Source organism: Mycobacterium sp. URHB0021, from assembly GCF_054057895.1.
The window spans coordinates 1817365-1875035 of sequence record NZ_JBSRZT010000002.1 but is presented as its reverse complement, the minus strand read 5'-3'; the positions used below and the strand labels follow the sequence as shown (position 1 = coordinate 1875035).

General features: G+C 64.5%; 47 protein-coding genes and 1 pseudogene (2 of these 48 only partly in view). 19 read left to right on the top strand and 29 right to left on the bottom strand.

All coding sequences use genetic code 11. The annotated features are described in order from the left end of the window. Positions 1–149 carry the 3' portion of an NAD(P)H-binding protein gene (locus ACVWWN_RS11490; RefSeq protein ID WP_457144008.1) on the top strand. It extends 517 nt beyond the left edge of the window, so the window shows 149 of its 666 coding nt (coding positions 518–666); its start codon lies off the left edge, out of view; its stop codon occupies positions 147–149. Positions 150–239: 90 nt separating this feature from the next. After that, entirely contained in the window at positions 240–368 is a 129-nt protein-coding gene (locus ACVWWN_RS11485) for a hypothetical protein (protein ID WP_457144007.1), read from the top strand. Positions 369–371: 3 nt separating this feature from the next. Here ACVWWN_RS11485 and ACVWWN_RS11480 read toward each other — a convergent pair whose 3' ends face one another. The 7 genes from ACVWWN_RS11480 to ACVWWN_RS11450 form a co-directional block, all read right to left on the bottom strand. Next, positions 372–809, bottom strand: coding sequence for a type II toxin-antitoxin system Rv0910 family toxin (locus ACVWWN_RS11480; RefSeq protein WP_457144006.1), 438 nt, complete (start codon positions 807–809; stop codon positions 372–374). Positions 810–814: 5 nt separating this feature from the next. Continuing rightward, a complete protein-coding gene (locus ACVWWN_RS11475) occupies positions 815–994 on the bottom strand; it encodes an antitoxin (protein ID WP_457144005.1) in 180 nt (59 codons plus the stop codon). Between the two features lie 23 nt (positions 995–1017). Next, complete coding sequence (locus tag ACVWWN_RS11470) at positions 1018–3408, bottom strand: cation-translocating P-type ATPase (RefSeq protein WP_457144004.1); 2391 nt, start codon at positions 3406–3408, stop codon at positions 1018–1020. A gap of 28 nt (positions 3409–3436) precedes the next feature. Further along, positions 3437–5014, bottom strand: a complete 1578-nt coding sequence (locus tag ACVWWN_RS11465; protein WP_457144003.1) for a serine hydrolase — start codon at positions 5012–5014, stop codon at positions 3437–3439. A 213-nt stretch (positions 5015–5227) separates the two neighbouring features. After that, entirely contained in the window at positions 5228–5521 is a 294-nt protein-coding gene (locus tag ACVWWN_RS11460) for a hypothetical protein (protein ID WP_457144002.1), read from the bottom strand. After that, positions 5506–6624, bottom strand: a complete 1119-nt coding sequence (locus tag ACVWWN_RS11455) for an MBL fold metallo-hydrolase (protein ID WP_457144001.1) — start codon at positions 6622–6624, stop codon at positions 5506–5508. Before ACVWWN_RS11455 ends, ACVWWN_RS11460 begins: the two co-directional genes overlap by 16 nt. A 2-nt stretch (positions 6625–6626) precedes the next feature. Then, entirely contained in the window at positions 6627–7361 is a 735-nt protein-coding gene (locus ACVWWN_RS11450; protein ID WP_457144000.1) for an enoyl-CoA hydratase, read from the bottom strand. A 26-nt stretch (positions 7362–7387) separates the two neighbouring features. On the opposite strand from ACVWWN_RS11450, the gene ACVWWN_RS11445 reads away from it, so the two are divergent. The 3 genes from ACVWWN_RS11445 to ACVWWN_RS11435 all read left to right on the top strand — a co-directional run bounded on the left by ACVWWN_RS11445 (position 7388) and on the right by ACVWWN_RS11435 (position 10348). Then, complete coding sequence (locus ACVWWN_RS11445; RefSeq protein ID WP_457143999.1) at positions 7388–8857, top strand: carboxyl transferase domain-containing protein; 1470 nt, start codon at positions 7388–7390, stop codon at positions 8855–8857. Next, positions 8854–9549 carry an alpha/beta fold hydrolase gene (locus tag ACVWWN_RS11440; RefSeq protein WP_457143998.1) on the top strand — a complete coding sequence of 232 codons (696 nt, stop codon included), beginning with the start codon at positions 8854–8856 and terminating at the stop codon, positions 9547–9549. Before ACVWWN_RS11445 ends, ACVWWN_RS11440 begins: the two co-directional genes overlap by 4 nt. Positions 9550–9655: 106 nt before the next feature. Continuing rightward, entirely contained in the window at positions 9656–10348 is a 693-nt protein-coding gene (locus tag ACVWWN_RS11435; RefSeq protein ID WP_457143997.1) for a hypothetical protein, read from the top strand. On the opposite strand, the gene ACVWWN_RS11430 is transcribed toward ACVWWN_RS11435, so the two are convergent. Beyond that, complete coding sequence (locus ACVWWN_RS11430) at positions 10345–10908, bottom strand: dihydrofolate reductase family protein (RefSeq protein WP_457143996.1); 564 nt, start codon at positions 10906–10908, stop codon at positions 10345–10347. The two genes, ACVWWN_RS11435 and ACVWWN_RS11430, sit on opposite strands and share 4 nt — an antisense overlap. A gap of 153 nt (positions 10909–11061) precedes the next feature. Next, positions 11062–11247: a hypothetical protein gene (locus ACVWWN_RS11425; protein WP_457149475.1), complete on the bottom strand. Its 186-nt coding sequence runs from the start codon at positions 11245–11247 to the stop codon at positions 11062–11064. A 51-nt stretch (positions 11248–11298) separates the two neighbouring features. Here ACVWWN_RS11425 and ACVWWN_RS11420 point away from each other — a divergent pair. Beyond that, a pseudogene (locus tag ACVWWN_RS11420) lies at positions 11299–11847 on the top strand (cytochrome P450); the annotation flags it as partial. On the opposite strand, the gene ACVWWN_RS11415 reads toward ACVWWN_RS11420, so the two are convergent. After that, positions 11825–12397, bottom strand: coding sequence for a TetR/AcrR family transcriptional regulator (locus tag ACVWWN_RS11415; protein ID WP_457143995.1), 573 nt, complete (start codon positions 12395–12397; stop codon positions 11825–11827). The pseudogene ACVWWN_RS11420 and the gene ACVWWN_RS11415 sit on opposite strands and share 23 nt — an antisense overlap. Before the next feature lie 93 nt (positions 12398–12490). On the opposite strand from ACVWWN_RS11415, the gene ACVWWN_RS11410 reads away from it, so the two are divergent. Together ACVWWN_RS11410 and ACVWWN_RS11405 are read left to right on the top strand one after the other, a co-directional pair. Further along, complete coding sequence (locus ACVWWN_RS11410; protein WP_457143994.1) at positions 12491–13630, top strand: FAD-dependent oxidoreductase; 1140 nt, start codon at positions 12491–12493, stop codon at positions 13628–13630. Positions 13631–13829: 199 nt separating this feature from the next. Beyond that, positions 13830–15572, top strand: coding sequence for a hypothetical protein (locus tag ACVWWN_RS11405; RefSeq protein WP_457143993.1), 1743 nt, complete (start codon positions 13830–13832; stop codon positions 15570–15572). Positions 15573–15837: 265 nt separating this feature from the next. Here the strand turns inward: ACVWWN_RS11405 and ACVWWN_RS11400 are convergent, their stop codons facing one another. Beyond that, positions 15838–16167 carry a hypothetical protein gene (locus tag ACVWWN_RS11400; protein WP_457143992.1) on the bottom strand — a complete coding sequence of 110 codons (330 nt, stop codon included), beginning with the start codon at positions 16165–16167 and terminating at the stop codon, positions 15838–15840. Between the two features lie 145 nt (positions 16168–16312). Here ACVWWN_RS11400 and ACVWWN_RS11395 point away from each other — a divergent pair, with 145 nt between their 5' ends. Next, entirely contained in the window at positions 16313–16720 is a 408-nt protein-coding gene (locus ACVWWN_RS11395; protein WP_457143991.1) for an AfsR/SARP family transcriptional regulator, read from the top strand. Positions 16721–16741: 21 nt separating this feature from the next. Here the strand turns inward: ACVWWN_RS11395 and ACVWWN_RS11390 are convergent, their stop codons facing one another. The 7 genes from ACVWWN_RS11390 to ACVWWN_RS11360 all read right to left on the bottom strand — a co-directional run bounded on the left by ACVWWN_RS11390 (position 16742) and on the right by ACVWWN_RS11360 (position 27712). Next, entirely contained in the window at positions 16742–17524 is a 783-nt protein-coding gene (locus ACVWWN_RS11390; RefSeq protein ID WP_457143990.1) for a hypothetical protein, read from the bottom strand. Next, positions 17521–18330: a M23 family metallopeptidase gene (locus ACVWWN_RS11385; RefSeq protein ID WP_457143989.1), complete on the bottom strand. Its 810-nt coding sequence runs from the start codon at positions 18328–18330 to the stop codon at positions 17521–17523. Before ACVWWN_RS11385 ends, ACVWWN_RS11390 begins: the two co-directional genes overlap by 4 nt. 117 nt (positions 18331–18447) lie before the next feature. Continuing rightward, positions 18448–22233, bottom strand: a complete 3786-nt coding sequence (locus tag ACVWWN_RS11380) for a D-alanyl-D-alanine carboxypeptidase family protein (RefSeq protein WP_457143988.1) — start codon at positions 22231–22233, stop codon at positions 18448–18450. A gap of 18 nt (positions 22234–22251) precedes the next feature. Then, on the bottom strand, positions 22252–23565 hold the full coding sequence (locus tag ACVWWN_RS11375) for a hypothetical protein (protein WP_457143987.1): 1314 nt from the start codon (positions 23563–23565) through the stop codon (positions 22252–22254). A gap of 11 nt (positions 23566–23576) precedes the next feature. Continuing rightward, complete coding sequence (locus ACVWWN_RS11370; protein WP_457143986.1) at positions 23577–24065, bottom strand: hypothetical protein; 489 nt, start codon at positions 24063–24065, stop codon at positions 23577–23579. Between the two features lie 178 nt (positions 24066–24243). Next, positions 24244–25506 carry a hypothetical protein gene (locus ACVWWN_RS11365; protein ID WP_457143985.1) on the bottom strand — a complete coding sequence of 421 codons (1263 nt, stop codon included), beginning with the start codon at positions 25504–25506 and terminating at the stop codon, positions 24244–24246. Further along, positions 25499–27712: a hypothetical protein gene (locus ACVWWN_RS11360; protein ID WP_457143984.1), complete on the bottom strand. Its 2214-nt coding sequence runs from the start codon at positions 27710–27712 to the stop codon at positions 25499–25501. Before ACVWWN_RS11360 ends, ACVWWN_RS11365 begins: the two co-directional genes overlap by 8 nt. 1291 nt (positions 27713–29003) lie before the next feature. Between ACVWWN_RS11360 and ACVWWN_RS11355 the strand changes: the two genes are divergently transcribed. The 4 genes from ACVWWN_RS11355 to ACVWWN_RS11340 all read left to right on the top strand — a co-directional run bounded on the left by ACVWWN_RS11355 (position 29004) and on the right by ACVWWN_RS11340 (position 32962). Next, positions 29004–30038, top strand: coding sequence for a trypsin-like serine peptidase (locus ACVWWN_RS11355; RefSeq protein WP_457143983.1), 1035 nt, complete (start codon positions 29004–29006; stop codon positions 30036–30038). A gap of 152 nt (positions 30039–30190) precedes the next feature. Then, the gene (locus ACVWWN_RS11350) at positions 30191–31426 is read left to right on the top strand and encodes a S8 family peptidase (RefSeq protein ID WP_457143982.1); all 1236 of its coding nucleotides are present in this window, start codon (positions 30191–30193) and stop codon (positions 31424–31426) included. A 656-nt stretch (positions 31427–32082) separates the two neighbouring features. Beyond that, positions 32083–32529 carry a hypothetical protein gene (locus ACVWWN_RS11345; protein ID WP_457143981.1) on the top strand — a complete coding sequence of 149 codons (447 nt, stop codon included), beginning with the start codon at positions 32083–32085 and terminating at the stop codon, positions 32527–32529. Between the two features lie 226 nt (positions 32530–32755). After that, the gene (locus ACVWWN_RS11340) at positions 32756–32962 is read left to right on the top strand and encodes a hypothetical protein (RefSeq protein ID WP_457143980.1); all 207 of its coding nucleotides are present in this window, start codon (positions 32756–32758) and stop codon (positions 32960–32962) included. A gap of 734 nt (positions 32963–33696) precedes the next feature. Here the strand turns inward: ACVWWN_RS11340 and ACVWWN_RS11335 are convergent. Further along, on the bottom strand, positions 33697–34167 hold the full coding sequence (locus ACVWWN_RS11335; RefSeq protein WP_457143979.1) for a peptidoglycan-binding domain-containing protein: 471 nt from the start codon (positions 34165–34167) through the stop codon (positions 33697–33699). A gap of 279 nt (positions 34168–34446) precedes the next feature. Here ACVWWN_RS11335 and ACVWWN_RS11330 point away from each other — a divergent pair, with 279 nt between their 5' ends. Both ACVWWN_RS11330 and ACVWWN_RS11325 read left to right on the top strand, forming a co-directional pair. Continuing rightward, positions 34447–35268 carry a DUF5995 family protein gene (locus tag ACVWWN_RS11330; protein WP_457143978.1) on the top strand — a complete coding sequence of 274 codons (822 nt, stop codon included), beginning with the start codon at positions 34447–34449 and terminating at the stop codon, positions 35266–35268. Between the two features lie 102 nt (positions 35269–35370). After that, on the top strand, positions 35371–35688 hold the full coding sequence (locus ACVWWN_RS11325; protein WP_457143977.1) for a phospholipase D-like domain-containing protein: 318 nt from the start codon (positions 35371–35373) through the stop codon (positions 35686–35688). On the opposite strand, the gene ACVWWN_RS11320 is transcribed toward ACVWWN_RS11325, so the two are convergent. The 3 genes from ACVWWN_RS11320 to ACVWWN_RS11310 are packed head-to-tail and all read right to left on the bottom strand — an operon-like array spanning position 35674 to position 38466. After that, positions 35674–36744, bottom strand: coding sequence for a M14 family metallopeptidase (locus tag ACVWWN_RS11320; RefSeq protein ID WP_457143976.1), 1071 nt, complete (start codon positions 36742–36744; stop codon positions 35674–35676). The genes ACVWWN_RS11325 and ACVWWN_RS11320 overlap by 15 nt on opposite strands. 5 nt (positions 36745–36749) lie before the next feature. Continuing rightward, on the bottom strand, positions 36750–37070 hold the full coding sequence (locus ACVWWN_RS11315) for a hypothetical protein (protein ID WP_457143975.1): 321 nt from the start codon (positions 37068–37070) through the stop codon (positions 36750–36752). Positions 37071–37119: 49 nt separating this feature from the next. Then, positions 37120–38466 carry a S8 family serine peptidase gene (locus ACVWWN_RS11310; RefSeq protein ID WP_457143974.1) on the bottom strand — a complete coding sequence of 449 codons (1347 nt, stop codon included), beginning with the start codon at positions 38464–38466 and terminating at the stop codon, positions 37120–37122. Between the two features lie 342 nt (positions 38467–38808). Between ACVWWN_RS11310 and ACVWWN_RS11305 the strand changes: the two genes are divergently transcribed. Continuing rightward, on the top strand, positions 38809–38991 hold the full coding sequence (locus ACVWWN_RS11305; protein ID WP_457143973.1) for a reprolysin-like metallopeptidase: 183 nt from the start codon (positions 38809–38811) through the stop codon (positions 38989–38991). 608 nt (positions 38992–39599) lie between these two features. Here ACVWWN_RS11305 and ACVWWN_RS11300 read toward each other — a convergent pair. From ACVWWN_RS11300 to ACVWWN_RS11285, 4 genes are all read right to left on the bottom strand, one after another. Next, complete coding sequence (locus ACVWWN_RS11300; protein WP_457143972.1) at positions 39600–40532, bottom strand: endonuclease I family protein; 933 nt, start codon at positions 40530–40532, stop codon at positions 39600–39602. Positions 40533–40609: 77 nt separating this feature from the next. Beyond that, positions 40610–44200, bottom strand: a complete 3591-nt coding sequence (locus tag ACVWWN_RS11295) for an nSTAND1 domain-containing NTPase (protein WP_457143971.1) — start codon at positions 44198–44200, stop codon at positions 40610–40612. Next, complete coding sequence (locus tag ACVWWN_RS11290; protein ID WP_457143970.1) at positions 44197–45570, bottom strand: toll/interleukin-1 receptor domain-containing protein; 1374 nt, start codon at positions 45568–45570, stop codon at positions 44197–44199. The genes ACVWWN_RS11295 and ACVWWN_RS11290 overlap by 4 nt, the downstream gene beginning before the upstream one ends. Positions 45571–45821: 251 nt before the next feature. Further along, the gene (locus tag ACVWWN_RS11285) at positions 45822–46430 is read right to left on the bottom strand and encodes a hypothetical protein (RefSeq protein WP_457149089.1); all 609 of its coding nucleotides are present in this window, start codon (positions 46428–46430) and stop codon (positions 45822–45824) included. A 445-nt stretch (positions 46431–46875) separates the two neighbouring features. On the opposite strand from ACVWWN_RS11285, the gene ACVWWN_RS11280 reads away from it, so the two are divergent. The 3 genes from ACVWWN_RS11280 to ACVWWN_RS11270 are packed head-to-tail and all read left to right on the top strand — an operon-like array spanning position 46876 to position 56304. Then, entirely contained in the window at positions 46876–47721 is an 846-nt protein-coding gene (locus ACVWWN_RS11280) for a caspase family protein (RefSeq protein ID WP_457143969.1), read from the top strand. Between the two features lie 28 nt (positions 47722–47749). Then, positions 47750–53434, top strand: coding sequence for a DUF7379 domain-containing protein (locus ACVWWN_RS11275; RefSeq protein ID WP_457143968.1), 5685 nt, complete (start codon positions 47750–47752; stop codon positions 53432–53434). 38 nt (positions 53435–53472) lie between these two features. Then, a complete protein-coding gene (locus ACVWWN_RS11270) occupies positions 53473–56304 on the top strand; it encodes a toll/interleukin-1 receptor domain-containing protein (RefSeq protein ID WP_457143967.1) in 2832 nt (943 codons plus the stop codon). Here ACVWWN_RS11270 and ACVWWN_RS11265 read toward each other — a convergent pair. From ACVWWN_RS11265 to ACVWWN_RS11255, 3 genes are all read right to left on the bottom strand, one after another. After that, complete coding sequence (locus ACVWWN_RS11265) at positions 56291–56626, bottom strand: hypothetical protein (protein WP_457143966.1); 336 nt, start codon at positions 56624–56626, stop codon at positions 56291–56293. The two genes, ACVWWN_RS11270 and ACVWWN_RS11265, sit on opposite strands and share 14 nt — an antisense overlap. Before the next feature lie 83 nt (positions 56627–56709). After that, positions 56710–57117, bottom strand: coding sequence for a hypothetical protein (locus ACVWWN_RS11260; protein ID WP_457143965.1), 408 nt, complete (start codon positions 57115–57117; stop codon positions 56710–56712). A gap of 175 nt (positions 57118–57292) precedes the next feature. Beyond that, a protein-coding gene (locus ACVWWN_RS11255; RefSeq protein ID WP_457143964.1) for a hypothetical protein crosses the window boundary here: on the bottom strand, positions 57293–57671 show its end. The gene runs 473 nt beyond the window's last position; only the last 379 of its 852 coding nucleotides appear in the window; the start codon falls outside the window, past its right edge; it ends in the stop codon at positions 57293–57295.

The following is a 57671-nucleotide window of genomic DNA, read 5'->3' as shown; positions in this document are numbered from 1 at the left end:
CGACCGGGCATGAACGCATTCCTCGCGCGGACGTCGCGGCTGTCCTGGTCGCGGTGCTGGACACTCCTGAGACTGCAGGCGTGACGTTCGAGCTCGTCTCGGGCGATACGGCCATCGCCGACGCGGTGGCGAAGCTAGCCAGGCACTGATCGATTCATCTTCTGGCCAGCCGCCGAGCATCGGCAATGTGCCAGCCGGCGTCGAGATTCACTACGGCTCATGGCACATCGAGTTCGGCCGTGGCCGCGGTCCTCACCACGCTGCAGTTCGCGATGGTGGACACGCTGTTGGTCTCGCTGGAAGTCAAATCCGTCCGCCGCTGGACGCTGGAGGTCGCCAAGCTGTTTCACAGGCGTCTTCGCCGGTGACGATCACGCCGGGGCGAAAACCGCCTTGAACTTCTGCAGTGACTGCGCGATATCGCCTTTCAACGCGGCCGCCACCACCATGCCGATCGGACCGAACAGCGCCGGACCGCCGAGGTGCACGTCCAACGTGACCGACGAGCCCTCAGCCGCCGGTCTGATCTTGGCGATCAGCTTGGTCTTGACGCCGCCGACACCGTCGCCGTTGAGCGTCATCGACTCGGGCGGCTTGTAGTTCACGATGGTCCACTTCACCCGGTTGGGCATGCCCTTGACCTCGACGATCGACTCGATGACCGTGCCTTTCTCCAGGGTCTCGGGCAACGGGCTACGCCACACCCGGTGAATCGACAGCCAATCCTTATAACGCGACAGGTCGGAAGCGCACTCCCACGCCTTCTCCGGCGGTAATGGCACGTCAACGGAGACGGAAAGTTTCGCCATCTGTGCTACGTCTGCGGGTCGCTCTTGTCGACGGCCTTCTTGGCGGCGTCCTGGACCTTGTCGACGGTCGAGGCGTATTTGCCCTGCGTCTTGTCGTCGACCACGTCACCGACCTTGTCGATCGCGGCTTCCACCTTGTCGGCGTTCTTCGACAAGAGATCTTTCGCTTTGTCCAGGAATCCCATGGGCTCACCCTACCGCTGGAGCGTCATGGTTCCTGGGCTTGTCTCCACAGCCGTCGGCGATCGTTGAGGATCGCCCCCTGGACCCACCAGATCACCTCGACGGCGGCCGCCCCGGCCAGGCCGATGACCAGCGCCATCGATGTGATCGCGAGGTTCGACGTGTCCAGCATGAACGCCTTCTGGGCCAGCGGTATGGAGAAGATCACCACGTAGGCCAGGCCGGACCCCGCCACCAGTGCCACCCGCCACCACTCGTAGGGCCGCGCCACCACGGCGAGCACCCATACCGCGGCGACCAGCAGCGTGATCAGCGCCGCGGTCGAAGCCTGGGTCTGTTGAACCTCGGTGGCGTTGCGGCCCTCGTAGGCCACCAGGTAAGAGGTGAAGGTCGCGACGCCGACCGCCAGTCCGGACGGCAGCGCCGATGTCATCACCCGGCGGACGAAACCTGGATGCGCCCTCTCGTTGTTCGGCGCCAGGGAGAGGACGAACGCCGGGATGCCGATGGTGAACCACGCCGCGATCGTCACGTGGATCGGCTGAAACGGGAACAGCAGCGGATCGGAACCGAACAGTTCGGACGCCAGGCCGGCCAACCCCACCAAAACCGCGAGCAGCACCGAGTACACCGTCTTGGTCAGAAACAGGTTGGACACCCGCTCGATGTTGCCGATCACGCGACGGCCCTCGCCCACGACGGAGGGAAGCGTCGCGAACTTGTTGTCCAACAGGACAATCTGCGCCACGGCGCGCGACGCCGAGCTGCCCGAGCCCATCGCCACCCCGATGTCGGCGTCCTTGAGCGCCAGCACGTCGTTGACGCCGTCCCCGGTCATCGCCACGGTGTGCCCGCGCGATTGCAGGGCGTGCACCATTGCGCGCTTCTGATCCGGACGCACGCGGCCGAAGGTGGTGTACTCCTCCAGCGTGTCGGCGAGCTGCTCGGGAGTGTCGGGCAGCTTGCGGGCGTCCATCGTCTCACCCTCGAGACCCAGCGTAGCCGCCACGGCGCCCACCGAGACCGCATTGTCGCCCGAGATCACCTTGACCGAAACCTTCTGGGAAGCAAAGTAATCCAGGGTTTCGCGGGCATCCGGACGGATGCGCTGCTCCAGCACCACCAGCGCGGCGGGCGTGACACTGCCCGGAGCGTCGGGGTGGTCGACGGGCAGGTCGCTGGAGCCGAGGAGCAGTACCCGCAGTCCCAGCGCACCGATCTGCTCGGCCTGCTCGGCAACCGGGAAATGTGGATCGAGCAGGACGTCGGGCGCTCCGATCACCCAGTTGCCGTGCTCACCGTAGGAGGCGCCACTCCACTTGGTGGCCGACTTGAACGGCGCGGTCGCGCCGGCGGTCCAGCCGGGCGGCATCTGGTAGGCCTCGGCGATGGCCAGCATGCTGGCGTTCGGCCGGGCGTCGTCGGAGGCGAGCTGGGCCAGGATGTCGGCGACGGCCTGCTTGTCGAGTTGCTTGAGATCCGATACGCGCATGCCGTTTTCGGTGAGCGTTCCGGTCTTGTCGGCGCACACCATGTCCACCCGCGCGAGGCCTTCGATGGCGGGCAATTCGTTGACGAGGCATTGCCGCCGCCCCAGCCGGATGACGCCGACCGCGAACGCGATGGATGTCATCAGCACCAGACCCTCCGGCACCATCGGCACCAGCGCGCCCACCATTCGCAATACCGACTCGCGCCAGCCTGCCTCGGTGGTGAACAGCTGGGTGTAGATGATCAGCAGACCTGCGGGAACCAGCAGATAGGTGATGAATTGCAGGATCCTGTTGATGCCGCTACGCAATTCCGATTTCACCAGCGTGAACTTGCTGGCCTCCTCGGCGAGCTTGGCGGCGTACGCCTCACGCCCGACCTTGGTGGCGCGGTAGGCACCGCTGCCAGCGACGACGAAACTGCCCGACATCACCTCGTCGCCGGCATCCTTGCCGATCGGGTCGGCCTCACCGGTCAGCAACGATTCGTCGACCTCGAGGTTGGTCTCGTCGACGATGTCGCCGTCGACGACGATCTGGTCGCCGGGACCGAGCTCGATGATGTCATCGAGCACCACTTCGCCGGGCATCAGTGGGGCGGTGCCAGACTGCCTGCGCACCAACGGTTTCGCTTGGCCGACGATTGCCAGTTTGTCCAAGGTCTGCTTGGCGCGCAGCTCCTGGATGATGCCGATGGCACTGTTGGCGATGATGAGCAAGCCGAAGGCGCCATTGATCACCGAGCCGGTGGACAGCACGATGATCAAGAGCACACCGAGAATGGCGTTGATCCGGGTGAACACGTTGCCCCGGACAATCTCCGAAACGCTGCGCGCCGCGCGGGACGGCACGTCGTTGGTCTTGCCTTCGGTGACCCGCTGGGCGACTTCGGCCTCGGTGAGCCCGGCAGCCACGCTGATCGTCATCGGTGCCATCTTCTCTTCGCGCAAGCGCTCATCGCAAGAAAGTTCCTTTTCCGTGTTCGTCGTAGTACTCGAGGTTCAGCGTGTTGCCGTCGAAGGTGGCCTTGGATATCGACCCTGGCGGCGAGTTTTCGGCGACCCAGGAATAGGTGAATGTATTACCATCCCAATGATCCAGCAACACTTGCAGTTTGGCACCCAGCGTCAGCGTCAGCTTGCCGTCCTTCTCGGTGATCCGGGCCGGCCCCCAGTAGTCGTTGTGGTATGTGCCGACGAATGACGCGAGCGGCGCGGATGGCGCGGGGTTGGCCGGCGGTTGCTGTCCGACCAGCGAGCCCGACGGATCGTCCATCTCCTTGAACGCGTCGGTGTAGAGGTTGTACCAGTCTTCCCGCACCTCGCCGAATTGAACCAGGTCGGCGAATTCGGCGGTCAGTGTCTCGGGGATGCCTGCCGGAGTGGCGTTGGTCAGCGCCACGATGGCCACGTCGGCGGACGGCAAGATGAGGAGGTTCGTTCCGGAGCCGAGTTCGAATGCGCCGGAATGGCTGAGCTGCATCCGTGCCGCCGACGTCGAGCCGACGTTGAATCCGTAACCGTAGAAGCCCGACCGCATCGCGGGTTCCGCCGCGGGACTCGACACGATCTGCGGGGTCACCGCGGGCAGCAGCGCGTTCGAATCGACGACCTGCTTTCCGTCGTGACTGCCGTCGGCCAACACCATCGCCAGCCACCGCGTCACGTCATTGACCGACGAACTGGCCCCGCCGGCAGGCGCCTCCGGGTCGGCGTCGCGGACGTACAACGGCTCGTACCTGGCGCCGATGTGAATGTGCCCGACTGCCCGGTTCGACCTGGCCTCGTAGTCGGCGAACCGGAAACTCGTCGACGCCATACCAAGCGGCCGCAGCAACACCTCGGCGGCGAGGTCCTCCCACGGTTTACCGGCGCTCGTCGCGACCGCCTCCGCTCCGGCGGTGAGGCCGAAGTTGGTGTAGGCATAAGAGATTCGGAACGGGTCGAGCGGCAGGGCACGGAGATGCTCGAGCACATAGCGACGGTCGAAGCCGAGGTCCTCGAGCATGTCGCCGGCGTGGTCGGGGAGCCCAGAGCGGTGCGAGAACATGTCGCCGACAGTGACCATCTGGGTGACGACCGGATCGGACAGCGCGAACCAGGGCAGCTTGGACACGATCGGCGTGTCCCAGCCGATCGCGTTGACCCCGACCTGGTGGGCCACCACCGTTGCGCTCAGCGGCTTGGACAAGGAGGCGAGCTGAAATACGGTGTCGGGATCGACCTTGTCGCCGGTCCTCACGTCTCGAACGCCGAAACCCTTGGCGTATGTCGTCTTTCCACCGTGCACCACCGCCACGGCCATCCCCGGGATACCGGACTTTTTCATCAGTTCATCGGCGATGCGGTCCAGTTTGGCCACCGCGTTGTCGACGGCGTTCTCGGGCAGGGCCATCGCCGGTACCAACGGCGGGGGTACGTCGGCTTGCGACTGGGCCGTCGGTGGTGGCGCCGGTTCGGCCGGTTTGGTGCTGCACCCCGCCACCAGCATCAGGACCACGACGACGAGGAAGGACCTGGCCAGCGGGTTCATGACGTGAACGGTAGCCCAGCTACCGCACGGTCGTGGTACGCGAAACGCGTCGAACCGGCCGATGCCGCCGCGAGCGTCGCCCGAGGGATCGCAGGCACAGTGCCGACGAAGTAGCGGGCAGGACCCACGAATCCACCAAGGCGGCCCCAGCAACCTGTGACTGACCGACCGGTTCATCACGAAGGAAACCGATATGACCAACAAGTGGCACAGTCAGCTGGGCATCATCGCGCTCACCGCGGCGATGCTCGCCGGGTGCTCGTCGTCGACCGACTCGACGACCCCGCACGGCCAGTCGGGTAGCCACACCACGTCGACGTCGCCGGCGGCGCACCTACGTCGCTCACCGCGGTGAACTCCGGACAGGAAGATGACCCGGGGTTCGGCACGTTCCTCGAGTCCGCGGGGGCCTGCGGCAGCATATTCCTGTCGCGCCTGGGTCCCGGCGGGCACACCACTCGCGCCGACGTACCCGGAATCTCGGACAGTGATCAGAGCCGCCACCACGGGTCGAACGTCCGGGCCGCGCCGGGATCGACACGCTCGCCGGGCCGGGGCACCGCGACGGGAACTCCCGCGGGTTCGGCGGCGGCGATCAGTCTCTCGACGGGTTCCGACCACGGATGGGGCGCCAGCCGGAACGTCGCCCAGTGAATCGGAACCAGCAGCCCCGATGTCACATCGGCGATGTCGAGGTGGGCACGAACGGCCTCCTCGGGGTTCATGTGGATGTCCGGCCAGGCCGGATGATAAGCGCCGACCGGAAGCAGTGTCAGGTCGAAAGGCCCATGGGTGGCTCCGATTTCGGCGAAGCTCTTGGTATATCCGGTGTCGCCGCCGAAGAATGCGCGATGGCGCGGCCCGGCGATGACCCACGATGCCCACAACGTCGAATTGCGGGTCAACAGCCGCCCGGAGAAGTGCCGGGCCGGGGTGCACACCAGCGTCAGCGAGTCGATCCGATGGCTCTCATGCCAGTCGAGTTCGACGATGCGGCTGTCCGGTATCCCCCACTTGCGCAGATGGGCACCGACGCCGAGCGGCACCAGGAAGGGGGCGCGCTGGGTGCGGGCCAGGATCAGGATCGTGTCGATGTCGAGGTGGTCGTAGTGGTCGTGGCTGATCAGCACGGCGTCCACCGCGGTCAGCGACTCCAGCGGCGCGGGCACCTCATGCATCCGCTCGGGGCCCACCGTCTGCGACGGCGAGCAGCGCCTGCTCCACACCGGATCGGCCAGCACCCGGTAGCCGTCGACCTCGATCAACACCGAGGAGTGTCCGAACCAGCGCACCGCGATCGGCGCGGAGGAGGGCTCGACAGACGCGGGCGCCACCACCGGGATCGGTCGGCCCGGTTTGGTCGCCTCGCGGCCGCCGACGAGTTCGGAGAGGAGCAGCCGCTGCTGATGGCGGTCCAGACTGACCGGTGACGCCGGATCGGTGTTGACGAAGACCCCGTCGGCGAAGTTCGGCGATCGGCGCGCGACCGCCGCTATCTCAGCGGGCGTGGCACCCAGCGCGGCCGGGGCGCCGTGCAGCGCGCGCAACACCCACCCGCCGGCCAGCACTGACGCCGTGCCGACGCCGAAACGCAGCGCCGCTCGCATCACCGTCAGGCGCCCTTGAACTTCGGCGGCCGCTTCTCGATACGGGCTACCTGCGCCTCGATGACGTCCTGGCTTGCCCACGCCTTGTCGAACAGTTCCTTGTGCTCCGGCCACGGGTCCTCGTAGGCGCCGTCGTCGTTTAGCACCCGCTTCGCGTGCTGCAAGGCGAGCGGCGCATAACCCGCGAGCTCTGCAGCCCACGCCTGCGCGTCTGCCAGCGTTCCGATGCGGTTGGCCAGTCCGGTCTGCAGCGCGACGTCGGCCGTGAGCCGTTCCGCGGCGAGCAGCATGCCTCTCGCCCGGCCGGCCCCGACCAGTGAAGTCAACCGGCGGATACTCCAGTTATCCAACGCCAAACCGTATTTCGCGACAGGAAACTGGAAGTAGGCATCCGGCGAGACGATGCGCAGATCGCAGATCATCGAAAGAATGACACCGGCTCCGATTGCGGGTCCGTTGATCGCACCGATGACCGGAATGGGCGCTTTGTCGATGGCGATGTTCAGCGCCTTGGCCTTGTCGGGCAACTCGTCGGCCACCCCCGAGGCGTCGGACAGGTCCGCTCCCGCGCTGAACACCGGGCCCTGGCCGGTCAGCACGATGGCGCGGACATCTTCGGTCACGGCCTTCTCAACCGCCTCGCGCAGCCCGTCGACGAGCGTGCCGTTCAGCGCGTTGCGCCGCTCGACGCGCTGCATCTCCAGGGTCATCACGTGGCCGTCGCGGGTCACAGCAATCATGGCGATCAGCCTATTAGGGTCAACCTGTGAGCCGTATCGGAGCCCTGCAGCTGCGCGACTCCGTGCTGGATGAAGGGTCGTTCCTTAGCTGGGACACCCCGGCGCTCGCGGTTGCCGCCGGCGATGCGTACCAGCGTGAGCTGGCCGAGGCGTCGGCCAAGACGGGCCTGGACGAATCCGTGCTGACCGGCGAAGGGAAGGTGTTCGGCCGCCGCGTCGCCCTGGTGGTGTGCGAGTTCGACTTCCTGGCCGGATCGATCGGCGTGGCTGCTGCGGAGCGGATCACCGCCGCCGTGGCGCGGGCGACGGCCGAACGGCTGCCGCTGCTGGCCTCGCCGAGCTCCGGCGGTACCCGGATGCAGGAGGGCACCGTCGCGTTCCTGCAGATGGTCAAGATCGCCGCCGCCGTCGAACTTCACAAACGAGCCCATCTGGCTTATCTGGTCTACCTGCGCCACCCGACCACCGGTGGGGTGTTCGCCTCCTGGGGGTCGCTGGGCCATGTCACCGCCGCCGAGCCCGGCGCACTCGTCGGATTCCTCGGCCCGCGGGTCTACGAACACCTCTACGGCGAGCCGTTTCCGGCCGGTGTCCAGACGGCCGAGAACCTGCAGCGGCACGGCGTCATCGACAGCGTGGTGCCGCTGGACCGGCTGCGCACCACGATCGACCGCACGCTGAAGGTCGTGGCCGACCCGCCGGGAGCGCCGCCTGCCGCACCCCCGACCGAGCCGTTGCCCGAGGTGCCGGCGTGGGAATCCGTGGAGGCGTCGCGACGCCCGGACCGGCCGGGCGTCGGCTACCTGCTTCGGCACGGGACGACCGAGCGGGTGCTGCTGTCGGGGACAGGGCTGGGCGAAGCGGCGACCACCCTGCTCGCGCTGGCCCGGTTCGGTGGACAACCTGCCGTGGTGCTCGGCCAGCAGCGCCGGGTCGGCGGATTGGTCGGGCCCGCGGCGCTACGGGAGGCCCGCCGCGGGATGGCACTGGCGGCGGGGCTGAAGCTGCCGCTGGTGCTGGTCATCGATACCGCGGGCCCGGCGTTGTCGGCCGAGGCGGAGCAGGGCGGCCTGGCCGGTGAGATCGCGCGCTGCCTGGCCGACCTGGTCACCTTGGACACCCCGACGGTCTCCGTTCTGCTCGGTCAGGGCAGCGGTGGGCCCGCACTCGCGATGGTGCCCGCCGACCGCGTGCTGGCAGCGCTGCACGGCTGGCTGGCCCCGCTGCCGCCGGAGGGCGCCAGCGCCATCGTCTTCCGCGACGTCGACCATGCGCCGGAACTTGCTGCGGCACAAGGCATTCGATCAGCTGACCTGATGCACGACGGAATCGTCGATGAGATCGTGGCCGAACATCCCGATGCCGCCGACGAACCATTGGAATTCACCGAGCGGCTGTCGGCGACGATCGCAAACGAACTGTACGGTCTGCGTTCGGTACCCGACGATCAACGGCTGGCGACGCGGCTCGAGCGTTACCGTCGAATCGGGCTGTGACGACGCTACTGTTCGTGCACAGCCCAGTGGCGGGGCCGACGACCTGGACGGGCACGACCCAGGTGTTGCGGGAGAAGGATTTTCGCTGCGTCCTGCCCGATCTGGCGGGCGCGCTTTCGGCCGGTCCGCCGTACTACCCGGCGGTGGCTGCCGCGGCAGCGGCGGCCGTCGCCGACGACCCCGGCCCGGTCGTGGTGATCGGACACAGCGCGGCGGGCGCACTGCTGCCCGCGATCGCCGAGGCGGTCGGCACCCGGATACGAGGCGCGGTGTTCGTCGACGCGATGCTGCCCCAACCCGGACGCAGCTGGTTCGACACCGCTCCACCGACGTTGGCCGCACACCTTCGCGGCCTGGCCGATCATGGTCTGCTTCCGCCGTACCACGAATGGTTTCCGGCAGGCGCGCTGGAGGCGCTGATACCCGACCCGGTACGCCGGCAGCGCCTGGTCTCAGAGATTCGGGCGTTGCCGCTGGCGTACTTCGACGAGCCGGCACCGCCCACCCGGTTCGCGGAATCGGTGGCCTGCGCGTTTCTGCGCCTCGGGCCGCCCTTCGACGCGGCGGCCGACAAGGCCCAACGGCTCGGCTGGTGGGTGGTCCGCCGAGACTGGGACCACCTGCGAATGCTCAGCGACCCGGCCGCGGTCGCCGAACTCATCGCGCGGGTGATACGACAGATCGGGCTGTGACCTGACCGCGCGAGATCTGCCTGCGGGTTGTGCTCAGCGCGAAACAACGACCCTGGTGCAGATCTCGTGGCGACGCGGCAGCCCGGACTGGTGGCATGCTGGCGTTGTGGCGCCTCTTTATGAGTTCGCGGGCCACTTCTGGTGGCTGATCTTCCCGTTCATGGGTGCGATCGGCGGCGCCGTGCGGGCGGTCGCCGTGGCCAATGAGCGGCGAGCCCAACGTCGGCTCGAGCGGTATCGGATCAAACAGCAGACGAAGGTCGCACTGGCCGAGGCATCGGGCAAGGCCCGCATGAACACCGACGCGTACCGGCGCGAGATGACGAAGGCGCAGGAGCGCCACGACCGCACAGACGCCCGCTGGCTGGACTACGAGATCGACATCGCCAAGCTGCTCGACTTTCCGCTCATGACCGATCTGCGCGACCCGCTGACCATCGCGTTCCACAGGGCCAGAAACCATGCCGATCTCCTGCGGCCCGAGTCCGTCGACGACATCCTCGGCGACCGCAACGCTCAACTCGAATACCGCGACGCCGTGCACGAGTACGTGGCCGCTTTCGACATCGCCGAATCGGAGGCGATTCGCAGACGACGCAGTGACTTCTCTCCCGAAGGACAGGAGCGTCTGGAGCGGGCACAGCACCTGCTGCGGCTGGCGTCGGACGGCGGCGCGACACCGCAGGAGCGGCAGAGCGCCTATGGGCGCGCCCGGAAGGAACTCGACGGCCTGATCGTGTTGCCCGCGACCATGCGAGCCGCGATCGAACGCCGAATCGCCGGAGAGATCGAGGCCTAGCGCGCCACCCGGTAGCGCATGTAGACGACTCGTGAGCCGAAGGTGCGGGTGTCGACGAGTTCGAGATCCACTCGCCGCTGATGCTGGGGAAAGAAGGGAATGCCACCGCCGACCAGCACCGGGAGGACCCTGGCACGGTACTCGTCGATCAGACCCAACGCGGCTGCCTCGGCGGCCAGAGCCGCGCCGCCGATCGCGATGTCACCGTCGGCCGGCTCGGCTCGCAACCGCTCGATCTCCGCTGCCAGGCCGCCCGAAGCCAGGCGGGCATGGCCCTGCACCGCCGACAGCGTGGTGGAGAACACGACCTTTGGGAGGGGCTTCCAGAGCGCAGCCCACTCGAGCTCTGCGTCGTCGAGCGTTTGATCCTGTTCGGCGGTCTCCCAGTACAGCATCGTCTCGTAGAGCCGTCGTCCCAGCAGGTGAACGCCGACTCCTCGGATTTCGTCGATGCAGAAGCGAAAAACCTCCTCGTCGGGCGCCCCCCAGTCGAAGCCGCCGTCTGGCCCGACGATGTAGCCGTCAAGTGACATGGCCATCGAATAGGTCACGCTGCGCACCAGAAGTCCTCCTCCGTGTGGGGTTCGACAGTAAGACCGCCAGACGCCGCAGGACTCATCGCGGCTCGCGACGTCCCCTCGGAATTCCCACTAGACCCGGTGTGAATGTGTGGAATCGGCGGGTGTTGGCCCGGCCGGATCGTCGAACCCTTTTCATGCTGGCGGCCGAGTGACGAGGGACCGACGACGTCGAGCGCAATCGCGACGCGGACGGGACTCGTCGCGCAGGCTCCGGCGCCCGCCGCCGATCGCCGGGTCGGTCTTCTCGAACGCCAGCGCCTTCGGGATGACGTCGACCAGCGACCACACCCGCATCACGGCGTGCCTGACCAGCACCACCCAAAAGCGCTGTGGGGAGGATGCTTTCGCCCCAGGCGACGACGCGCGTCCGACGGCGAGCGGTTGACGTCGGTGGAGATCGCGTCCTTCTTCATCTTGTTGGTGTTCGCGGGTATGGAAACCAGCCGCAACGCCATCAGTCACGGTGTCCTGGCGCTCACTCGCCATCCCGAACAGCGAGCGCTGGTGGAGCGATTTCGACGGGGTGAGCAGATGGCGGTCGAGGAGATCATGCGATGGGCGTCGCCGGTCGTCTACATGCGCCGCACTCTCACCGAGGAACGTGCGGCTGGGCGACACGGAGATGGCCGCAGGCGACAAGGTCACCATGTGGTGTACGTCGGCGAACCGTGATGAGGCGAAGTTCGACACCCCGTGGATGTTCGACGTACGCCGGGATCCGAACCGCGCCTTGGCTTCGGGGGGTGGTGTGCATGTCTGGCTTCGGCGCCAACCTGGCCCGCCGCGAGATCAGCGTGGCCTTCGGGGAAGTTGCACCGCCGGATCCCCGATATCGCCGCCACCGACACCCGTGCGGTTGGAGTCGCCGTTCGCAACGGGATCAAGCGACTGCCCGTCAGCTGGACGCCCCCGCGCTGAATCCCGACGGCGGGGCGAGGACATAACGCTGCACCGTCGGCCCCAACCAGGCCACCACCTCCGCGCGCGACATCGTGACGATCGGCGGTAGCTGAAGGACGTAGCGGCACAGTGCCAGCCCGAGCATCTGAGTGGCGACCAGGGTCGCCCGTTGTTCCGGGGCGACGGGATTGATCTTCGCGATCCCCGGTAGCAGCTGCCCGGCGAAGATTTCTCGCATCCGTTGTGCCGCTTCGTCGTTGGTGGTGCTCGATCGCAACAACACGATCAGCGCTTCGTCGCGCTCCCAGCGATTCATGAAGTGATTGACCAGGCCGGCCCCCAGCTCGGCCTCGTCGATGGTCGACAGGTCCGGAAATTCCAGGTCGAATTCCGCCGCCGCCGCGAACAGCTGGTCCTTGTTGCCGAAGTACCGCATCACCATCGACGGGTCGATGTTGGCGTCCGCAGCGATCGCGCGGATGGTCGCGCGCTCGTAGCCGGATTTGGCGAAGTTCTCCCGGGCCGCGGCCAGGATCACCGCCTTCGTCTCCACCGAGGTTCTCCGCATGCCAACGAGTGTAGGCCAACAGGCGTTGACTTTGCTTGGCGACGCGCGCATAGTTGATGCCAACAAGCGTTGGCATAGGGTGAGGAGACGGATATGTATGACACCGATGTACTCGTGATTGGTGCCGGCCCGACCGGGCTGGCCCTGACAGCATCGCTGGTCAGCAGTGGTATCGAGACGACGATCGTCGATCGGCAGGCGGCCGGCGCGAACACGTCACGCGCGGCCGTGGTCAACGCGCGGACCCTCGAGGTCCTCGAGGATCTCGATGTGTCCCGGCGGTTGGTCAAGGAAGGCGTTCAGGCTCCGCTCTTCAGCATCCGCGACCGGAACCGCACCCTCATCCCGATCGACTTCAGCGCACTGCCGACGGCCTACCCCTACTCGCTGATGGTTCCCCAGGCGACCACCGAGCGCGTCCTGCTCGATCGGCTGGTCGAACTCGGTGGAACCGTCGCGCGGCCCAAGTCGCTGACGTCGGTCACCCAGGACGACGACGGAGTCACCGCAACCTTCGACGACGGCGACGTGCTTCGGGCCCGCTTCGTGGTGGGTGCCGACGGCCTCAACAGCGTCGTGCGCGAACAGGCGGGCATCGGGTTCCAGGGCGGCGTATACGACGAGTCGTTCGTGCTCGCCGACGTCCAGCTGGCCGGTGATGCGCCGGTGGACGAGGTCATCCTGTTCTGGGCCGCGGCGGGCCTGACGGTCGTTGCGCCGCTTCCGGGCGAGGTGTTCCGCATCGTGGCGCCGGTTCCTGATGCACCGGGAAGCCCGTCGGCACAGCTGATTCAGCAGATCCTCGACGCGCGCGGACCCGGCGCGGGTGAGCTGATCGTCACCGATGTGGTCTGGGGGTCGCGCTTCCGGATTCACCACCGGGTGGCCGATACGTACCGCTCGGGACGACTGCTGCTCGCGGGCGACGCAGCCCACGTGCACAGCCCGGCCGGTGGCCAGGGCATGAATTTGGGCATCCAGGACGGCATCGCGTTGGCCGACGCCCTCGCAGTCGTGTTGTCCGGCGGGGCCGACGCCGCGCTCGACCACTACACCGAGTCTCGGCGGCCGATGGCACGCGACGTAGTGGCGATGACCGACCGGTTGACCCGGCTCGCCACGGCACCACGGGCCCTTCGGCCGCTTCGCAACATTGCGATGAGCCTGGCCGGTCGGGTGCCCGCGGTCCGGCGGGCGCTGGCGTGGCGGCTCAGCGGGCTGGTGTATCGCTGAGCGCGCGGAGACGCAGGGGCACAAGTCTTTCGTGCCGTCACCATGTGCTGACACTCGCCAGTCGACACACCCACTACGGTGCAGTGCGCAGGTATCCGGGTGTGGACTTTCGGACGAAATTCAAGTAGCGCATTACTCGCGCGCCGGTGCTGGCGGTCGCGAAGACTTGGCCCAAATAGGCCGTCTCCGAGGGGTATCCGTGATTACCACTACCAACTGGATCTACCTGGACATCAAGATCGCCGCACCGCTGGCACTCATTTCCTCGCTGGCGATGCGCCGGCTCTACCTGCGCGCTGTGTGGCGGTCGATGCTGCGGCCGGTCACCCAAAATGCGGCGTGGGCTGATGGCGATTCCAAGCCTCTGCCCACGCTGCCCACACCGGCCGACCCGCCGTTTCACCGGCTCGAGATCGTGAACGCCACCAGTCCGTTCCGCGACACTGTCCGCGCCGCCAGGCGCGGCCCCTCGGTTGTGGTGGCCGTACATGTCGTCGCTGGCCTCACTTATGCGTCGGCCGTGACTGCGACCTGGGTATGGGTGACCGTCGACATGCTGGGTGGTATCGGGTGGCACGCATGGAAGCAGATGTTGTGGTTCGTCCTGTTCTATCTCTGGCCACTGGTGATCGTGGTGAGTCTGCTGGTGAAGCTGTCTTGGCGCGTTATGGCCGTCGTCGTGGTGTTTTGCGCCGCCCTGTTCGTCGGTGTGACTTGGCTGGCACTCGGCGGCCTGAGCGCTACTACGCCGCCAGGCGCCACTTTGCCGGACGGGGTGACCATGCCCCCGAGCCTGAGCCTGCTTCAGGTTGTCGATATGTGGTGGACGATGAACGGCGTTGCCACCCTGTTGGTGTTGGCCTTCCTGCTGCGGCCGATCAGGGCGATCGGCCCGGTGATGGTCGCGCTGATGATGGCGGTGGTGGCCGGCGTCATCGGAATGGTCTTTCTACTGAACCGTCACGCCTGGGCCGAGTGGCTCACCGCCATCGCAACGAAACTCGGGCTCAACAGCACCGCCGGGAGCGTAGCCGCCGTGCTCATTGCGCTCGGCGTGGCCGCTGTCGCCGCCGGTCTGGTCGGCTACATCGCGCTGCGCGGGATTGGTCGGCTCTATAAGGCGCAGTGGATCAGCGAGCAGTCGATCCAGGTATACGCCGTCTGGCTGGTCTTTGCGCTCGCGCAGAGCAAACCGCCGGGAATGCCGTACGCGTGTCTAGCCGCCTTCGGCGTCTACGTTCTTGTGGTCAGATTGGGATTGCGCCTACTCGGCAAACGCAACCGGACCGACGGGCCGCCGCCGAGGCTGTTGCTGTTGCGGGTGTTTTCGCTGGGGCGACGCAGCGAATCGCTTTTCGATGCGTTCTCACGCTCGTGGCGCTACACCGGGCCGATTCACCTCATCGCCGGTCCCGACCTCGCGAACGCAACCGTCGAACCACACGAGTTCCTCGACTTTCTGGCGGGACGTCTGCAGCGGCGGTTCATCACCGATCCGGCAACGCTCGACCAGCGCATCACCGAGATCTCGCTCCGACCTGATCCTGACGGGCGGTTCCGGGTATTCGAGTTCTTCTGCCACGCCGATACGTGGCAGACGGTGCTACGTCGGCTCGTGCAACAAAGCGATGCGGTGATGATGGACCTGCGCGGGTTTACTCTGACCAACAAGGGCTGCATCTTTGAGCTGCATGAATTGCTCGACACCGTGTCATTGGACCGCATATTGCTGGTGGTCGACGACACGACGGACGACGGCTTTCTCACCGACGTTCTGCAGCAAGGCTGGCTTCACGTCAGCACGGATTCGCCGAGTCGCACCGATGCTCATCCGCGCGTACGCGTGTATCACCTCGGTCGCGGTCGAGTTCGACGTACCGATGAGTTGGTCGCAACATTGGCCGATGCGGGCGTTCGGAGCATGGTGCCGGGCACACTGTAGGGTATGCGGTCGGCGCGCCGTCAGGCGCATCGAGATGCCAAGCCCCAGAACACTTACGACGAAGCCTGGTCCGACGGGTCGACGCAGTTCTCCTGATTTGGCCATTCTCCATACAGTTGGCCGCGACTCGTAGCGCATGGGTGGCGAAGGCACACTAAGAGTAGTCACGACGCTGCCACACCACGGAACGGCGCGGAAACAAGTAGTGGCCTACTCATGCGTTCCACACTTAGTTTGATTACCGTCGCACCTACCGCGAAAGCGGTCAGGGAAACGCTTGCTCGCCCGGACTGCCCGGCACATCGGTATTGGTGTCGGGCAGTCGGGAGAACCAGATGATGAAGTTCACCATCGGCCGAGCGGCCCGCTGGCCGCGACGGCCCTCGTCGCGAGGGTAGTCGTCCATCGGAATGAGAAAAATGCTACAAACCACGATACGCGACAATACGTCCAGCGCAATGTATTTGACGCTGGTCGAGGAGTTCGCGTTGCACATCAGGGGTCGGCACATGCTGATACCGCACATCTCCGAGCGAGTACTGACCTGCCTCGCATTGGCGAACAGGCCGGTCGCACGAGTCAGGTTGGCCGGCACTTTATGGCCCGATTGCAGCGATCGCAGTGCATCGAAACGTCTCAGGACCGCCCTTTGGCGTCTGCGGCAAATAGACGGCAACCTCGTCCAGATCAACGGTGACCGACTGCACCTGGATCCCCAAGTCGCGGTGGATTTTTCCGAGTTGAACGAGCTGGCGCAACGACTCGTCCACACGCCCGACAGTGAATCTCTGGCCCACGTCCAACTGCTGGCTGATCGGGTCGAACTTCTGCCCGACTGGGATGAAGAATGGCTCGTGCCCAACAGGGAGCGATATCGACTGGCGCGGCAAGCGGCACTGGAAAGTGCGGCACATGCCCTGCTCGAAGAGGGACGCCCCGGACCTGCGTTGATCGCCGCACTGGCAGTCGTGCAAACAGAACCGCTGCGCGAAAGTGCACGCCGAATCGTGATTCGCGCGCATCTGTTGCAAGGCAATGCCGTCGAAGCCATGCGTGAGCGCCACCGCTACCGGCTGTTGCTGCGCTCGGAGTTCGGAGTGGAGCCCTCGGCGGAGATGGATGAACTCCTGTCCGTCTGCTACCGATAGCGGCTCCGACTCGGCGTCGGTTCAGCGCAGCGTTTCCGTCAGCAGCAGTCGATCAAAGTGCAGTGCGGCCTGCACATCACTGTGTTCGTGCGTGATCCCCACACACGCGGTGTCGGGGTCGACACCTGTCGTGTCACCGTTGACGCGAACTATGACATTGTTGTCGAGCCGCAGGATGACGGTCGTCTGACGGGTGCCCAGTCTGTGCAGCTCGAGCTCCCATCGAACCGCTGCATCCCGGAAGATCTCTCCCTCCGTCACGTCGATTCGTTCCCTGACCAATCCGTCTGCAGCACGAATCATCACACCACCGAAGAGTTTGCCATTCCTGACCTCGCGCAGAGCCGCGGCGGCGACCACCCTGTCGCCGGCCAAGAAAGCCAGGGGAAAGATCGCCAGGCCTGTCCGCATTTGCAGCTGCGCGGGCCGGAGCTCTGCCCGCAGACGCCACGACATCGGACACACGGGCCGCCGTGCGACAGGCAAGGCGAACGAAAGCCCGGCGCGGATCGAAGACCCGTGCGAGGTCTGCACGTCCTGACATAGCAGACCTTGTTCACCATCCAACGCGGCGACTGGATCGGATCGACACACGTTACCCGGCAGCACATCTTGCTGCCAGCCCGCTGGTGGAAAGGTAGTGTCTTCAAACTCCACCCAGTTATGTACCGGCTGCTCGCCGATGTGCAGTTCGGGTAAGCCAACCTCGACGCAGACCGGGTGCTCGCTCCGAGCATCGAACACCCGGAACTTCGCAAATTCGAACTCTGGCGTGATATCTCTGACGATCACGCCATAGGTCAAATCGAAGAGCCCTTCCCCCTTGAGGTTTGATTCTGATAGCCCTCGACGGCGACTCCCTCGTCGTTGAAGGCGTGCTCGTCTCCTTTGTCGCTCACGATGGTGCTCCGGTCATCGAAGTCGATCCGAACAGAGCGTGTGATCCCGTCGTCACCGTTTCCGCCGCGCAACTCCACGTCGACGCCCTGTACGTCACCCTCTCGCCGGTCGAGGATGTCGAAACGCAGCCTCACCGCGCGCCTTTGGCCATCTGTGCGCGAGAAATTGCAGCGGTCCAAGCGCAGCCGCGTGAAATTCGCTCTGTTGAAGTAGGGTAGATACCGCAGCGGGTGGCGGCTGTTCTGTTGGCTTGGTTCGCCTTTCCGGAATTCCACATGAAGATGGGGATAGGTGGCGTCTTCCTGACCAACCGCGCCGATCAGCTCGCCCTGGCTGACGGGTGCGCCTGCGATTACCCCCTCGGCGATGCTGTCCAGATGCAGATACACCAGGAACAAATCGTCCAGACCGTCGGTCGGATCGACCACTTTCAGCAACACGTGCGTTGAGCCAAACCCCTGACCGGTCGTCGTCTTGTCCGCGGGGCCTGCGCTATGAACCGTGCCCGCCGCCATGGCAAAAACCGGCGTACCCACCGCCGCAGGCAGATCGATGCCGTCATGGAAGTCCCAGCGGTCAGCGTCAATGCGCGGACCGTAAGACGTGTTCATCTCATCCGGTGTGGTCGTCCTGCCCAACGGCCACACGAAGTGCGAATTGCTTTGGACAGAGCCGGATACGTGCGTACGGGCCCCTGGATCAATGCTCATGGCCGCGTGCTCCTCGGTTTGGATTGCTCCTGGGCCGATGCGATGACCGTCACCGTGCCGTCAGCGCCGATGGCCGTCATCGCATTTCTCCTGCCATTGAGCGGTCAGAACGTTGGCTCAATTGGAGATGTCCGTTGTCAGCCCCGGCGGCTGGCGGAGCCGGCGCAGACCCTCCCGGATGGCCGGCCACTCGGTCCAGAGAGCCCGGGTCACCGCCGTGGCCAGCGACTTCAGTTCGGCGTCGCCGTCGAACACCTCATCGGCCTCGAACGCGTCCTCGTGCTCCAGCTCCCACTCGCCCCAGTCCTGCAGCGCCTCGCCGGCGGCGTCGGGCGGCAGCACGCGGACCGCGTCGACCGGAAGACCGGCTGCCGGCCGTTGGACGAAGAAGGCGTTCTTCAGCTGGTTCAGTCCGACGACGTCGCCGATCCATTTCCAGTCCTTGGTTTTTGCGAAGTCTGCCGTGTATCGGCGCCATTCTTCGACGGTCGGGTTGCGACCTTGCTTCTGATGGAAGTAGATCCTGGTGGATGCGAACTGGGTGGCCAATCCGATGCCGGGGTTCGGTAGCTGACCCGTCAGCGCGCGGGTGGCCAGTTGCCGAGCCGACCGCTTGACCGCGCTCCACGGCGCCTTTTGGATGTCCAGATGCCGCCGCAGTTGACCTCGGGGGATGTCCGTGTCCGGGTAGCTACCCCCGGTGCGGACGAATTCGCTTGGTGGACGGTGCATGTGCCTCGCCGCTGCCTGCGGATTGCGCAACACCGGCTGCAGGGTGGTCGAGTAGGCGCGGATGAAGCTGCTGAAGGTGGGGTAATCGTCGTAAGTGAACAGCGCATACCGGTTGAACATCGCCCACAGCACGGCGGTGTTGTCCACGTTGTCTTGGCCACCGGCCTCGTGGACGAGCAGCTTTGCTGTCCATACGAGATCCTCGGGCGTGAACCGGTAGGACCACGTGCGGGCCGGGGTTCGCACGGCGAGGCCGCCAAGCGGCACCTCGGTCACACCCGCCTCCGACTCGCCGGCAGCGGTGTCGATTTCGCACTGAGATGCCCACTGTTCATCATCGAGCATGTCGACGGCTGGACCGCTGTCGAACTCGTATCCGTCATCGCATTCCTCTACTTGGGCAAGGTCGTTCTCGGTAGCGTCGAATTCGTAGTCGTCCTCGGTGTCCCAGTTCTCCAAATGCTCCCCCTCGCGTGCACGCGTCGGACCCGGTTCGCTTTGAGCCTTAGGCAAGTTGGCCTTGGCATCGATGAGTAGACGCCAGCCGTAATTGCGCGGAATGGCGAAGTGGTCGTAAGAACTCCCCTCCACGCGATACCACCGTTCGAGGCCTGCGCCGAGGTCGGTGGCGAGCTCATCACGCAGCCGTAGGCTGTGCGGCCTGGTGCCGCCGCGTATCCCACCCTGGTAGAAGACGCGCAGCGCCCCGCCCTGCGCGCCCATGTAATCGTCGGGGGAGTGTGTCCCTGATGCTTGTAGGGCGTGTCGATCCCGCTCGATGCGCTTGCGCGCCCACCTCGCAAGTGCGCTTGCGTCCTGGTACAGGCCGTCGAATACGTGGACCTGATGCGGGTCCGTGTGCTCGAGGATCTTGAGCAGCGCCGCTCCCCCACCGGAGTGGGCGGTGAGGATCAACCGACCGACCCGGGGTGTCGGGCCACCGACCTGCTTCGCGAACCGGTCGAGCGCGAACCGGATGAGGCTGGTCAGCCCATCCTTTGTGACGAGCCGCGGAAACGTGAACCGGTTGTACCCGTACTTGTAGGTGCCGTCCTTCTGCTTCCACTTCTGGGTGATGCCGGTGTCATGCCCGCGCGGCAGCACCGTCAGCGTCGGGCGCGCTCGCCGCTCTGCGCTCTGTTTGGGCGCCAGGTCCAGACCGCTGACCGGCCTGATGTCATCGAGCAATTTCGGGCGCGGATACCAATACCCGTGCAGGTGAACGACGACATCGATGGCCTCCGGCATCGCGGACATGGCGTTCCAGCCCAGCATCAGGTCGTATGAAGGCCGAGTTCCGTTATGCTCCGACAGGAGAGGCACGTCCTGAACTTTGATCTCACCCGCGGAGATTGCGCCGGGTGTGACCTCACCCGACCACGCTTCTGAGCTGGCTGTACTACGGTAGGTCCAGTGCCACGCTTCCGTCTTGTACGGATGGAACCCAAAGCGGCGGGCGTTCTTGCTCAGCCACTTGTGCAACCACGACCTCGTTCCGATCTTGCCCAGACCGTCCCGCCGGCGATCGCCAGTTCCGAAATCGATTGCCAATCCGTCTTGGTGGTTGCTAAAGCCTGGGGCCGCAATCCATTTGGCCATTTCAGCAGCCATTCTGGCAACGGCTGTCGGCCCAAAGTCGCCGCGGCGAAGCCGACCTTGGTCCAGCATTCGTTGGTAGTAGTACGGGAAGCCTCCGGATCTTCCCTTGCCCTGCCAAATGACGAACTGTTCGCTAGCCGGCCGGTAGGCACTGATGATCCCGAGTCGTACACTGCCGGCCAAACCTTCGGCGGCAAGGTCCGCCCGTGCTTGAGCCAGCAGTCCGCGCGCGGCTTTCGCGGCGTCCGGGCGCGCCCAGTGCTTGCCTTCGATCGTGGCAACATTCGGCAGATCGGCCGTATACGTCCCTGTCGAGTCGGCCACCTGCCGGTCGTAGACCGCGCGCATGAACTTGAGTTCTTCGGCGGATTTGCGGGGCCATTCCAGCCGGCTTGCCGAAAAGTCCTGCGGTGCGCCGTCCTCCTCGTCGAGACTCCATGACGGTGAGGACTCGTCCTCGTAGTCGGCTTCGCTCCATGCATCGCCGAACGGTTCCGCCGCTTCTCCATCCTCATAGTCGAATTCGAATTCTGGTGACGACACGGCGGCGCACTCTTCAGAATCATCCATCGGCGTCTCGAAGGCCTCCATTGATTCCGGCACGCTGTCAAGGCTGGTTGCTCCCTTGCGGTATTCCCAGTGCCATTCCTCGGTGGGTATCGGCTGGAAGCCGAACAGGTGCGCATTGTTACGCAACCAACGATGAAACCAGCTGGCATACCACGCCTTTCGCCAATCCCTGGTGCTCGAGTTCTTGATCGCGTGGCCTACGATGCGCGTCTGCAGGAAGTCGACGGCGATACCGTTCTGGTGGTTGCTGTAGCCCGGCGCCCCGATCTTCCCACGCAGGCCGAAGCCGCCCGGCTCGAGCATGTATTCGGTTGCCTTTTCGGAGTGTGGTCCTGCCAGGATCTTCGCGCGCTCGGTACGCGTCTGGTTGTAGTAATCCTCGAAATATCGCAACCAGAGGTCCCTCTGGGTCCGGCTGCTGCGGTAACCGCTGCTCACGCCGAGCGCGATGGTGCGCAGCGCGTCAACATCGCCAGCGTCCTTATCTTTGGCGAGATCGACGTGAGCCGCTGTCAGGAGGCGGCCAGCCGCCGCCGCCGTGGCAGGGAATGTCTTTATCTTGGTTCCCGGCACCGTGACCAACCTCTTCTCGTCCTCCGGGGACAAGTCAGGCAACGGTGAGCCGCGTCCTTTTCTTCTGTGTGCCAGGTGGGCCGCCAGTACCCTTTCGCGGAACGCGATCTGATCGGCCGAGCCTGTCCAGGGCCCTGAATCGAACCGTTCACCCTCTTCGTGCTCGAATGTGGTCTCCTCGTCTTCGAACTCGGACAGCGGGTCATGGATCACCTGTTCGAGAGTGCCGCCGGAGTCCTCTTGGTACAGCGACTCGGCGAAGCTGGCGACCTGCTCAGTCTCTGGGTTTGGCGACCCGGCGAGGAGGGCGGCGAAGGGCGAGTCGAGTACCGGCCGATGCAGGGTGCCTTCGGCGGCCTCATCGGTATGGCCCGCGAACGGTGAGATCAGCGTGTCGGTGACCGACTGTCCGGTCGTGGTCGCACTCATGAGAACCACCCGCAGCCCTCACCGGTGTCCGTTGGACGAAGCGACGGCTGGGGCCGTGGCGGCACCAGGGGCGGGGATCCGAACCGGTTGCGCGCTCAGGGTTCCCGCCGAGTTTCCGATCGGTCGGTCCTTGACGCGCTCACCCGTTGCGGATTGCCACAAGTCGATGGTCCGGTTGATGTCCCGCAGCAGCTGCTCGTTGACTCCCCCTGCCAGTGGAATGTAGAGCGTCTCGGCCTTTTCCCCGGTATCAAAGTCACCCAGCTCGATCACCCGCAGCAGCGTGGACATCAGATCGGCAAGCTCGAACAGCTCACGGGCGCGCGGCGCCGGTTGCATGCCGACCAGCTGCGCAATCTTCGCCAACCGGTCCGCCTCGCTGGTGGCATCCGCTCGTAGATCCTTGACGATCGGGCTGTCGCTCTCCAGCGTCAGGTGAAACCAAGCCATGGTGGACACATAGACGAACTCTTCGCGGGCGAGCTGACCGCCGCGCCTGCGCATGTTCATCATGTCCTTGAGTGCGCGGGCGAGCAGCGCGACGTACTCCCGGTCGGTGGCGTTCGGTCCACTTTCGTTGCGCGCGTTCTCGATACCCAGCCATACCTGGCGGAGTAGCTCGGTCCACTTCTCGCGGAAGCCCGAGTTCACACCACCACCGATATCCGACTTCCACAACCCTTCACCGGTGCCACCGGATCCGGCCCACCGGCTGGGAAGCGGATGGGGCAGATCCATCTCGAACATGCGCCAGTACGCGTTGCGCTGGTTGACGCGGTCGTTCGGCCGCACGTCGCTGACCGCTCCGCTGATCGAGAACAGCGGCGGATCACGGAAGAACAACTCCTCGGTCGACCGCAGCCATTTGATGCCCGGCGCGCTCAGCGTGTTCAGCGTCTCGCCGACGACTAGGCGCCTCACCACCTCGGCCATCACCTCGTAGACGCCGGTCGACTCGATGAGGTAGGCGTAGATCAGGTGATCCCACACCAGCCCTGCTTGCGTCACGAATCGCTCGCTCACCATGTTTTTGACTTTGAAAACCTCGTTGGTGAACACGTCCGGATCCTTGACGCGGCCGTCGACGAAGTCGATCCCGGCCGGCGCGACCTCTTGGAGATGGAGCTTTCCTGCCGCGGCTTTGGGCAGATCGAGGACGTCGACGATGTCCACGTCACTAATGAATGGCGGTCGCGCCGCTGTCGGATGGCCAAACGACGGGACCGTGCTCGCCGACGCCCAGGCCTCGTCAAGCCAACGACTGAGCTGCAAGGGATGCACGAGGAAGACGTCGTCGCGGTTCCCCATCAACTGTGCGAGATTTCTGAACATTTCGACCTCTCTCAGTCGGCGCTTGGGATATTCGTCAGTGGCGCTGCAATCATTCGCGGGCCGAGGCGGATCGGTTCGTCCTGCGAATTAAGAACTTCGATGCGCCCGATGTTCCTACCCGCGGCGCTGGTGAAGGTGACCGAGATATCTCCGGGCAGGAGGCCGCCGAGATGAGCACCGATTACTTTTACGTCCGGGTCTTTGGCGCCGTCGACCTGAACCGAAACCTTCGCTGCGCCAACCGGGACGTCGAACAGCGTTAGGCACTCCGCATCGCCATGTTCGGTTCGATGCGCGGCGATCAAGTTTCCTTCCTGAAAAGCATCGCCGCGGCGGCCGGTCATCTGGCCGATCGCTTTATAGTCCAGGATGGTGCGCAACTGTTCGACTCCGGGCGAGCGGTCACCGGTCTGTGTGGCGGCGCGGCGTTGGTCGATCTGCGCCAATAACGCGGTGTTGTGCCTGATGTTCTCGGCCAGGATGTTGACCAGATCCGGCATCGAGCCGAAGAGAGCCGCCGCCTGCGTGGCCGGGCTGGGCGAGACCTCGCCGTTGCCGCCGCCAGGCGCGGATTCGATGACGACTTTCCGTTCGGCCTTCTTGACCGCTGCGGCGGGCTTCTTCGTCCTGCGCGTCGAATTCTTCTCTAACATTTGACGTTCCTTCCTCGAGGGTTTGTCACGCAGCCCGTGCGTTCGGTTCGGTGGACAACGTGGCCAACCAGCTCTGTAGCGTTTCGCGTTGAGCCGTGGTGTTCTTCGGAGCGGTTGTCGGACGCGTCGACAGCCACGCCAGGATGGCGAGTGAGTCGCGTCGGGCAAGGTATTGCGATGTGAGCATTGCCGCGCCGGCCTGGTCGGCCAGCGCATCGAGGACGGTCGGCGAAACGCGCGATGGGTCGGCGAGTGCGTGCAGCGGTCGCCCGCCGAACGCTTGCATGGGCCTCCGCGTGCAGATGTCGACGATGTCGTCGAGCGCCGCGACGCTGAGGCGCGCCAGGTGGCCAACATCGGCGGGCGCGTTGGCGGGCGGATGGCGTTGCGCCCAAGCCGCGGCCAGCCCGTCCCACGGTCCGGCACCAAACCAGCTGCGGCACAGGGCCGCATTGAGCATCACCCTGATCCAGGGGAAGGGATGCGGATCTCCGGGGATCAGCCGATAGACCGCGGAGGTACTGCCGTCGACGACGTTCGCCAGGGGCGCCAGCGGCGCCCACCCCGCCTGCGCGAAGGCGTGGACGTCGGCGGCCACCTCGCTGGCCCAGGCGCGCCAGGCCGAGGCAAGCTCGCCCGATCGGGGTGCCAGAACCTGCGCCAGGCAGTCGGCGAGTTCACCGGTCCAGCCGGTCAGATGTGCGACCTGGTGTCCGGTCTCGTGCAGCAATGCGGTGGGACACAACAGGTTATGCCTGGTCAACTTGATCGCTGCGACCGGCGACAGGCTGGTGTGGTCCCAGAGGCGTACGTCGGCGCGCAGGATCGCCGCCCCAAGCCCCTTGTCCAGGTATACCATTGCGATCGGCGCCGGTATGCCCAGCGGTCGCAACATGCGCTCCAGACTGTCGGCCGCGATCACGTCCAGCCCGCGCAGGATCGCAGCAAGCGTCGGGTTGGTCCGTGAGGCGACAGCGTCGCCGTAGAAGTCGAGAACGGTTTCCACCTGCAAGTAGTGCCGACGCAACCGCAGTAGCCGCCGCCGGACTTCGGCGGCCGCGTCGCCGCGGGCCAAGCCACCGGCCACAGAGGCTGCCTCGCGGGACAACTCGGCGACCGCAGCGGCGAGCCGATCCCGTACTCTCATTCGCAGGTATTCTTCGAGGCCGGCCCACGCTGCCGGGGACGCGACGGCATCGAGATCGGCCAATGCGTCGCATGCAAACCGCCAGTGGGCGATCTCCTGTGTCAGCCGGTCGTTCTGGGCGGCAGCCGCCCGGTCAGTCATGGCGATACCCAGGGTGGATGGTGAGGGTCGGCCCGCCGGGCGCTCCGCCGAGCAGGGCGGCGCGATCCGGGTACGGGAACGCGAATGTCAGGGTGATCCCAGTCGCGGGGTCTTTGGCCGCGCTCGCCAACGTCGCCCCGGCTGCTGGAAGCTCCTTGGCAATCGCCGTCAGCATCGCCTCAGCCACCTTCTCCGCCATCGCTTTTCGTCGATCTTCAGGTACCCGTTCCGGTGTGTTGAGTGCGCGGCTGCGGCCGAGTCGCACCGCGATCCCGCGCCTGGCGGCAGGCCCCAGCAGTGCGCGCAGAGTGGCGATCACCTGGGTGTGCGCCTGCTGCGCGAGCTGACCGGCCATGGTGTGCGATGCCCGCTCGCCGATGCGCAGGTGCACGCGCAGCACCGGCTGAGCCCCGTTCATATCGACGCGGAGTGCGATGCGCCGTACCCGCCGCCGGCCCGGTCGTCCGCGGGTGACAACCCGAAAGAACCGTTGACCAGGCCGCATTGCCCGGGATCCGGCCATGCTGGTGGAGCCCGGACGGCCGAGGCCCGGAGTGCGCAGAAGGAACCCGGCCGCTTGGGGTGTCAGTTCGCCGAACTCCGCGGTCGGCGCCCATATGGTGGATATGGGATCGGTTTCGGCGCCGGACAAGTGCCCGAGCTGGGTGCCCGGGATCGCCTCGTACAGATGCACCTCCGCCTCGGCCGGCCACACCGTCACGCCCTCGTCGAGCAGGCGCTCTTCCAGGGTTTCGTGATCCTCGAAGAGGATTGCCCGCGCGGCCGGTCGGCTCAGCAGCACGCGGCACGGACGGGTGTAGGCCCGGTACCGAAATTGTGGGCGTGCGGACCTCGGCATCATGACCCAGCCGCCACCTTCGCTCTCCGACTCCGCCTCATCGAGATCCGCTCGCAGCACCCGTGCGGGCAGATAACGCGCGGCTGCGTCGGCGAAGGCTTCCTGCACCTCGGCGCCCACGCGCAAGTCGTCGGCCAGCGACTCTTCGGGCAGCGAAAGAACCTCGCGGACAGTCTCTTCGACGGTCGTAACGAGCGCTTCAAGCCCCAGCGTCGCTGCGTCCTCGTGTTCGAGTTGCAGCAGCTTCATTCCCGCATCGGCAATGTGCGGTGCCAGCTGGCCCGCGGCCTGACTACCGATGTACGGAGCGATGAATGCCGCGATCGGAGTCGCCAGCATCCCTTTGATGCGGTCCCGCCCGATCAGTTTGGCGGCGGTCCGAATCAGCGGCATCGCGGCCATCACCGCGGGAATGAATTGCTCGATTTGGACGACCGGAGCTTCGCCCGCAGTGGCGTTGCGGAGGTCCTCGGTGAGGCGGACACGGGCGACGCCCAGAGCCCCGACCGGGTCGTCGGTAGGCGTCGAGGCAGCCTCCTCCGCTTCGGCCAGCACCCGATCAACAGCGGCGGCGTTCGGCGCCGTAAGTGCCTCCGCGAACTGCCGGTCGAAGTCGGTGGCAAGTTCGGTGGCGCTGGCCGCGGTCTGGCCCCCAATCCGACTTGCAAGCGTCCTCGCCGGTCCCTGCAGGGCGGCTGGCAGCCGATTGAGGACGGTGTTCACCACGCGTTGGACGAGTGGGCCCACCAGCTTCTTGAGGATGGCGGTAACGGGCCCAAGGCCGGCTAGACGGCCGACCGCGCTCGCCGCCGCCTTGAACCCGGCCTTGAGCTTGCTTCCCAGGCCTCCGAACAACTGTTCGGTGGCCGGAGTGGCAGGATCGGCAACAAATTGAGCTGCCGCGAGGTCGAGTTCGGCCTCGGTGATCGATTCGATCGTGCGGTCGGTGAAATGGCTCTCGAAATGCTCGAGCAGGCGATGGGCATCGTCGGTTACGCGCGCGCCCCAGGCCTGCAGTTGCTCCACCCCGGTCCCGGACTCCGCCGCCCACGGCGACGAGAGCTGCAGGGCGGCGGCCTCATCCACCAGGGCTGCTACCGCGTCGTCGAACGATTCGTCCTCGAGTTCGTTGAAGAGCTGCTCGAAAGCATCCTCGTACTCGGTGAATCCGCCGCCCACCACGGAACCGGCGAACGGCGATACCAGTCCCGCTGCGGGGGCGTCGCTGAATTGAGCGCCTGTGGGCACTTCAGCGAGGTAGCCCCCGCCGAGAAACGGTGACCCGGCCGCTGCAGCCGAGCCATTTCCGTTATGCGCGTTGTGCTCTTGGGTGTGAACCAGCTCCATAGCGCCCCTCCTGGATGAGATGCGGCCACCGTAAACTGAGCGGGTCTCACCAACGTCTCGCGCGCGTCCCTCGAACGCCACCGCGCCGTCAACCCTGTGGCACCCTTGGGCGGCGCTTGGACCGGACGCATCGATATCGCGCCGGATCGGCCGCCAGTTCCGGCCGCCGCCGTGGCGGTGGTGCACGTCATCGTTGGATCGCTGGCCGTCGGACACGTGGACGCGGCAACAGCTCCCTCGGCCACCGGGGATGTGTGTGACCGTCTTGTCGTCCAGGATCATGCGGCCCGGCCGGCGGGCAATGATGCGCTGCGGGCTGACATGCATAGAGATTGCTGTCGGGCATCGGGATCCGGTGAACAGTGGAGGCCCAATTTTGATTGCATGCGTGTGATTCGTTTTGGTCCACAGTGGATTACATCGAATCTAGCGATGTGGGCCGCGCTTTCATTCGCTAGTACTGACGGGTGCGAATCATTAAGCAGGCAGCGACCCATCCGGTGCTGCGTTATGCAGATTGCTCTACCGCCACCGTTGCATCAGGTCGTCAATAATGGAGTCCGAAGCGCCGGCAAGGGCCTGCCCGTCCCGCCCAGTGCCTGGGTGTGAACGGATGCGGACAGCACAGCCCGCGGGGTGAACTGCGGCAGTGAGTTCACGCGGTCCCAGACCCAGCTCGGCTACGTGTGACAAACTGCGCAATCGCAGCGCCACAACGGCTTCCACGAACACACGGGCAAGCAGCTAGAGGGTTGGCCGCATCGCTTCGATCGACTCACCCGCCATCCAACGGGCGCCGACGTGCGTACGCGGCGACTTCCCCGGCGAGGCGCCGCGCACCCATCCCAGCAGGCCGGACCGGCAAGCCGGTCACAGGCGACCGGCATGGTCGACGGTCGCACGCCCACGCGCTCGGTTCGCCGCGCCGCACCAGGCTATCCGGCCAGCTGGGGTTGATTATCGGTGCGGCCGGGCGCGTGGTCAGCTGTTTGGCTCGTCAGGAGCGGTGGAATTCTTGCAATTGCTCTTTCTGGCGACGTGTTTTGGCGGTGACGGCTTGCGCGGCGATGCGGAGTTGGCCGGCGCGTCAGTAGAGGGCTGGCGAGTTGTCGTCCGCGGTAGTGGATCACATCAGTGACCGACGCCTGCTGGCGCAGCAGCGCGCGTTCTTGCGCACGGAGCTGACGGAACATGGCCCGGAAACGAGTAGTCGGCTACTCGCGACCTACGGCAGAGTCGCTCCTACGCTCGTCGAATCAATGTGCCGCCAGATCTCTTTGAGGAGACAATCATGAACGACTCTGGTTCTACACCCGCGATGCTTGGTCCCACTTCGAAGGACGCTACAGGCGAAGATTTCACCGATGCGAAGGGACGTCATTGGATCGCAGTAGGCGAGGTGAGTCTGAAAGAGGTGAACGAGATCGATGTTGCGGAGACTGAGCAGGAGAGGCGCAGCGTGGAGGACTATCCCCCGCCGGGGCCAGACCCGCGCACCATGTCGAGAGAACAATTGGCCGAGAAGTTGCGGCCGAGGCGACTTGTCGGCGGCTACGAGTACCGACTGGAAGAACCAGATTTTGAAACCGCGGACCTGATTCTCGGTACGGAAGGAGTTCCCAATACGCCAGAATCGTTGGGTGGCAAGAGTGCCTTCGCCCGACCGAAGTACATCATCGGTCCGGACGACCGACGACGAGTCGACAACCCGCGTTTCTTCCCCGGGTCCGCCAATGCGCATCTAGCGACACAGAACTGCACGGCCACCATGATCGGACCCAGCACTGCGTTGTGCGCCGCTCACTGCTTCTACAACGATGGTTGGATCTCCTCGAGGAGCATCACTTTCGGCGCGAACACCAACGCGCCAACCGCTCCTTTCGGAAGCTTCCTCGCCGACAGCCTCACGCTGCCCGGAGCTTGGAACCACCCGGGCGACTGGGACTGGGACTTCGCGGTTCTGGAATTCAGCCCGTCAAGGCCCCGTCTCGGAGACCAAACTGGCTGGTTCGGGACCGGCGAGAACTTCAACGGTTGGAAAACGTGTATCGGCTATCCAACCGATAAGCCCGTTCCGTCGCAATGGATCAAGGGCGGAACATTCACCGCTTCGGTCGGAGCGCGCTATCAGCACAACCTTGACATCATTCCAGGGGACAGCGGCGCCGGGATATACCACAACGACGACAATCGCTGTAACGCGATCCAATCGTCGCAGTGGTTCGACAACTCAACGACCCCAACGCGGTTTTGGAACGAAGGTCGGCGGTGGGATTCGACCACTTATAACTTCTTCCACACGTACGGAAACTGGCCTCGCGCGTAGCGCGACAAGGGGATCCTGACCGGGATCGGAACACGCCCGCACCCTTAACTGCGTCGACAGCGTCGGCGGAGCTTCGTCGCCGTGAGCCAAGTTCGACCAACACCGACGGCGGACTGCCGCCGGTAACCAGAAACAAACAATAGGAGACAGACATGACTGACAAGCCTGCTGAAGAGGGTTACAAACAGAAGCTGATTATCCTACGTGCTCCTGCGCTGGGTGCTACGCGAGACCCGAATGCCGGCGTGGGCGCCATCCCCGCAGAGGCGGCCGCCGCAGAGGCAGCGGCGAACGTCAAGGTGGAGTTCGATGAGCGCGTCAGCAGAGACACGGTTCGCGCGATCATCAACGACCCCACCGTGCTCGGTTTCGCCCCTGCCATGCCAATGAAGCTCGTGGAACCACTCGAATCGCCGCCGGGCGTCGTTCCGGAGGCAGGCCCGACGACGTGGGGAGTCGCTGCCGTTGGTGCACCTACCTCACCATTCACGGGCGACGGAGTCACGGTGGCAGTCCTCGACACGGGAATCGACGCCACCCATCCAGCCTTTACGGGAGTAAACCTCATCCAGAAGGATTTCACCGGAGCGGCGAGCGCCAACGACGATGTTGGGCACGGCACCCACTGTGCCGGAACAATATTCGGTCGCGAGGTGGGTGGACTTCGGATAGGAGTGGCCACGGGTGTAACACAGGCGCTGATCGGCAAGGTACTCGGCGGACCCGCGGGGGGCGGAAGTGACATCCTGAGCGAGGCAATGATCTGGGCCGCCGACAACGGGGCAAACGTCATTTCGATGTCGCTAGGCATCGACTTTCCAGGTTGGGTCGAAACACTCGTAACGGAAAACGGCTTCAGCATTCCCGTGGCCACGTCAATTGCGCTCGAACAGTACCGAGCCAACGTCAGGCTGTTCGAACAGCTGTCGAATCTGCTCGGTGCGAGGGCTGCTGTAGCGCAGACCGTCCTCGTGGTCGCGGCTGCCGGGAACGAGAGCGGAAGGGATCAAACTCCGCCCTTCGAGATCAACGTGGCGCCACCTGCTGCATCCGCGGGGATCATCGCAATTGCAGCGCTCGGGCAGAGTGCCGCTGGGCTGGTGGTCGCACCCTTTTCGAATACCCGTGCCACGGTCGCCGCGCCGGGTGTCGATGTCGTCAGCGCGAAACGTGGTGGCGGTACGCGCACGCTGAGCGGAACAAGTATGGCTACACCGCACGTCGCCGGGGTCACTGCCCTATGGGCAGAGAAGCTCGCGCAGCAGGGGCCTCTGAATCCAGTTCTACTCCAGGCCAAGCTGATTGGCGAAGCTACTTTCGGCAGCCTTGCAGCCGGCACGGATCCATTAGATGTAGGTTCGGGCATCGTTCGGGCGCCGCAGGCGTAGTCGGAGGTAGCGGGCTTCTCTGATCCAGCGCACCACGACAGCCGCACGACCAGCGTGTGGCCGCGGCGTAGCGGGCAGGGGTTTCGACGACCTCGGCGTCGGAGATCAACTCACCGGCGTCGGGGTTCCGACCGCGACGATGAGGAGAATGGCATCGAGGGCAGTCCCGCGGATCTTCGTGGTGTGCACCCTGGTTTCGGGTGGAAATGCCGCGTCGGGCCGAGTGGTTATCGGCGACTTCTAACACGAGCACAACCATCGGCACCGTCACTGAGCCCTGGGCTATCTCACCCCGGCCAAGTAGGCTATCCGCCGGATCGACGGGTATCGGCGGGCGCCCTATACCGTCCCCGGCGACAGCCCAATCAGCGACAGGTAATAACAGGTCTGCGCTATCAGCGGCATTCTTTGCGTCGCCCACAATTCCCCGCGGGCAGGTAAACGGCAGTCTCCGCGGCGAAGCTGGACATCAGGCCATCGCAGTGCGGCGCTGAAGCCCGTCGCCAGGCGAGCGCCCGCTCTCGACGCAACTCAGATCCCGACGCAAGTACGTAGCGACCGTATAACGCGTAGTCGTCTACTCATTCGTGCGAGCCAGAAGCAGCGCAAGCTCATGCTGACGGGTTTTGGTCAAGCGTTCAAAGGGTGTGAGAAGTATGAGAGTCGGAGCGGGACAAGGCTTGTATCAGGCCCAGTCGTCGATGGCTGTCACCATTGTTACACGGACGGTCGCACGGCCCCCGGCGGTGTCGCCCAAACAATCACCGACCTGGGTCGTTGATCGCGAGGTCACCGACCATCAACTCGAGGCCGAGTACGGCGCAGGCGAAGATATGGCGCGGACGCCTCGAATGTCTCGCAATATCCCGCTGGAAATCACGCTGCTCCTGGTGATTTTTGCTTTCATTGCCGGAATTAGCTGCTTCGTCGCACCACGGCTACTCGACTCCAATACGCGCCCATCGCCGATATCGGATGCGCCGCCCTATTCGGTATCGAACGTCTCGCGCTGTTCGGTGCGAGCCTGGCCGGATAAATTGCGATCCGATCCCTGCGCCCGACAGCTGCCCCTTATGGGGTTGGGATCGCATTCCTGCTGTTGACGTTGCCGAGTGACACCTTCCTCGGCAAGTCGTGGGTCACGAGTGCATGTCGCGGCCGGCTGCGTGGCGGCCCGGCGTGTCCTCAGGATTGGGCGCGCCGAGAATCACGTCAGCTAGGCGCTCCAGCGCGGCGGCGATGGCCCACAGCGCGTCGGCTTGGGATCCGGCAGTTCTCTGACACAGCGGACTCAGCAGTCGACGAGTGCGCGGCCATGGTCGGCTTTGCGTGTGGTGGCTGACCGCGCGGCTCACCTCGTGGGGCGGCATCTCGCGTGAGCGGGTCGGGCCGGTCGGTATTGCTGATATGGGGTACGTGCCTTTCGTCCCATCGAAGCCAGTAACCGAGCGGGCCGTCGCGGTAGGCCAGGGCATGGTGGTCGCCATCGTGACCGTGGTCGAGTTCGCATCCGTGCACCCAAGCCACTTCGCGTGACGGCTCCAGCGCGGTCAGCGACCGCCACAGTTCCTCATCGAGGAGCACCGTGGCATAACAGCGATCGCCGATCATACTGCCGCCCGGCGGCCGATAGTGGTCGCGGACCGCAGCGGATGTAAGTGCGTCATCGTGCCCCTCTTGCTTGTGAGCCGCGGTTCAGATGCAGTATCCGCCGATTGGGACAGCATGTTGCGGAGCCACCAGGTAACAAACTGACGCACGACCCGCCGACAGACGGTCACGGGCTGCTTGACGACGACACGATGGGATGGGCTGTTCGCAGGCCTCAGTGCTAGTCACGGCCTGGTGCATTCGCGCCGGCGAAACCGCGCCGATTCGCGGCCGGGCCGTCATAGACGGGATCTGAAAATGTCAGCCGAACATTGGCAGCGCGGCGCCGAGAACTATTACCTACGGATTGTTGAAGGAGGACAGAGAAAGGTTGGCGTCGCAGGTCTTTGAACTCGTAGCAGCGTAAGGCCGACACATTGATCGACTTATGAATCAGCGTCGTGGCTGCACGTTAGCGGCGCTCGCCGGACGAATTGCCCAGCCACGCGATCAAGATGGACGCCCAAGCGACTCGGTATTTCCTGAACACCGCGATACCGAACAAGACTCCTACCGTTGCCGCTGAAAGCGATTCCACCGGATAGGCGGTATTCCGAAGAAGGCGGGCTGTACCAGCTGTCAGCTCATCCTTCGTCGACCGCGGTAGTCATAGGTACACGCTAGCCAAGGCTGAACGTGACTACCGCGTTGTTTCCGCCCCGGCACGTGACCCAGTCACCGGACCTGATGCAGGCCATGGTGTAGGTCTGTTTCGTAACCGGGCTGAAAACGTCGATCTTCACCGAGTCGCCGGGTACAGAGAAGTACGTGTCACGGACGTTGTGGGCGAATTCGCACGAGGTGTTGGGGCCGGCAAAGACACCGCCACCGCAGCCCGTCTGGTCGCCGCCGCCTTCCTGAGTTGTCAACTCGTCAAGTTTCATCAGTGTCTCAGGACCGGCGATGCCGTTGACCGGCAACCCGGCACGGCGCTGAAACTCGCGGATCACGGCTTCTGTCTTCGGACCGAAATCGCCGTCTTCCTCCAACTTGGAATACGCCGGATAGTCGTGGTTCAGCAGCACCTGTAAACGTCGGACCTGATCTCCCTGATCGCCGCTCCTCAGGGTGACGGTGGGGTATGGGGGCATGGCCCTCTTCCTTTCGTTTGGGCTGCATTCGGTCGTTTGTAACAAGCGGAGAGTAACTACTGCGAATAACGCCACGCATGAGTAGTTGACTACTTGATTGGGGTCTTCTCGCGGATTAGTTGTTGCGTCTGCAGGCAGGCCGGGTTCGTCACGGCACTGCGTTTACCAGAGATTGATACGAATCTCGGCTATCAGATGCTTTTCGCGGAAAGCTGCGAGTTCGCCTCCACAAAGACGAATCGCACGCCAAAAAATTTGAGGACGAGCAACAATGTCTTCGTGCCGAAGACACCGCCGCCACCGATACCCGCCGCAACGACGATCCAGCAGGTCGTCGATGCACTCGGGACGATCATCGAGTGGTCGATCGAGGCGTCCAGCCGGTTAGGGTACTTCGCGGCGCTGTACAAGAGGGTGACCGTCGCCGTCGGCGTCGCCGTGGCCGACGGCCAGTTCGAGGACGGTGCGCGGCTGGAACGGCTCGACGCGGCTTTTGCGAACCGCTATTTCAATGCACTGAACGGACACTTCCACCCGGACCGCTTTCCCAGACCGACACATTCATGGCAGGTCACGTTCGACGCGGCGAGTCGACCCGAGCCGATTCTGGCGCAACACATGTTCGCCGGGGTGAACACGCACATCGGTCTCGATCTCGGGATCGCCGCCGAGGTTATCTGTCCCGGCCCGCAGTTGACCACGCTGCATGAAGACTTCAATCGGATCAACGCCGTGCTGGCCAGCCAGGTGACCGGCACGGTCGACGACATCAACGAACTCTCGCCGGTGTTAGCCGATTTGTATGCAGTCCTGAAGAACGACGAGATCAGCCTGATCAACGACACGGTGCAGGGTTATCGCGACAGTGCCTGGAGATTCGCCACGATCCTGGCGGCAACGCCGGGTTTCGCCGATCCCGCCGCGATCGTGCTCCGCGACCTTCAGATAGCCCAGCAGGGGGCGCTGTTCTACAAACCGCCGCTGCCGATCTCGGCGTTCGTCAGCGCCATCGCCGCGCGCGAGAGCCGCGACATCACGTACAACCTCAGGGCATTGGATGAGATTGCCTCGACACCGGCGCCGGTCAGGACAATCCTGTGACCTGACGAATTTCGGCTCCCGTCCACCTGCCGATCACGAGAAAGGAAGGCACTCAAGCCGATACGGGTGGAAGACAACGGGCTGGTGCACTGTCATAACAAGATGGTCATCATTGATGGTGCCGCGGTCCTGGTCAGTTCGCAGAATTGGTCCGATTTCGCGGTCACCAAGAACCGCGAGGCCGGCCTGTGGTTACCGCATCGCGACATCGCACAGTATTTTCAGGGGATCTTCGACGTTGACCGGCGCACCGCGTTCCGGCGTCCCGAAGAGATGTTCGGCGATGAGGACGTCTCCCGCGAGGCCCTCGGCAAAGGCGCTTCATCAGGGTGGAGCGAGCCGACTATGACGAAGTGTGACGGCGACCCCGATGGTCGCGACAGGACGCCGCTGCAACCCCAGAGTTCAGCCCTGGGTTGAATATTCGGTTGCCGCAAGGCAGAACGCGATCAAGCCCGCGCATACCTCACGGATGACGTCCTCGGCTTCATCCCATGTCGGCTGAAAACTGCGGCCGCATTCGATCGTGAAGCCGTAGACCTTGGTCTTGGCGCTGTCGGCGAAGTTGCGGCTGAACGCATAATCATCGCTGGCACCCGAAGTCGGATACAGACCGTACGCTTGCTCGACGCCGTAGCCGACACCGCGGACCTCCGATATGGCCTTGTCCATATGCTGGGTGAGCGAGGTGACGATGTCGAGATCATCTTCGGAGATGTACTCGCCGTACGCGGTGTCGTCCTTGCGGCCCCGTACCTGGTCGAAGGAACTGTTCAAGAAATTCTGTGCGGTATGCGCTGTCTGATTCTGATCGCTCCCCCAGCTGTGCAAGATGATCGGGACGGCACTGTGCACATCGATATGCCAACGGATATGGGGACTGCTGTCCAACAGCCAGACTATGTTGCGCGTCTCGGCTTCTGACGCGGGGGAAGGGCCCCGGTAGACGTTCCTGTCGCACGGATCAGCGGAAGCGCTGACCCCCGAATCGGCCGCGAACTTCACCGAATGATCCCACAGGAAGTCAAAGTTGCGGTTGATGTCTACGCCGACGCATCCGCCGCCATTCGGGTTTCGGTTCTTTCGCCACTGCGGATCCGCCGTTTGGCTGAATTGACGGCCATCCGGATTGGCGCAGGGGTAGACGAGGACGTTCAGGGATTGCATCACCTGCCGGATCTCGCCCGCGGCAAAACTCTTGTCGCCGTAGCCCAATCCAGTTCCCTGGTCAAAGGCCTCCAGCAGGTCGGCCGCCAGCGATATCAGCGCATCCGGCGGCACCCATTCCCTGGCGTGCACACCGCCAAGGATCAGCACGTCGTCGTGTTCAGCGTCCGTGGCACCCAAACGGAGAACATGGGTCTGGCGCCCCTCATGGGTGGAGTTGGGAACGGTGATCAACTCCGTTGTCGCCGGGTAGGCTGCGGCAAGGTTCTCTAAAGCGGATTCGATTTCGTCGACGTTGAGGTAGGCCACCGCACTCACTCCTTGCGTCCGAGCCCGCGTGGGACTGCCCCGCGAGCGGTGAATCGGTTGCCTTCTCCAACCTCCTGCTGGCGCTGCACCCCGACCTCGGTCACATTCTCGACCACCTCGAGTGATACACCGCCTGCCGCGCGCGACCCGCGTGCGGTGTCGAGTTGTGCTTCCGGTAGGTAGGCGTCGAGTACGAATTCTGTACCTCGACGGCGCACGACGGGACGGCAGCCAAGATCATCGGGTTGTATTTCATCGGTGAAAGCTTTGAGATCAGCCAGGGATCCGGCCGTAACTTCGACATGGAAGACAGGCCCCTCAGTCATCCCATTTTCCTTTCGACGTGCGTGGAGTCTTCATGAATATCGCCGCTGACTACACCTGTATGGACGAGACCGCCATCTGCACAGCATCATTCGCGTTCACCCGGCCGAACCCGTAGTCATCGTTGTGCCCGTTGGCGTCGTACACAACTCCGCCGATCTTGCCCGCGGATTCGTGCATGACCGCTCGCAGTTCATCACGCGTCATACGGGGGTTCATCGACAACGCGAGCGCCGCGCATCCGGCCGCACATGGCGCGGCAAAGCTTGTGCCAGTGCTCGTCCCGTAGGCACCATCGCCCGTGGTGCTGAAAACATCGACACCTGGCGCGATCAATTCAACTTCGGGGCCGCGGGCCGCGTTGTCCTCCAGATCTTTTCTGGTCGACCGGACGACAGCGATGACGTCGGGATGGGAGACGACTTTGTCCTTCAGGACATCAACGTTTCTGCCGTTGCTGGCGGCCCAGAATATCGCCAAGCCGCGACCAGACCTACCGTTGGCCGCCGCAAACTGCAGCGCCAGATCCAACGTCTGGGTCAGGTCCCAGTCCGCTCCGTTGGGTCCTAGGCTCGATACCAGAATGTCGGCCCCGTCGGCCCCGTCGCCCCCTTCGGTGGAAGGGTCGGCCGTATAGGCCACCGCGCGAGCCAATGTCGTCTGAGTGCCGACCTGGTCGCCCAAACATGCAACGAGCATCAATTCGGATTCCGGCGCCGCGCCGCAGCCTCCGGCGCTGTTATTGTGTCGGGCACCGACCATGCCCGCACAAAAGGTGCCGTGATCGCCGTCGGGCATCCCGACCGTACCCGGCGTGAACGTCGCGGGATCGGTGTCGTCAGCGAAAAAGCCGGATACCCTGGCCACCACGCCGGCTTTGAGGTCTTCATGCTCGGCGCTGAAGCCGTTATCGATGATCGCAACGCGAATGCCTTTGCCGCGCGTCTGTTCCCATGCCTTTTCCGCACCGACATCCGCGCCGGCCAGTCCTCCGTTCTGGCCGGTGTTCGCCCATTGCCATTGTTCGTCGAACCGCGGATCGGTTGGCGTCATGCGCACCGGGATGTGTTCGGTGAACGCCGGCTCCGCGAATTCGAACCGCGGGTCCTCGTGCAGTCTCATCGATGCCGCCAGAGAATCTTCTTCGGGCCCGGCATCCACCTCGAACAAATTCGGTGCAAAACGCAGCCGGCCACGTACCCGCAGGCCCGCGTCGGTCACGATTGCCTCCGCTTCGGCTTCAGAGAAGTCTTCCGTAACCTGAACGTTCAGCCGCTGCGTAGCGATTCCAACGGTGCCGTTGTCGCGCCTGACCACCACCCCGACGTCCTCGGTTCCCGCTGGGGGCTCCCCGGCATCTAGCGAGCGCGACACGTCGGGCGCCGGTTCGACGAACAACCAATTCGCATTCTGAAACGCCTCGAGCGCCTCCCGCGGTATGCCCGCATCCGCAGCCCGAACTTCGGTGCCGAGCGTCTCAGCGGCGGGGAGTAGGCCGCGGTCGTCTGGTGTGACCTTGAGAGCGACCACGTCATCGAGAACCTCGACCGACTTGCGTTCCCCTCGCGAGTAATACTCCCGGTCCATGCTGAACTCCTCCGGCTTGGTTCGGCTTACTAAACGGGCCAGCTATTGCGGTGGACCCGATTGACTGTCTTCTTGGATTGTGGCCTGCCCGCGTCGCGGTGGCGCGAGTAGCGCACTACTCGATTCGGGAAGCCCCTCGAGTCGCCCTATGGGTTGACCACGGCCGCCCATGAAATCGGCCACACGGTGGGGATGCCGCATGAGCACCAGAATCATTCACCGGAATCGTCTACAACAACGTGCCGCGGACCGTTGCAGCCCTTTCCCCGCGGCTTGACTAGTTCGTCAGCCGAATACGCAGATTGTTGCCGTTGGTATCGATCAAACGCATGTTGACAGGGCGGGCCGCGGTGGATGCGATGCCGATGCACAAATCAAACGCCTACTGTTAGACGTACACCGGACCGCGGTCACCGGACCAGATCTTCCCGCTCGCGGATTCGGCGTACTAGCCCGCGTAGCGGTTCTTGGTGCGCGACGGGAAAGCCGTTCCGCCAAGCGCGATCTGTCACCATTCCCGGGTTCCCCACTGGCCATATGCCGCGCAGCCGTACGGCGAGTGAAACATCACCGCCGCCCGCACCGTGGAATTGGTTTCATTGGTAAACCGGATCTCGCTCATTTCGCACCCCTGCGTGCGGCGCGGATGCTGTCCGAGATCGACGTCGCCGGCTCACCGGAGGCAAGCGGCGGCAACCGAATCGACGAACTGGATTGTCCGATTCTGATGGGTTGCGGGACATCGACACTCCACGCCCTACAGCTACATACAAGCAGTCCTTCGGCGTTGCGTCACGAGCGCCGACTACTCGAATCGGTGTTGACGCGTGCGCACAGCCTTCCCCAAAGAGGTCTGCGGTGGCCTTTGCCGCACGTCCCACCATGCACGGGCATGGTTATGCGGCCGTGGTCGTGCGTGACCCGTTTGAGGGCTGACCTTCTTATCAGGCGGGTCTGCCAAACGCTGCTTGGAACGGGATTCGGCAGGCCCACTGTGGGTTGTCGATGAGCGGGTTTCGGTTACCTTGGATCTCGGCGATGGCAGCGTTGCGATGACGCTCCCACTCTCCCACCGGTTCTGCCTCGTGCCAGGCCAGCAGGATCGGCAGGCGTTCAGCCTGTAACTCGCGCGACTCGTCGCCGATCAAGCCGGGATACCGCAACAGGAAATACAGGGTGGCACGGGCGACCGCACCCTTGCCTGCTACGGGTTCGAACCGGCCGGATTCCGATCTGCCGCATTCGTCCATCACGGCTCTGGCATCATCGAAGTCGAAATACGGAGTGTTGTTGCGGAAGCTGTTGCAGCGCGATTCACAGGTGAACAGATGGTGCAGGTCGCCGCGCATCGGCTCTTTCTTCGCGAACGACGACTGCGGCACCACATGCTCGCAGTTGTAAGGCATCAGGGCGTCCAGCTCGGCCAACTCGTCGGTGAAGGCGTCGGGACCGATTGCCACCTCCCGGGTCATGAGATCTCGCAGGCGGATCGTCCGCTCCGCTTCGATGCGCGCATCGTCGCGGATCACGTCCTCGGGGTCAAACGTTTTGCCGGAGTAGATCGACCGGAGTTGGCGGTCGGGATGCAGGTCTACCCACGGGTACACCATGACTGCCGGTTTGTAGCGCGGCGTATGCGTGTGCGTCTGCGTCACGAGCGTCTTCAGCGCATGCAGAAGGTCTGGGCCGCTCGTTGTCGCGTCCACGGCGCTGTAGTACTGTGCGGCCGCGTCGGCGTCGACCGCAGCAACGTAATAGGGACGATCCCGGTTCGCGGCCAGACTGACCAGCCCGTCGTCCAAGACGGCTTCGTCCAGTTCGGCTGAGCCCGGAGACATCGGTCGGATTACCTCGAGTTGCTCGCTGTCCATGGTCATGTCCTCTCAACCTCGCTGAACTGACTGCGCCAAACCTGAGCTCTCGCAATATGAATTGATGTCATGGCGTTCACGCACTATCCGGCGTTGTCAGCCTCGGGCAGGCCTGGGCAGGCCGCGATGTAGTCGATCTCCGGCGCGACGACTTGATTCCATTGCTCCCTACTCATGTTATGGGTCAGCTTGGCACACAACGCCTCTGGCGAAGGGAATGGTATCGGCCAGCGTCGCAGCGTGTGGTCGTCGCTGGCCGACGTAAGCTTCGTCCCGTCCGGACTGAAGTCCAAGTCGGTCACCGGACCGGTGTGACCGGTGAGCGGTGCACCGAGCTGGGTCTGGTCGGCAACATTCCACAGCCGGATGGCGCCGTCCGTGCCGCCAGTCGCGAGAATCCGCCCATCGGGACTGAACTCGGAGGCGCCTACGGAATCCAGTTTCATCGGGCTTCCGACGGGTTGGAACGTGCCGGTATCCCACAGCTGCAGAGCAGATACCGACCCACTCATGCTTCCAACGGCGATCAACTTGCCGTCGCGGCTGAACTCGAGCGTGCTGACTATCCCATCTGCTCTTATCGGTTCGCCCATCGGCTTGCCGGTGTCGGCGTCCCAGAGTTGGAATTGCCCGTTGGTCCCCGTGGACTCGCCGGTGGCCAGCATCCGCCCGTCCTCGCTCAAACTGACCTTGGTCACCACCTGTCCGGGCACGACCGGTTCGCCGATTGGCCGCATGGCGGTGGCATCCCACACCTGGACGGTGCCGAGGTCGACCGTCGCCGCGATCCGGGCTGTCGTGTCCTGCCCGCTGATCGATCGCAGGTTGAGGATGTCGGGTGGGATGCGCAGAGGCTCACCGATGGGCTTGCCAGTGTGCGCATCCCACATCCGGATGACGGTATTGTCCGATCCGATTGATAACAACCGGTCCTGTCCGAACGGGTATAACGACTCCACCTCCGAATCGCCGACGCGCAGCGGTTGCCCGATCGGGCGTCCCGTGGCCGTGTCCCACCACCGCACCGTGTTGTCTTTACTGCCCGAGGCGATGCGGCGGCCATCATCCGTGAACTCGGCACTCGACACGGAGTCGTCGTGGCCGGCCATCGGCTGCCAACTGGTCGGGTCCCATACCCGGATGGTGTTGTCGTCACCGCCAGACACCAGTCGCCGGCCATCTCGGCTGAACGCCACACTCTCGACAACCGAATCGTGCCCATTGAGCGTGCCGATCTCGCGACCCGTCGCCACATCCCACAATCGGATGGTCTTGTCGCCGCCGGCGGAGGCGACGCGGGCGCCGTCCGGGCTGAACGCGACGCTTAACGCCACGGCGTTGTTGCGCAGCGGTTGACCCACCGGGCGCCCGGTGGAGACGTCCCACAGGCGGACGGTCCTGTCTTCGCTGCTGGAGGCAATCCGGGTGCCGTCCGGGCTGAACGCCGCGCTCGTGACAGTTTCGTCGTGGCCGCGCAACGGCTCTCCGATCGGCCTTCCGGTCGCAGCGTCCCACAACCGAATCGTCTTGTCGGTACCTGCGGTCACGACGCGGGCGCCGTCGGGGCTGAACGCAACGGTCAAAACTATGCTCGATGGGTCGTGGCCCGAGAGCGGCTCGCCGATCGGCTGCCCGGTTGCCGCATTCCACAGCTGAATGATGCCGAGGCCGGTCGAGGCAATCCGGGCGCCGTCCGGGCTGAACGCCAGGCCGGCAACGAGAGCGCCGGTGCCGCGCATCGGCTGCCCGATCGGCTGGCCGGTTGACGCATCCCACAATCGGATCGTCCCGTCCATGCCGGCCGAGGCGATGCGTGCGCCGTCCGGGCTGAACGCAACCGTCGTCACCCAGTTGTCGTGACCGCGCAGCGGCTGCCCGATCGGCTTCCCGGTGGTGGCATCCCACAACCGCACGGTCTTGTCGGTACTTCCCGACACGATCCGGGTGCCGTCCGGACTGAACGCCGCGCTCAACACCGCCTCCGGAAGATCGATCACCTTGAGCAGGTCGCGCTCCTGGTTCAGCGCACTCAGCAGCGGATTCTTTGCGCCCCGATATCTCGACGGGATGGCCATCGCGGCCAGCAACTCTTGCATGCCGAGCACATCGTCGCTGCCGCCCGATTGCAGCCCCGCCAGCATCAGCTGCGACTCTCCAAACAACCTTTGTGCCGTCGCGTCCATGAACGCGGCGTCGGCATCGTTGCGCGCATCGGATGCCTTGCGCACGTTGAGCACTGCCACCGCAGCCAGCACGATCGCCGCCACGCACACGAGCGCCAGCGCTGTTGCAAGTTTCCGCAATTGCCGGCTCGCGCGGCGCTCGCGATGGAGTTCGACCGCATGCCGCTCGGCAGCTTCGGCAAATTCTTGCTTCTCTCGTTCCGCGCGGGCCGCCAACTCCGCCGTCTCTTCTTCTGCCCGCCTGCGGTCGCGGTGTTCGCGCACGACGCCCGTGAGCACATCGTGTGTCAGCTCGATCCGTTGGGCACCGTGGTACTCCTCGAGCCGCAGCAACCGCGAACTGATCAGGCGACTGAGTTGATCGTCGGTAAGACGCGACGGCACGGCGTCCTCCCGGGCATAGCTGTCGCGAAAACCCTTCTCGGTGATCAATTCGGACTCGATGAACTCCGCGACACCCGGTGGCAGATCACGCACACAAGACGAGTAGTAGTTCGAGAGGATGTCGCTCTTGGCATCTTCGACCAGCTGCTCGTCGAAATGCTCCTGCCCGCGCCGCTTTCGCTCCTCATTGAGCTCACGACAGAACAGGCTCAGCAGCGCGGGTTCCACGTCCGAGTCCGCGAGGTCGTCAGCGACGTGATCAACGTCGACCCACGACGCATCTCGGCCGGAGTGGAGGTCCTCGCCGGCGACAATACGCACCACCCGCTCCGCCAAGTCAGCCGTCATCAGATGGGCGGCCGGCTTTTGCACCGCATCCAATGCCATTTCTGCGCGCAAGGGAAGCAGGCGCAACCGCGAACGCCCGAGCGCGGGAATCAGCGGACGCCATTCCTCGAGGTTCGGAAGAAAGTCTTCGCGCAGCGTGATCAGCAATTTATAGTTGTGCGACCGGAATTGGAACCGGGCAGCCTCGGTCTCGTCGTGGTCAATCCGTGCGGCCACCTCAGTCGGGATCCGGTTCTCTGCAAGGTCGCCGAGGTCGTTCATGAACTCCCGGACCAGCTCAGGAACCCGCTCACCGAGGGTGAACAGCTCTTCGAACTGATCGAGAACGATCACCGGTGTGAGCGGATAGTTGTGCGCACTCCAGAGCTCAAACTCCTTGCGATGCAAATACTCCCAGAGCGACTCATCGTCGGCGGGCCGCAGCGAATCGGGCGCGTTCGCCTGAATCGATTCGCACACAGATTGGTGTAGTTGGTTTGACAGAGGCGCCGAACCCCGCTGAAGCTCCAAGCGCACATAGATCGGCAGAAAGTTCTCCTCGCGAAGTGCCGGGAACAGACCGGCCCGTAGCAGCGACGTCTTCCCGAGTCCGGAGCGCCCGTACAGAACCGTAACCGCGGCGTCGCGCACGTGATTCAGTAACGACACCGTTTCACGGTCACGTCCGAAGAAGTAGTCGTGCGCATTTTCTTCGAACGACTCCAGCCCCGGCCACGGGTTCTCGTTGTCGAGTTGCGTGCCAAACGTTGTGGTAGTCATGCCGCTGTCCGCCGCATATTGCGAATTTCTTCGGTCAGCACGGTGATGAGCTCAGCATCCGGCTCGCCTCCGGCGGCTCGGCCAAAGTGCAGTCGCCGGAAGATATCCGGCATCTGGCGGTACCAACTGGGATTGCCGTCATAGTCGTCATCAATGACCATGGGCACGATGAAGCGCCGGCTCGGGATCGAGCGGGCGCGGTCCGCGGCCTCGTCCCATTCTCTGAAGACGTAGCCTTCGTCCGCATGTTCGGTATTCGCGGAGATGATCGGTATGAACAACCGGACGTTTCGGCGAATGCCGTTCAGAATCTCGTGTTCCCACGCGTCGCCCGGGCTCAGCCGCCGCTCATCGAACCACACGTCGCCGCCGAGACCTGCGATGGTGTCGTACACGCGCCGGGCGGCGTCCGCGTCCTCCCGCATGTAGCTGATGAATATCGTCGGTGTGTCTGCAGCCGCAACAACCGCGGCGCCACCACCCACCTCGGGCGGCCTCGCGCCGGCCTGCTTCTGCCAGCGCGCACGCAGTTCCGCGACGAACGCGGCAGGTTCCATGTCCAACTGCTGAACCAGGGTCTTCCGGCAGTACGTGGAAAAGAAGCTCGAAAGCAACGGTTCTCGTGACGCCGAGCAACCGGCCAAAAAGAACGGAATGCGTTCCATCGACAACCGGCTGTTGCTGGACATGCGCAAGAGAAATCGCCCGAGCCAGTCGGGAATCTCACAGCCGATGTAGAGCAGCGGATGTTCCTTCAGCTGATAGCCGGCCCAGTCAGGAAGGCTTGCCCTGTCGCTGAGCAACGCGTGCATCCATTCCAGTCGGTCCTCTTCGTGAATCGCGTACTGGGGCGTCGAGGCGGCTTGGCCGAAAAGACTCAGAACGACGGTGTCCGTGGCCGCGGCCGGTTTCGCATTCAGCGACTGTTCGCTCGTCGACTGATTCGGCGAGAACGAGAGCTCACGCGTCATCGCCCGCCCCCGAAAGCGCACCTCATTGATCGCCTTCGCGAGCACCCGATCGGGCGTTGTGCTCACGAACAAGCGCAGGTCATCAATCGCCGCGAGGTCGCGAAGTGCATCACCAGGCTCCGGATCGACGTCGACGATGATGTCGTTGATGACGCGATACAGCCGCTCAATCTCGTCTTGGCCTCGCTCGCGCACAAACGCGGCCACCGCTTCATCCATGGTCGTCGTCCCGGGCGGCACCGACAGGTTCCAGCGTTCGACGAGACGTTGGCCGACCAACGTGCTGAAGGTTTGGTCTGCGCTGCCGTCATTGACCAAAGTCACATCCGGCCCCACCACCGGCACCAGCACCCGCTGCCGAATATGCGCGAGGAGATCGTCCCAGAAATCGTCGTTCATACCTACATGCTCGATTCGGCCGGCGCCGGACAACGAGTGGCAGCGCTGGGATGGCGCAGCACCAGCGCGGCGTGGCCCACGAATGCTCCAGGCACGGATTTATGGTGCGCGCCGATGCGAGAGCGAAGTAGGGTAATCCACTACTCGACTTTCGACGGGCGTCTGCTTGGTGAATCGCGTATAGAACGACAGCCGACTATGGGAGTCGTCGCGCTGGAGCCATTTCAGCAAATGCGATAAGTGGAGTGCGCTCATACCCTCGACGCGAAGATTCCCTTGAGCTGTCCGGCGAGGACAGCGGGCGCATCCGCCGGCACCGAATGGATCAGCCCGGACGGGATCAGCGCGGCAGCCCGCTCGTCAGCCGACTCGCCGGCCAACGCAGCCGCGAACTCATCGGCGGTGCGTCCGGAGCCGGCGACGACCACGACGGTGCGGCCGGCTTGCACGCTTCGCTCGACATCGGCGTAGGCGATCTCTCCGCCGTTGATCAGCACCGTGACGGACGGTGCGCCGTCGGCGAGAGACGTTGCAGTCTCAGCAATCCATGGGCTTTCGGCGCCCCACTGGTCGCCGGGCACGATCACGAAATGGGTGTGTCGGGGCTCTAGCTCCACCGCCCCCGGCCGGGGTGCCTGGATACCTGGCCACTGCACCGTGCCGGCGGCCACCACACCAACAAGCGGAAACTCTGCCCCCGCTCGCGCTTCACCGAAGAGTTGCATGACACCGGCAAACGTTCCACCGTCCACGCCGACCGCCCTGTACTTGTCCAGCACAGGAGCGATGCCCGAGACGAACAAGGCACGCAGGCGGTTCATATCGGCTTCATCGAACCCGTCGGCCCCACCCACCACCACGAGAGTCGGTCGCGGCGGATGTAATCCTAGAGCGGCGAGCGCCAAACCGAGTTCGTTCGCTTCCGAAACCCGCACACCAAGTGCGCCGCCCCTATTCGGAAACTCCAGTCGGAACGGCGCCGGCACGGTCAGCCGCCCAGGTATCCGGCGAAGTGTTCGGTGTCGGCCATCAAATTCATGCTCCGGCAGTCAATGGGCCAGAATACTACCGCCTCCGTCATAGGGCGGTGCGACCTCGCGGCGATCGGCACGACCGTCACCCACCGGCGTCGGCATTCTTTGTGAATTGACCCTCGGCCCGGCGATCGAGCAGCGACGACGAGCATACGAGCTGTTGACCATAACTACAGGTAGTCGCTCACGAAAACACAGGTAGCCGCTTACGCACGCGAGGAGTATCCGGCGCTCGTACATTTTGTCCGACAGCTAACGCAAAGGGGGAGTCGTGGCGAAGAGCGCGGTATTAATCGGGGTCAATCGGTACCGCATTCCGGGGGCCGACTTGCGTGGCTGCGTACCCGACGTGAAAAACATGTCCAGTCTGCTTCAGCGGAAATATGGCTTCGGCGCGGGTGACATCTGCATGCTCACCGACTTCGATGCCACCAAGAAGGCCATCGAACAGGCCATCACAGGGCTGGTCAGCGGTGGGCACCGTGGCGATGTGCTGCTCGTGCACTTCTCCGGTCACGGCTCCAACGTCCCCGACGACAACGGCGACGAGGCCGATAACCGCGACGAGATCCTCTGCCCGACCGATCTCGACTGGTATGACCCACTGCGCGACGATTGGCTGCGCAGTGTCTTCGACGGACTCAGGGATGGGGTGAGTCTCACGGTGATCACCGACAGTTGTCATTCCGGCACCGTGACGCGGGCCATCGAACCGCCCGACGCCCCGGTGATACAGCGTTACCTTCCGAGCCCGTGGGACCTGGCCGCCGCTGAGTCCGGCCGCAGTCTGACCGGGACAACCCGCGGCACGCTGCACCAGGCGCCGGAGTCCGAACGCAAGGCTCGCGACATCGTTCACGTCGACATTCCCGAGGTGCTCATCTCGGGCTGCCGGGCCGACCAGACTTCGGCCGATGCGGCCATCGGCGGCGGTTTCGCCGGAGCGCTGACGTACAACCTGGTTGAGGCGCTCACCGAGACCGAGACACCGCTCTCCTACCGCGAGCTGCACGACCAAACCTGCGCCAAGCTGAAACACAGTCGTTACGAACAGATTCCGCAACTCGAAGGCAGCGAGGCGCGCCTCGATCAACCTTTCCTGTCGCCACTCGGATAGCAGCCGGCACTCGCTCGGGAGGACCGCCATGACTGTGAAGCTGGCGATATACGGCCAACGCGACGAGGGTGATCAGCGCGCGACGCGGGGTGGTCCGCCCGGCGCCGAGATTCCGGTCACCGACCTGCTCGACGGCGTGCAGGTGGTCAAGTCCTTCGATCTGTCGCCGTCGGCGCGGTCACGCGCGGAATCCGCCGCGCCCGTTGAGGAAACGGTCGAGGACGACGACGTGCTCGAGATCGAGGTCGAGGGCGGTTTCCAGATCTGGACGTCGGCGAAGCGCTATCGCGAGGACGTCCTGCTCCTGAAGCCGGGAGCGCAGGTCGGCGATGCGGTCAGTGTCGACACACTGCCGCGAGTCTCGGAACGCGGCATCACCGAATGGCTGACAAGCCGGCTGCGCGTCCTGCGGATACGCAAAGACACCGTGGCGGATCTGGTCAGCAACCCCTCGCTGTGGCCTATCGACCTGACGGAGCTGGCGAAAGACCTCGGGATCGACCTGGCGGTCAAGCTCCCCGCGTGGTTCGCCACCAAGGTCTTGATCCGCATCATCGAAGGCCGCCTCAAGCCAGGCCCCGGTCTGTACACCTGGGAGGATGCCACGCGCCAGCCCGGCGCGGACACTCCCATGCCGGTGAGCTTCGAAGGCCTCACCGTCGACGAGCCGATTCTCGTCTTCATCCACGGCACGGCGTCGTCGGCACGCGGCAGCTTCGGCGCCTTCCTGAGCCAGGACGCGCAACCGCAGCGACAGGCGCTGCGTCAACTCTTCGGTGATCGCATCTATGCGTTCGAGCACCGGACATTGAGCGACAGCCCGATCGACAACGCCATCGAACTGCTGCGGGCACTGCCGCGCAACGCCCGCGTCAGCATCGTGACGCATTCGCGCGGCGGCCTGATCGGCGATCTCGTGTCGCTGACCTCGATCAGCACCGATCTTCTCGCCCGTTTCGATCGCAAGGATCCCAAACTGTTGCTGGCCGACGCGCACGATCGGCGGCAACTCGAACGGCTCGCTGAACTCATTGGGGAGAAACAACTTCGGATCGAACGATTCGTCCGCTGCGCGTCGCCGTCCCGCGGCACACTGCTCGCTGGGGAGAACATCGACATATTCCTGTCGGTGCTCACCAATCTCGTCGGTCTGATCCCGGGGGTGGGCGGAACTCCGCTCTACGAGGTGACGAAGCGGATTGCGCTGGAGATCATCCGGAGCCGGACCGTGCCGACATTGGTACCCGGACTCGAAGCGATGATCCCAGAGTCGCCGCTGGTCGCCCTGCTGAACAACCTCACCGCCCCGGCGGCCGGCGCGTTGGGCGTAATCGCCGGTGACATCGAAAGCGGACACTGGCTCAAACGCCTCGGCGTGTTCGCCAGCGATCACATCATCTACGAGGCTCGCGACAACGACCTGGTCGTCAACACCGACGCGATGTTCCATGGAGCCCGTCACGATCCGGCGGGCTACGTCTTCGACAAGGGCGGCGACGTCAGCCACTTCAACTATTTCCGGAATCCGCGGACACGCGTCGCGCTCGTCGACTGGCTTGCGGGATCGACCGAAGAATGGCCGGACAACTTCCAGGAGATCGCGGCCGACCACTTCGACCCCGTGCCGATGCTGCGGTCGATGCAGACGCGTGGCAGTGCCGACCAGCCGATCGTCTTCGTCCTTCCAGGAATCATGGGTTCGCACTTGAACATCGGCGACCGCGAGGTATGGATGCGATACCTTGCCCTCTTGCGAGGCGGGCTCGGCGACCTCGCCGATATGAACGCGCCGAACGTGCGTCCGGTCGCCCTTGTCGGCGACGGCTACCGCGGGTTGTGCGAGTTCTTGCAGGACTCCCACGAGGTGATCCCCTTCGCCTACGACTGGCGGCGTTCGGTGGCCGACGGCGCACAGCTGCTGGCCGTCGAGGTCGAGAATGCGTTGCGGCGGACCCGGCAACCGGTGCGCATCGTGGCTCACAGCATGGGCGGGCTGGTGGTGCGCGCGATGATCGCCACCCAGCCAGATCTGTGGGACCGCGTGTGCGCCCGGGACGGCGCGCGCCTGGTGATGCTGGGCACGCCGAATCGCGGTTCGCACGACATCGTCGAGGCGTTGCTGGGCACGTCCGCAACCGTTCAGCAGCTCGCGTTGCTCGACCTCGCCCACGACAAGGCAGACATCGCCGCCATCGTGGCGAGGTTCCCGGGAGCACTCGAGTTGTTGCCCGACAGCGGGAATTACTTCGAATCGTCCCAATGGCGCCGGTACCGCAACGAGCGCCGCGAGTCGGCCCTACCCGATGACGCGGTGCTGGCTGCCGCGCGCCAGAAACGCGATGATCTCGCTGCTCAGTTGGCGCTGTTCCCGCATGCCGATTGCGTGCAGTACGTGGCAGGCGCCTCGCCGCGCACCGTATCCGGTATCGAGATCATCGACGGTCGCGTCGTACTGGACTGCACCACAGAAGGCGACGGCCGAGTCACCTACGAGTCGGGCCGCCTTCCGGGAGTACGGACGTGGTACATGGAGGCCGTGCACGGCGACCTCGCGGCGCACGAGCCGGCCTTCCGCGCGCTGCAGGAAGTCCTCGAGACCGGCACCACGACCTCTCTGTCGACCTCCCCGCCGAGCACGGCCCGCGGCGGTGCGGTCACGTACCGGGCGCTGCCTGAGCCGGTGCTCTATCCGACCGAATCATCTCTGGCGGCAGGCATACTCGGCGTGACTCCGCGCAGGCCGTACGAGCAGAAGGAGAAGGCGGGCTTCAAGGTATCGGTGGTACACGGCGATCTGCGCTACGCGAAATATCCGATCGTGGTCGGGCACTACGAAGGGGACACCATCATCGGCGCCGAGAAGCAGGTCGACGAGCTGATGCGCGGTGCGCTGTCGCAGCGCTACGCACTCGGTCTCTACCCGGGCGAATTCGGCTCCCTGGCGGTTGTCTTGCGTCAGCCCACCGCGGTGCAGAAGGCGCTGCACCTACCCTCAGGCGCAATCGTCATCGGTCTGGGCAAGTGGGGTGAACTGAGCACCGGGCAACTGAGCGACCTGCTCCGCCGCGCCACGCTCCAGTACGTGCTCGAACTCCGCGACGGCTTGGACGCGTCGTCCGACGACGAACTCACGGCGAGGCGGGGCCTGTCGCTGCTGCTGATCGGCGGCAACTCGACAACGAACATTGCCGTCGGCGATTCAGTAGGTGCCATCCTCCGGGCGATAGCGCAGGCGAACCGTGAACTCGCCGACGGCGGCGACAGCGGCTTGACCATCCAGGAGATCGAAGTCATCGAGCTGTACACCGACACGGCGATCGAGGCGGCGCATGCGGCCAAGCGTCTCGCTCCGATGATCGGCAAAGAGCTCGATATGACGATCGACGCCCGTCAGCTGCTCGTGTCGGGCCGAGAGGGGCGAAGGCGCCTGACCTCGACGACGGGCCGTGATGCCTGGCGCCGGTGGGAGGTCAGCGTGGTGACGCCTCCCCCTAAGTACGAACCGCCATCCCTACCAAAGCCACTCGCCGACCGCCTCAAGCGTGCCGTGCTTGAATCCGGCAATGCTGACGCGGAATTGCTCGCGGCACTCGCGGAGTTGGCGATCGGCGAGCCCCCGCAGTCGAACGAGGCGCATCGACAAATCAAGTTTCTGACTCTCTCGGACCGCGCACGGGCCGAAGCCACCTCGCAGCAACGACAGCCGGAGCTCGTCGATCGCCTGATCAAGGACTCGATCTCCCAGCCGCGTTTCCGCCACGAGGAATCACGTGTGCTGTTCGAGCTCACGGTTCCGAACGAGCTCAAATCCGGACTGGCGCAGGTGGACAACCTCGTGCTGGTCCTCGACGCGGAATGCGCCACATACCCGTGGGAGTTGATGAGCGCCGGCGACAAGCCACTGTGCATCACGAAAGCTCTGGTGCGGCAGTTACAAACTTCAAACTACCGCCCACAGATCGGCGCGCGGGCCGGCACCTCAGCGTATGTCGTCGGCGATCCGCTGGTCGGCCCGCCGTATCGGCAGCTGCCCGGCGCGGCCGCCGAAGCCCGGGCGGTGCACGACCAATTGCGTAGTCGCTTCGACGTCGACGAACCGGTCACACAACCGACAGCGCTGGAGGTGCTTGCCGGGTTGTTCAAGAAGCCTTATCGCATAGTGCATCTGGCCGGACACGGCCACTACGAACCCCCGACAACTCCGGACGGCAAGGCGCGCAGCGGAATGGTGCTCGACAACGGCGTATTCCTCACCGCCGTGGAGGTAGGCCAGATGCAGCAGGTACCGGAATTGGTCTTTCTCAATTGCTGCCACATCGGGCTGACGGGCCCGGAGGCAGCGCCGACGAAGCCGGCTGTTGAGTTCAATCGACTGGCCGCAAGCGTTTCCCGCGAATTGATCGAGATGGGTGTACGCGCAGTAATTGCCGCCGGCTGGGCGGTCAAGGACGACGCCGCCAAGGACTTCGCGACGGTGTTCTACGAGAAAATGCTCGGCGGCGAGACCTTTGGTCGCGCGTTGCGGGCTGCCCGCACCCACACCTACGACATGTTCGGCGACTGCAACACGTGGGGTGCCTACCAGGCATACGGCGATCCGGACTACCGGCTCGATCCGAGCGGAACCGGCACCGCAGCGGCGGGACTGGGCCCCGTGGATGTTGCCGAATTCATCGAAGCGATAGACGATATCAGCGTCGACGCGGAAATCGGCAGCATCAAATCGCCGGGTCCGGCGGTTCAGAACCTCAATGCACTCGTCAGGGATTGTCCGACCGATTGGCTAGCCCTGACCGATGTCCAGATGGCCATCGGCTACGCCTACGGCAAGCTCAACCAGTACGACACCGCCCGCCGATATCTCGAGACGGCGCTCGCCGGTGAGGGCGACAAGTCCACGACGACCATGCGTGCCGTCGAGGAACTCGCCAACTACGAGACACGCCTTGCCGACGACGTCGCCAAGGGAGATCCAGAGCGTGCTCGCGAGCTGTATGACCGTGCGACGGTCCGCTTGGACCAACTCCTCGCCGTGGCCGAGACGGCAGAGCGGCACAGCCTGATCGGCGCTGCCCTCAAGCGTCGCGCTATTGCAGAACCCAACGTGAGGACCGCAAGGAAGAGGCTCGCCCAGGCGTCCGACCACTACCGGCAGGCACATGTGCTCTGTCTGCAGCGCCGCGGCCTCGATCCATACCCCACGTTGAATTGGGTGACACTGGCTACAGTCCTCGATGAGGAAGTTCCAGACGTCGATGCATTGCTCGAGCGGTGCGAGGCAACGGCGACCGAGCAGTTCCTGATCGACCGAAAGTTCTTCCCCGCGATCACAATCGCCGAAGTGGCCCTGCTGCGAGCGCTCCGAGCGGGTCGGCTCGGAATACAAGGCCAAGCGGGAGACGATGAGCTTGCCCGACTCAAGGATCTCTACCAGGACATCATCCGGAAGGCCGCGCCGACCGCCCGTGAACTCACGTCGGTGGGCAAGCAGATCACCGTCACCGGCAGGTCGCTCGAGACGCTCTGGCCCAATCGCGCGACGACCAAGGCGACGGTCGCGCGCCTGGCCGAGCTGCGCCGGAGCATCGCGGGCCAAGGGCGCGACGAACGCGTCACCAATACGGCGGTCTCATCGAATGGAAACGGAACGCGCTCGGCAGTCGCGTCCAACGGACAACGACGTCGGCCCGTGGGTGAAGGCATATCGAGCTAGTCAAACACGTCGAGGATGCGTGAGATGACCACTACGCCATGAGCATTCCGGACTCCGGCGCGTCGACCGACTCCCCAGTGTCGACCCAGGGGGGCTTCGTCTACGACGCCTTTGTCAGTTATTCCAGGAAGAATTCCGACGCGGCCGACAAGATCGAACAAGACCTGCAGAAGTTCCCACTGCCGCGCGAGATCTGCAGGCGATTCGGGCGACGACACCTCAACATATTCCGAGACGTGAACGACCTCACCGGCAACCGGCTCACCTCAGCGCTGGAACAAAATCTCGAACGAACCCGGACACTGGTCGTTCTCTGCTCCCCGGCGGCTCGTGCCTCGACGTACGTCGGCCTGGAGATCGCTCGCTTCGCCGAACTGCGAGACGCCGGCAAGATCGTACCGATCCTGATCGCCGGTGTGCCGAACAACGAGCGCGATTCGGATCCCGCGGAATGGGCCTTCCCGGATGCGCTTGTTGCCGCACTCGGGGGCGAGCCCCTCGCGCCAGACCTTCGCAGCGCTTGGGGGATCGAGCGCCGACGCGCCAAGCTGGCCCGCAGTTCGCCATGGATTCAGCTGGTCGCCGGCATCGTCGACGTCAGCCCCGACGCCCTGACCGAGCGCATTGCCAAAGGCGAGCGCCGCCGCCTCCAGCTGATAGCCGGTGGACTTGCGGTGGCCCTGACCGTTGTCAGCACGCTCGCCGGCTTCGCGTGGATTCAACGCAACAACGCCGTCGAACAGGCCCTCATCGCGACCACACGGCAACTCGCGGCCACCGCCAAGACAACGGCGCAAACAGACCTGCAGCCCGCGCTTCTGCTGGCAGATACGGCTTATCGGACACATGCGGAGCCGCAGACGATAGAGGCCTTGCACGCAGTTGTCACGACGACCCCCCAGTTGGTGGCGTTTTACGATTTCGGTCAGCCGGCCACCGTAGTCGACGGCACACCGGATGCGACGGTCCTCGTCGGCGGGACCGAGTCCGGCGCCGTGTATCGGCTGGACCGCGCGACCGGGACGATGACCGAAGTGATGGCTCTCGACGCACCGATCGAGTTCTTGTCCGTCAGTGACGACGGGAAGACCATCGCGGCGACAGGTACTCGATACGACGAGGATTCCATGCCCGAGCCGTCGCAATCTGCCGTGTGGCACGACGGAGAGTTACTTCTTCTGCCCGGCAAGCGAATCGGGGCAATGTCGCCCTCTGGCCGCACAATCGCTACGTGGTTCGGCGACGACACGCTGGAGATGGTCGCGGACGGACAACGGACAACCCTAGTTTACGCCGGCCGCGCCGCCTGGGTCGAATTGCCCAGTGACGCTGCGGTGGTCACGATGAGTGGTGATGGCCGATTCAACCGGGCCGCTGTGGACGGTTCGAACAGCGAGACAACGGAAATCCCCATGGGCATGTCGAGGGTCGGTGGCACCATCTCCCCCGACGGCGCGAGGTTCACCTACATCAGCCAGGGTCTCGAGAATGAGGTGTGGGATCTCGCGGGCCCGCCCGCCGAGCAAGCAGGCGACGCGACATTCGTGGGGCATACCGGCAACGCCCGGAGTTCGGCTATTGCCCTCAGCCACAACGGAACCCGCATGGCAACCGCCGCTGAGGGCGCGATCTTCGTCAGCGACGTCCAGCCCATACACGAGCGATCGTCGCAATACACCGCACTGCGCGGCGCCGGCACCAACCCCCACTCGCTGCGCTTCCTGTCCGACGACGTCATCTTGAGCGCATCAGGAAGCAGCGCCGCGCTGTGGGACCTTGGCAAGACGACCTTGTCGGCCGCCAGGGTTCCGGCAGAAGTCGGCAGCGACTGCGGCGCATGTGGGCCGCCCCGGGTAATCGTCTCACCGGATGCCGGCAAGGCCGTGATCGCGAACAACGTGCTTTCCGGCGCCAGCTTGGTCGACCTGACCGGGGGTAGCAGCCGAAGCATCTCCATTGGCGCGAAAGACGGCGACGCGAACTCTGATGCGCCGCCAGCGATGGTCTGGCTGGACGAGCAGCGACTCTTCGCGTACGCCCCCAAAGGGAAAGGGTGGATTCTCAGCGGCGACCAGCTCGACGTGATCGAGAGAGGATTCTCGCTTCCAGACGTCGGTACCGTGACTCGCGCGGTTGTGCGCGATGACGGCAGGGTTGTCCTGGTCACCGAGCGCGGTCTGGTTCTGGTTGATCCGGCCACGGGTGCGGCGGTGGAAACGGGACTCAAAGCGGTCGCAGTCACTACCGACGGAGCATTCGCCGTCAACTTCACGCAGCAGAACGGGAAGCAAAACTCGACAACTGCGGAGATCATCGACATCGCGTCGGGGCAGCGTGCCACAAAGCCTGTCGACGGAGTCCTGCTCGACTTCGTCGAACACACCGATGGCAACATCACCCTTCTGAGGCACGCCGACGACCGGTCCGGGGCCACCGACGTGTTGCTACTCGACCCGCACGACGGCACAGTTCGCTCCGCCGAACCGCTCGCCGATCTGTCGGCCGCGACCAGTCCAGAGCTGGCCTCCTCGGCCCAGGCGGTTTTCGTGGACGAGGCCGTCGGGGTCGGCCTGTATTCACTACGCGATGCCCTGCGGTTGAGTGTCGTTGCCGTCGAGTCAGGGCACCGAGCGTTCAACGCCGTCGGGCTGAACCGCGACGGGACGGTATTGGTCGTTGCCAGTCAGTCGACCCAGGATGTCTTGCGAGTACCCGTCACCGCTGACGCGTGGTCCGCACTGGCCTGCAAGTCCGCCGGCCGCCAACTCCATCAAGGTGAGCTGGAAAGCATCGTGGAATCGACGAATGGCTTGACCCGGGGGTGCGGCGGTCCCAGTCGACACCCGTCTGGTGATGTCACACCGAACTGAACGAGAAGGCGATGACAGCGGCGGCGGCGATCAGCAATACCCATGCGACGACCGGTACCAGGATCCCGCGTGGCCGGCGTGCCGTGAAGAACGACATCGCGACCGCGATGACCGCCACCGCAGGTGCGCCGTACTGGATGAGAGTGAAGCCGACGGGCCCGGTCCCCATGTGGGGGCAGTTCTGACCGCTGCACGCCGCAGTGCCGAGGATCTTGACGTACATGAAACCTACGACCGCGGCAGCGCCCGGCAACGTGAGAAGCGCGAGAATCCAGTTGTTACTGGGTCGCGTGCCGGTGGAATTGGTTTTCGTCGCGGTCAAGGCCGTCACCTCCGATGTACTGGTGTTTCCGCTACGCAGTCACGGAGTACCCACAATCGCGCTTCGAGCGCACGCGTGGCGGCTCAGCGGGCCGGTGTACCGCCGATCAACGGCGAACGCCGCCGGGTCCCGCACACCAGCACCGCAACCGCAAACAGCACCTCGATCGCGGACAGGCCGGTGGCCAACGCCATCACCGCGGGCTGCTGACCTGCCGCGACCACGTGTGCCGCATGGTGATGCGCCGGCGCAGGCACATGCAACGCAATCATCCCGAGGTTCATCAGCGCGACCAGGCACCACACCCCGGGCGTCCCGCGCAGCCACAGGTCACGCGCGCAGTACAGGCACGCCACGATCATCGCCGACATGAGCACCGCCATCGCGATGTTGGCCGCGTGACCGAGCATGACGGCGTGCAGAACGGCCGATGTCGCAGCGAGCACCGCACACGTCCGCCGCCCGATCACGGCAGTCGCGCCCATGGACATGTCTGACTCCTCGTCTCGGCGCTGTCATGGACCGCGGCCTGTCACCGACGATCCTCCTACCATATAGATCCACGCGAACGACGAAACTCATCGCAGGCGGGACGATCTGTTCCGCCGAAACTGTATTCCAGCAGCCTCCACTCGATCTTTTTCTGCTGGAATACCGTTTCGGCACTCAAGAGGGACGCCAGCCCCGCGAGACCATCGCCTCCCACGCCTGCTGGACGAGCTCATGGTCGCGATCCTCTTTGATCGCGCGCACGACGCGCCAACCCAGTCGGCTGAGCTTCGGCCACACGCGCTGATCCTTCACGTATTGCAGTCGACTCGTTCGATGCTGATCCCCGTCGTACTCCGCGCCGACCATGAACTCCTCCCAGCCCATGTCGAGGATCCGCACGAGTCGCCCGTGCTCGTCATAGATGGGTATCTGCGTGGTGGGTTTCGGCAAACCGGCGTCCATGAACACCAAGCGCAGACGCGTTTCCTGCGGTGAGGCGGCGCCGCCGTCGACGAGCGGTAGTGCCGCTTTCAGGCGAGCCACACCGCGCGCG

Bases quoted from the DNA above. Each gene is read 5' to 3' on its own strand.
- ACVWWN_RS11480 (WP_457144006.1), bottom strand. From the start codon at position 809: ATGGCGAAACTTTCCGTCTCCGTTGACGTGCCATTACCGCCGGAGAAG.
- ACVWWN_RS11475 (WP_457144005.1), bottom strand. From the start codon at position 994: ATGGGATTCCTGGACAAAGCGAAAGATCTCTTGTCGAAGAACGCCGAC.
- ACVWWN_RS11470 (WP_457144004.1), bottom strand. From the start codon at position 3,408: ATGACGATCAGCGTGGCTGCCGGGCTCACCGAGGCCGAAGTCGCCCAG.
- ACVWWN_RS11465 (WP_457144003.1), bottom strand. From the start codon at position 5,014: ATGAACCCGCTGGCCAGGTCCTTCCTCGTCGTCGTGGTCCTGATGCTG.
- ACVWWN_RS11450 (WP_457144000.1), bottom strand. From the start codon at position 7,361: ATGATTGCTGTGACCCGCGACGGCCACGTGATGACCCTGGAGATGCAG.
- ACVWWN_RS11415 (WP_457143995.1), bottom strand. From the start codon at position 12,397: ATGCGGAGAACCTCGGTGGAGACGAAGGCGGTGATCCTGGCCGCGGCC.
- ACVWWN_RS11410 (WP_457143994.1), top strand. From the start codon at position 12,491: ATGTATGACACCGATGTACTCGTGATTGGTGCCGGCCCGACCGGGCTG.
- ACVWWN_RS11385 (WP_457143989.1), bottom strand. From the start codon at position 18,330: ATGAGCATTGATCCAGGGGCCCGTACGCACGTATCCGGCTCTGTCCAA.
- ACVWWN_RS11380 (WP_457143988.1), bottom strand. From the start codon at position 22,233: ATGAGTGCGACCACGACCGGACAGTCGGTCACCGACACGCTGATCTCA.
- ACVWWN_RS11375 (WP_457143987.1), bottom strand. From the start codon at position 23,565: ATGTTCAGAAATCTCGCACAGTTGATGGGGAACCGCGACGACGTCTTC.
- ACVWWN_RS11370 (WP_457143986.1), bottom strand. From the start codon at position 24,065: ATGCCGGATCTGGTCAACATCCTGGCCGAGAACATCAGGCACAACACC.
- ACVWWN_RS11365 (WP_457143985.1), bottom strand. From the start codon at position 25,506: ATGACTGACCGGGCGGCTGCCGCCCAGAACGACCGGCTGACACAGGAG.
- ACVWWN_RS11360 (WP_457143984.1), bottom strand. From the start codon at position 27,712: ATGGAGCTGGTTCACACCCAAGAGCACAACGCGCATAACGGAAATGGC.
- ACVWWN_RS11355 (WP_457143983.1), top strand. From the start codon at position 29,004: ATGAACGACTCTGGTTCTACACCCGCGATGCTTGGTCCCACTTCGAAG.
- ACVWWN_RS11350 (WP_457143982.1), top strand. From the start codon at position 30,191: ATGACTGACAAGCCTGCTGAAGAGGGTTACAAACAGAAGCTGATTATC.
- ACVWWN_RS11345 (WP_457143981.1), top strand. From the start codon at position 32,083: ATGAGAGTCGGAGCGGGACAAGGCTTGTATCAGGCCCAGTCGTCGATG.
- ACVWWN_RS11335 (WP_457143979.1), bottom strand. From the start codon at position 34,167: ATGCCCCCATACCCCACCGTCACCCTGAGGAGCGGCGATCAGGGAGAT.
- ACVWWN_RS11325 (WP_457143977.1), top strand. From the start codon at position 35,371: ATGGTCATCATTGATGGTGCCGCGGTCCTGGTCAGTTCGCAGAATTGG.
- ACVWWN_RS11315 (WP_457143975.1), bottom strand. From the start codon at position 37,070: ATGACTGAGGGGCCTGTCTTCCATGTCGAAGTTACGGCCGGATCCCTG.
- ACVWWN_RS11300 (WP_457143972.1), bottom strand. From the start codon at position 40,532: ATGACCATGGACAGCGAGCAACTCGAGGTAATCCGACCGATGTCTCCG.
- ACVWWN_RS11295 (WP_457143971.1), bottom strand. From the start codon at position 44,200: ATGACTACCACAACGTTTGGCACGCAACTCGACAACGAGAACCCGTGG.
- ACVWWN_RS11290 (WP_457143970.1), bottom strand. From the start codon at position 45,570: ATGAACGACGATTTCTGGGACGATCTCCTCGCGCATATTCGGCAGCGG.
- ACVWWN_RS11275 (WP_457143968.1), top strand. From the start codon at position 47,750: ATGACTGTGAAGCTGGCGATATACGGCCAACGCGACGAGGGTGATCAG.
- ACVWWN_RS11270 (WP_457143967.1), top strand. From the start codon at position 53,473: ATGAGCATTCCGGACTCCGGCGCGTCGACCGACTCCCCAGTGTCGACC.
- ACVWWN_RS11260 (WP_457143965.1), bottom strand. From the start codon at position 57,117: ATGTCCATGGGCGCGACTGCCGTGATCGGGCGGCGGACGTGTGCGGTG.